Here is a 57,671-nt window from a genome sequence, read left to right as displayed (position 1 = left end):
GACTAACGCCATTAGTGCCACACCTAAAAAGCTGGCACTACCCACATCAAAAAACCAGAATCGCATCATGCCTTTTAATGGCGCCAAGCTATTCATCGGTGTAACTCCATGAACAGCTGCTCTAAGCTGACCGATTCGCTACTTTGTACCGCGGCATCATCATTAAAGCTCGGCAGATAATTGTCCACCAACACGCTGTCTCCGCAGCGGTTCAGTACATTAAAAGAGTCCGGCAACGCGTGCCCGGAGGCCAACTTGAGTAATTTAACTTGCTCACGAATGCTATCCATCTCCTTAAATAGCACTAACTTTCCGGCTTTGATCAACGCCAAGTGACTAGCGACTCGCTCTAAATCTGATGTGATATGCGATGAAAATAACACGGCTGAACCGGAATCTAGCGCCAAATCAAATAGATCAGCCATAAAGCGGCGTCTGGCAATGGGATCAAGGCTGGCAACAGGTTCATCAAGGATCAATAATTTGGGGCGATAAGCCATCGCCATGATCAGTGCTAGCGATTGTCGTTGGCCCACAGATAGACGTTGGACCTGCTTGGTCCCATCCAGCTCAAAACGCTGCAGCCAATCTTGCTCTAATTCGATATCCCACTGTGGATAAAAAGAGCTATGCAAACTCAGCGCTTTTTCAACGGTAAAGCCTTCATAGCCAAACGGTTGCTGTGGCACATAACCCAGTTGTGACTTAGTGGCAGAGGCAATATTGGCCACCGACTCACCCATCACTTCAACGCAGCCTTGGTCAATCTGTAAAATACCCAATGCACAACGCATCAAGGTGGACTTGCCCGCGCCATTTTGCCCCAGCAATCCCACAACCATCCCCGGGTGAAGTTCAATAGAGAGATTATCAATAGCCGTGGTATCACCGAACTGTTTGACTACACTCTTAAAGGCTAAAATTGGTTCCACATTCATCTCCATTGCCTGACCTACCAATAGTAATTTGGGTTACTTCCAGTGTTTTGTTAACGCATCTTGTAGCTGTTCAATTGATACACCCAGCTGTTTAGCTTGGGCGATTAATGCTTGCAGTTGAGGTGTAAGTAACTCGGTGCTATCGCTGTCGACGTCTGCTTGCCGCTCTGCCACGCGTGTCGGCTGCCCACGGCGGCGCTCCAGCCAGCCTTGTTCTACCAGCATTTGAATCGCGCGGGAAACTGTCATCGGGTTGACGGCAAGGTGCTCGGCAATCTGCCTAACAGAAGGCAATACCTGCGCCGTTTGCCATTGGCCGCCCACAATCAAACGAATAATCTGTTCGTTTAATTGGCGATAAATGGGTTCGCCACTACTGGGGTTGACATTTAGTTGTTCTAACATTAGCCTTTAATTACTGTATTAATACATTGATACACCGATACACTATTTAAATTACCACAGATACAAGAAATTTCAACAAAGGAATAAGTATCATGTTTGATGGAACACTCGACCCAACACGGCAGACAACGAGCCTACAACCTAAATATCGACTGGCACTAAAAACCATTTTGCCAGCTGTACTTGCCCTAAGTAGCTATAGCTTCCCCATTGCAGCTATGGCCAATACAGAAGTACCGCAACCAGAAGTCCAGCACGCTTGTTACGTAACAGGCTTGTCAGAACAGGTTCGCTGCGGCTCGATATTGGTACCAGAGAATCATCAACAACCTGAAGGCAAGCAGATCGCCATTCATTACACTGTGTTGCCAGCGATTAAATCAAACTTTGGTGCAGAGGCATTTTTGGCGATAGCAGGCGGTCCTGGCCAATCTGCCATTGATAACGCCGCTTACTTTGACAAAGTTTTTAGTAAGGTACGCCAATACCGCGACATTTTACTGATCGATCAGCGTGGAACTGGTCGTTCTAACCCTCTTAATTGTGAAGGAGAAGGCTTTGAAGCCGGTTTGGCACTCAATGATGAAAGCATTGATATTGCCGCAACCACCCAGCACTGTTTAGATGAGCAAACCGCAGACATCACTCAATACGGCAGTGAAAGTGCACTTAAAGATTTTGAGGCTGTCCGTCAGCATTTAGGTTATAGCAAGCTTCATCTTTATGGTATTTCTTACGGTAGCCGTATGGCGCAATTGTATATGCGCCACTATCCACAGGTGCTAGAAACCGTGACCCTGGACGGTGTGGTCCCGATGCAACAAAGTGTGGTCGCCATTGGTGACGCCATTGAGCGAGCAACACAAATACTGCTTGATGAATGCCAAACAACGCCACTTTGTCAGCAGTCCTTCCCGACACTAGCCGCAGACTTTGCCAAAGTAGACAGTCGCTTGGCCGAAGCCGCTATTACCACCACGACGCGTCATCCGCTTACTGGTGAAGCAAGTGAACTGCTTCTCACCCGTTCAAAATTCATGGGCGCAATAAGAATGGCCATGTATGGCGCTAACATTCGCGCACTTCTGCCCTATGCCATTAACCAAGCTGCACAAGACAACTTCCAGCCCATTTTAGGCTTGTATGCACTCAACATGGATGGCATCGGCTTAGCTATGGGTATGCACTCTTCTGTCGTCTGTGGCGAAGATTGGCCAAGGCTTGATGATGCGATGCGTCAGCAATTACAAAGCAACTACTTTGGCGAGCAGATGTTAATCGGCTTTGATGAGTCTTGCCCAATTTGGAATATGCCGGCAGTCAGTAAAGATTTTAGCGATGCCATCGCGAGTGACATCCCGACCTTACTACTGTCAGGAGAAAATGACCCGGCCACGCCACCAAGCTGGGCAGAACTGGCCATGGAGAAGATGACCAACGCAACTCACCTAATAGCTCCCTACGCTACCCATGGTGTCGCACATCAGTCTTGCGCCAACAACCTAATAGCAGACTTAGTTAACAGTAAAGATGTAGCGCAACTCGATAGCGAGTGCTTAAGCCGCGATGTCAGCCGTAACTTTTACCTTAATGCCAGCACTGTCGAGACAACCACCGCCGCCAACGATGCCCAAGGAGCGAGCAATGATTAAAGTAGCCAACCTATCTAAACGCATTGGGGATGTACAAGCACTCAATGACTTAAGTTTTAGTGCCCAAGATGGCCAAATTACCGGATTGCTCGGTCCTAATGGCGCGGGAAAAACGACCTGCCTACGTACGGTTTTTGGATTACTAAAACCCGACGCTGGCCATGCCGAAATAGACGGTATTGATGTGGCGAAATCCCCCACAGAAGCCAAGCAGCAACTGGGTTTATTTCCCGATCCATTTGGCCTATATGAGCGCCTCACGCCAAGGGAATATATTCGCTACTTTGCTGAACTCAACGGTTTAAGTGGCAAGCAAGCCAAACAGGCGGCGGCAAAAGTCTTAGATAAGCTGCACATGAACGATATTGCTGACCGTAAATGCAAAGGGTTTTCACAGGGTCAAAGAATGAAAACCGCCTTGGCTCAAGCCATTGTGCATGAACCCACTAATATCATACTCGACGAGCCGACTCGCGGCTTAGATGTGATGAGCACCCGCGTACTACGTGATATTTTGCGCGACTTAAAGCAGCAAGGTCATTGTGTGCTGTTCTCCAGCCATGTGATGCAAGAAGTAGCAGCACTGTGTGATCAGGTCATTGTTATGGCAGACGGCAAAGTCGTTGCAGTCGGTAGCCCTGACGAACTCTGTCAGCAAACAGGCAAAGCATCGCTAGAAGATGCCTTTATTCAATTAATCGGCACAGACGAGGGAATCGCGGCATGATAGCGCAAATACGTACCATGTTAAAAAAGGAATTAACCGACGCAGCACGTGATAAGCGCTCAGTCATGGCCGGGCTTTATTATGCGATAGGTGCGCCATTAATGATGTGCGGCATGTTTATGTTGCTGATAAGCCAAGTTACCAGTCCAGATGCCCTCAATATCAACATTGAGCACTCAGAGCGGGCCCCAGACTTAGTCAAGTTTTTAGCCAGTAATGATATTACGTCCATTGATGACAGCAGCCGCAAAGATATCGTACTGAGCATTAGCGAAGACTATGCCAGCAATATGGCGAAAGGCTTGCCAGCGGAGCTCACCCTTAGCGCAGATAACTCTGACGAGAAGCTACAATCATCGATTCGCCGCTTAGAGAAAAGCTTGCAGTTATACAGCGCCGAAATGGGCAGCTTGCGCCTGATTGCTCGCGGCATTGACCCTAAAGTTGTACAGCCTATCAAGGTTAATGTGGAAGATCAGGCAACCGCTGATTCTAAAGGTGGCATGATTCTGGGCGTGGCGACCTTCATGATGATATATGCCGTATTCATTTCAGGCATGAACTTGGCCATCGACACTTCAGCGGGCGAACGTGAACGTAACTCGTTAGCACTGCTGCTGAGTCACCCGGTGACCACACGACAAATTGTGTGGGCTAAAATGGCCGCCGTCACTGTCTTCGCCATGTTAGGTCTACTGCTGACCTTAGTGATCTCCAAAATTGCCTATGGTTTTGTGCCGTGGCAGGAGCTGGGCTTTAGCGTCAACTTAACCCCTGAGTTTATCGCATTGATGCTGATTGTGAGCTTACCCATCGCGCTAATGGCGGCAGCACTACAACTGTTTGTATCGTTTATGGCCAAATCATTTAAAGAGGCACAATCCTATCTCACCATCGTGCTCGTTGTGCCTATGATGCTGTCGCTCGCAGCGAGCTACAACATCGCCCCTGATACGATGCAATGGCTGCCCGTTTCAGGGCAGATGCAGGCGCTAATTGCGTTCATCAAAGGCAAGGAAATTCCTATGTTGCAACTGTTATTGTCATCGGCATCTACGCTAGCCATCGCCTTTGCACTGACATTTGGAATGGAAAAATCCCTTAAAAGCGAAAAAATTGTTTTCGGCTTATAAATTACGCGGCCCCATAACACTAAGTGTATGGGGCCAACTATCACAACAAAGGACAATCAAAAATGGAATATTTATCAACTCTGTTCGCCAGTGAAAACTACGCATTTATCGCCATGGTCGGTGCCATAGCAATCACATTATGGTTCTTACCCGCAGTATTGGCGCTGTTTTTTAATCGCAAACACTTCAAACTCATTTTACTGGCTTGTATTCCTGCGGGATTATCATTTATCGCCTGGGGAGCTGTACTAATCTGGGCGGTGACAGGCAAAGTCGCAGAGAAATATGTCAAGCCAAAAAGTGCTTAAGTAACAATATCAAATCGACACAATAAGGAGTTCGACATGGATAAACAAACACTCGTAATGATCATCATGCTGGCATTTATTGTTAGTGCGACTTTTAGTGAAGTCTTCAAATATTACCTGAGGACAAAGCGGGTTTCTCACGGCGATATTAAAAACAGCGAAATCGATCTGCTGCAACAACAAAACCGTCAACTACAAGAGCGAGTTGCCGTGTTAGAGAAAATCGTCACTGAACCTAGTTACGATCTCAAGCAACGGATCAACGCACTATAGCAGCAGATAACAACTGCCGTGGATTGCAAAGGTAATCTCTTAAGAAGTGAGGTTGATCTTTGCGATCAATGCGAGCAGCCCACCCCACCGACAATAGCTAGCTTACACTCTTCTTACCCCCCCCCAATTGACAGCGCTGTCAATATGAGGGTATGTTAGTCGTGATGAAGGAATTATCGCCTATGGAGTACATCAACAACATTGTTACCTAGGAATAATAAGGAAATAAAATGAAAAACCTATCTCGAGTAGTCGCTTTTTCAGGACTTATACTGGTCGCCAACGCAGCATTGGCCGCACAAACTGTATATGGTAGTTTCACTTTTGGTTATAACCAAGCCAACGCAAGCGCAAATGCAAAAGCTTCTCTACTTGCGCAATATCCGTCAGCCACCTCAGTTTCAATTCACCATTGCATCAACATGCAAGCGGGACCAGGTTGGCGTTGTATGGCAGTAGGTCAAGTCCAATAAACACTTTTTAGCAACAAGTATGAGTGTTAAATTTTTGCCGATAAGCGCGTGGCGTTAAACTCGTCAATTGGATAAACAGCTTACGAAATGAGCTGACATCTTCATAGCCCACGCGCTCGACAATTTGCTCAATGGCCAATTCAGTCGTTTCAAGCAACCGCTTGGCTTCATCCACCCGCAGTCGCTGCATATAACTGGCGGGGGTTTCGTTAACCGCCTTTTTAAAGCGCCTAATCAAGGTGCGCTTGCCAACGGCAAACTTATTGGCAATATCATCTAATAACCAATTTTGATTCAGATGCTGCTGCATCCAGTGTTGGATCTGCTTAATCAGCTCATCTTGGTGCTGCTCAGGATTAATCGCCATGGTCATAAATGGCTGCTGTGAGCAACGGTTAGGATCGATGAGTAAGATTTTTGCCATCTGTTGAGCGAGCTGCTCGCCCGCTAAAATACTCACTAGATGCAGGGCTAAACTCAAGTTCGAGGTAGTCGCGCCTGCGGTATGAATATGACCATCGGACACCACTAAAGTATCCATGCACAAATTCACATCTTTAAAATTACGTTCAAACATCTCATTTAGCCACCAAACCGTTGTGGCCCGCCGGTTAGCCAGTAACCCTGATGCGGCTAACATTAATGTGCCAGAACAATATGCAGCCAAAGGCTTTTCGGTGGCAGAGAACAAACGCAATGGTGCAAATAGCGGTTCAAAATCATTTAAATAGCTTTGGAATTCGGTTCGGTTGGTCACAAATGATGATGCCAAGATCACCGCATCGGCAGCGGTTATCTCTTCAGGGGTTGCCAACGCTTTGGCTGGAATTTGAAAGCCTTGATTAGTGGTTACCGGCTGGCCATCATGGCTTATCACGTGGCAATGAAACAGATCTTCAGTGACTTCAGGATCAACCCGCTTCAGGTAGCTATTACAAAAGCTGAACACATCTAGAAAGCCGACTATTCCACCAGCTACCACATTACCGGCCGCTAAAATATACACTTTTTTCACTGGCTGCCCCACAATGTCACTATTGACTTTATATTTGTCAATAATGACACTTATTTTAATAATGTCTAGTTTTTATACTGTGGTTATCACCTTGAAGTACTTTGTAAGGACACATGCTATGAACAAGAGCCACACCCATATCAGCCTAAGTTTGATTTATCTTGTTGCCAGTTGGAGCTTACTACTGTGGTTACATTTCAGCACCGAACCTAATATCTTTGCCCATCTGGTCGCCATTCCAAGTCTATTGCTGTTTACCGGATTCAGTGCTTATCAAATCGTTAAAAAAGGCCTCTAAACTTGGTAGCGACACGGCCTAAAATGAACAGCTTAGTTAATTCGAAACTCGTGCACCAGTGTATCTAACTGCTGTGCCATATGCGCCAGCTTGTCGCTTTCAGCTGAGGTTTGCTCGGCACCGGACGCTGTCTCGTCAGCCGCCAAACTGATATTGACGATGTTACTGTTAATCTCTTCGGAAACCGCTGATTGCTCCTCCGCTGCAGTGGCTATTTGGGTATTCATATCTTTAATTGTCGCGATAGAGCAAGAAATACTCTGGAGCACATCACCGGCAGACTTAGCATGATTCACACTTTCTTCAGCATGCTGGCGACTGTCAGCCATTACAGTGACCGCCTGAGCTGTACCACTTTGCAGTTTTTCAATCATCTGCTGAATCTCTTCAGTGGACTCTTGAGTACGGCTGGCCAAGCTACGGACCTCATCAGCAACAACCGCAAAACCACGCCCTTGCTCTCCTGCTCTCGCGGCTTCAATCGCTGCGTTAAGCGCAAGCAAGTTTGTTTGTTCTGCTATGCCTTTAATAACGTCTAAAATAGAACCAATTTGATGACTGTCGTGTTCCAGACTTTGCACTACGGTTGCTGCTTGCTCTATCTCTGCAGCTAAGCCTACGATGGTATCAACCGTATTTTGTACCACAGACATGCCAGCTTGTGATTGCTCATCAGTTTGCAATGCAGTATTAGCGGCATCATTAGCGTTTTTTGCTACCTCCGCAACAGTAGCGGTCATTTCATTCATGGCCGTCGCCACCATGTTTAGCTCTAATCGCTGACTTTGGACTGACTCAGCCGAACTAGCAGTCACCTGTGCCATTTCACCCGCAGAGGTCGACAGTTGCTTGGCGGTTTCTGACACACCAATAATGCTACTGTGGAACTTATCAAGCATTTGATCAAACGCACTCGATACCTGACCAAGCTCATCACGACTGGTGAGGCTGGTGCGTTGAGTTAAATCTGCATTGGCTTCAATATCGCTAATAGATTTCGCTAACGTTTGGGTACTGTTAATTATTGTTCTAGCGACAAAAAACATCAGTAGGCCACCAACTGCAATGCCACCTATAGTGAAGCCCAGTAGCTGTACTCGCATACCAGCCATCGAGTCGATTGCAGCTTGCTGGATGTGTTGACGAGTTTGCAATTCGGCCTCGCTAAGTGCGGCGAAATGCTCACGAGCCTGCTTAGCAAATGGACTAGCCCCAACCCGATAATCTTGCCAGGCCTGCTGCAATTGTGAAGAGTTTCTGCTGGTATTGGCTAATGCCGCCATTCGGTCTCGGCCATCAAAAAGAAACGCTAAAGTCGTTTGCCTCGCCTCGTAGGTTAGCGCGGCTAGCTGCTGCCTAGCACGGTTATCAGTAATTAGCTCAACCGCCTGTTCCAACTGATTAAAGTGCTGTTCAATATCAACAATTCGTTGTTCAATAAGCGAATAGTTTTTATCATAACTATCCCCGAGCATGATGCTTCGAGTAAGTCGAGATACATAGTTCATATCGCGGTTGATCATCAAAATCGCACGCTGGCTAGCTACACCCGCTTGGTCATACTCGTTGAATCTCTCTTCAACAAACTGCGTATTAACTAGCACATCAATTAAAATCGTTAACCCCGCAATCCCAAATACCGCCATCACTAATATCAGCTTGCGTTTTATGCTCCATGAAGACAGCTTACTCATCCTTTCCTCTCCTAATCTATGGGGCTACCTCAAACAATAAGAGCTAATCTCCCTATATTAGGCTAATTCAGAAGCGAATATCACTGTGTACAGTATTTCGGCGATTTTGCTAAAAATTTATAAAAAACAATAAAAAAACCAGCCGAAGCTGGTTTTTTCTAGTGAAATTAACTGATTAAATCGTTAACTATTTGGCCTTAGGTCTAAACGGCTTAATGACTGACTCATCACACGCTAAAAATGGGCCACCTGCACTGATATTAAGAAACAAGCTCAATAGCTTGTTTCGCCGTGGTATACAGTGTCTTTATCATCAAACCTAAAACCCAGCGAATAAACTTCACACTCATCTCTTTAACCGCTTGAATTCTATTACCAGCAAACACCAGCATATGACCGAGTAAGCCTCTTAATTCCTCAGCGATTTCATCCGATGACTTAACCACAACGCCGTGTAAACAACGAGCTAATATGTCATAAAACTGCAAACCATGGCTTAAAGAAGCTTGAGCAAGAATGAAAGCATACTGACCCGTCTTTTTTAAAAGCGTGATTAGAGCATCTGTGATAATTTGCTGCCAGCGTTGAGAGAATGACGCATTGTGTCGTTGTTCATAGTTAAGCACGGTATGCTTATGATGACGGGTTTTAAGTGCGCCATCCATCGCGCTATAGCTCTTATATGATGCTGCGGTATTAACATAGCCTGGCGTTGCTTTGACCATAGAATGCGCACCTATCGAGAAGAAAGCCCCATTGTTCATCGCGGTTTGATACTCTGCTACAGTATGACTAAATGGCCATACTGGAACCGCTGGCACAGGGTCTGCGCCATGCGTGACACGATAATGCTCAATATTAGTAGCGGCTTGGTGAACGGCTCTCTCGGTAACTACCCTTGGTGCGCCGAAGGTATACAGTTTGGTATTGATGCCTTTCTCGCTTGCCCAAAGTGCTGTTAACTGCGCGATGGCTCCGCCCAAACTATGACCTACAACATGCAAGCAGCTAGGGTTATGCCGCGTTATATAATCATTAAATGCTGACTGCATACTGCTAAATGCTTTTTCAAATCCTGAATGTACTTCAAGGCTTTTAGGCCCGACAACAGTAGCAATATTGCCATTGGTTAGCCAATCCGCAAACGATGTAAACACCGTGCCACGAACACCAATAATATGATGCTGTTTAAATTGTGGCGAAATTCCTTGTGCCGTTAATGCAAAACCAGTGCTGCGATTCAATAGTTGGTTAACTAAACCACCACTCACACCTTGGATCTGGCTGTTGGAAATTTTGAAGTTGTCTCTAAACTCTAATGGTAATTCGCTATTAAATGAGCTCGACTTCCTTATGTCGTACACACGTGCAGCAATAGAGGCTGCAATGTAAGGTGAAAGACTTGTATACATAGTGGGAATAATCCTTTATTTCCGTTTGGATAAATCATTCAAATCATAGTTATTCACTCGATATTCACTTTCACCATCATATAGCCAGATGGGCTTATAATCAGTCTGCCAACGACAGATACTTGAAGCAATATGATCATTATGTTCACTATTGATGTTTCTAAATTGAAAACTCACTCGCTTATTGGTTAACTCACAATTCATGAAAGCCAGCTTTTTAGAAAACTCTGGCACTTCCTCAATGCCAATATGGTTAGCGAACCATATTGGCAACAGCTCATTATTTTGAACGACGGTGATCTGCTGCGACACACGATCTTCAGAGAAAAGTCGATTAGGAATCGATGAACGAATGCTCTTTTGAGGAAAATGAAAATGGCCCGCACTATCGGTAATAGCCACATCTATATGATCTTTTTCATCAATATACATCAATGAACGCGTCACCTCTAAGTTAGCCAATGGGGTGCCATTTTTAATAATAACCCCATTGACTTCTGAGCTTAAAAAGACTTCCTTTTTTTTAAACCAACCCAACATATCAACTCCATGATTGAGAATAGGATAAGCAATCGCTAACAGCGCTAACAACATCAAGCGACGACGCAAGCGTAAACGTTTATTCATTAGCTATCCTTGCTAAAATACAGATGGTTTATTCTACTCTTTCAATAGTGAATTCCTATTATCCTATCGAATGGATTCTATCTTTCAATTACGGCTTAGGGATATAACAAAGCCTGTCAGTTTTGCTAATGCATACTGCTAAACATTTCATTAAACCCTGATTGCACGTCAAGACTTTTAGAATTCCTAATGTCATATACTCGCGCAGCAATACTAGCCGCAACCTTCGGTGAAAGAGTTGTATGCATAGTGCGAATAATCCTTTATTTTCGTTTGGTTAAATCATTCAGATCGTAATTATTGACACGATACTTATCTTCGCCATCGTAAAGCCATACTGGTTTGTAATCTTCTTGCCACCGACATATGCTAGATGCTTGATGGTCAAGGTGCTCATTATTGATATTTTCGAATTGAAAACTCACACGCTTATTATTTAGCTCACAAGCCATGGATGATAACTTTCTAGAAAACTCTGGAATCTCGGTAATACCGACATGATTTGCTGCCCACAAAGGAAGTAACTCACCTTCGGGCTCAATGGTAATCTGTTGTGAGACATGATCTTCAGAAAAAAGTCGATTGGGAATCGATGACTTGATCGTTTTTCTAGGGAAGTGAAAATAGCCCGCACTATCGGTAATAACCACATCAATATGATCTTTTTCATCAATATACATCAATGAACGCGTCACCTCTAAGTTAGCCACTGGGGTGCCATTTTTAGTAATAACCCCCTTGACTTCTGAGCTTAAAAACACTTCCTTTTTTTTAAACCAACCAAACATATCAACTCCATGACTGAGAATAGGATAAGCAATCGCTAACAGCCCTAACAACATCAAGCGACGATGCAAGCGTAAACGTTTATTCATTAGCTATCCTTGCTAAAATACAGATGGTTTATTCTACTCTTTCAATAATGAATTCCTATTATCCTATCGAATAGCTTTTATCTTTAATTAACCGCAGATTTTCTAGCTGCTGTGCTCGGTGAGATTCTGTTGCTCATAATTCGACTTCCTTGCCGGTAAAACGATCCGTTAATTTATTAAAATCACCATCTTCAACAACATATTCCTTATCACCATCATAAATTAATACAGGAGTGTAATCCTCGTCCCAACGGCAAATACTTGAAGCCATATGGTCAAGGTGCTCGTTATTAGTATTTTCAAACTGAAAAGTCACTCTCTTATCAGTTAAATCACAAGCCATGGATGACAATTTTCGAGAAAACTCTGGAATCTCGGTAATACCGACATGATTTGCTACCCACAAGGGAAGTAACTCACCTTCGGACTCAATGGTAATCTGTTGTGAAACATGATCTTCAGAGAAAAGTCGATTCGGGATCGATGACTTGATCGTTTTTCTAGGGAAGTGAAAATGGCCTTCGCTATCTGTCATTGTCACATCAATGCGATCTTTGCCATCAATATACATCAATGAACGCGTCACTGCTAAGTCAGCAGCTGGAATACCATTTTGGCTAATAACCCCATTGACTTCTGAGCTTAAAAAAACTTCCTTTTTTTTAAACCAACCCAACATATCAACTCCATGACTTAAAATAGGATAAGCAATCGCTAACAGAACGAGCAACATAAACCGACGACGCAAGCGTAAACGTTTATTCATTAGCTATCCTTGCTAAAGTACAGATGGTTTATTTTACTCTTTCAATAGTAAACTCCTATTACCCTATCGAATGGGTTTTATCTTTAAATTACGGCTTAGGGATATAACAAAGCCTGTCAGTTTTGCTAATGCATACTGCTAAACATTTCTTTAAACCCTGATTGCACTTCAAGACTTTTAGAATTCCTAATGTCATATACTCGCGCAGCAATACTAGCCGCAACCTTCGGTGAAAGAGTTGTATGCATATTGGGAATAATTCTTTATTTCCGTTTGGTTAAATCACTCAAATCATAGTTATTTACACGATATTCATTTTCACCATCGTACAACCAGATGGGCTTATAATCCGCCTGCCAACGGCAAATACTTGAAGCCATATGATCAAGGTGCGGATTATTATTATTCTTAAATCCAAAATCCACCTGAGCATCGACCACATCACAGGTAATTAGCGATAATTTTTCTGAAAACTCAGGAATCTCGGTAATACCAACATGATTGGCTACCCACAATGGCAGCAATTCACCTTCAGGCTCAATGGTAATCTGTTGTGAGACATGATCTTCAGAGAAAAGTCGATTGGGAATCGATGACCTGATCGTTTTTCTAGGAAAGTAAAAATGACCTTCGCTATCTGTTATTGCCACATCAATGCGATCTTTGCCATCAATATACATCAATGAACGTGTCACTGCTAAGTTAGCCACTGGACTACCATTTTTAGTAATAACCCCATTGACTTCTGAGCTTAAAAAGACTTCCTTTTTTTTAAACCAACCCAACATATCAACTCCATGACTGTGAATAGGATAAGCCATCGCTAACAAAACGAGCAACATCAAGCGACGCCGCAAGCCTAAACGTTTATTCACTAGCTATCCTTGCTAAAATACAGATGGTTTACTTTACTCTTTCAACAGTAAATTCCTACTTCCCTATCGAATAGCTTTTATCTTTAATTAACCGCAGATTTTTTAGCTGCTGTGCTCGGTGAGATTGTATTACTCATAATTTGACTTCCTTGCCAGAAAAGCGATCCGTTAATTTGTTAAAATCACCATCTTCAACAATATATTCCTTATCACCATCATAAATTAATACAGGAGTGTAATCCTCCTCCCAACGGCAAATACTTGAAGCCATATGGTCAAGGTGCTCGTTATTAGTATTTTCAAACTGAAAGGTCACACGCTTATTGGCTAATTCACAGTTCATAAAAAGTAGTTTTTTAGAAAACTCTGCCACCTCTTCAATGCCAATATGGTTAGCAAACCATATTGGTAACAACTCACCATCTTGAACTACTGTGATCTGCTGCGATACACGATCTTCGGAGAAAAGTCGATTCGGAATCGATGACTTGATCGTTTTTCTAGGGAAGTGAAAATGGCCCGCACTATCGGTAATAACCATATCAATATGATCTTTTTCATCAATATACATCAATGAACGCGTCACCTCTAAGTTAGCCACTGGGGTGCCATTTTTAGTAATAACCCCATTGACTTCTGAGCCTAAAAAAACTTCCTTTTTTTTAAACCAACCCAACATATCAACTCCATGACTGAGAATAGGATAAGCAATCGCTAACAGAACGAGCAACATAAACCGACGACGCAACCGTAAACGTTTGTTCATTAGCAATCCTTGCTAAAATAAAGATGGTTTATTTTACTCTTTCAAGAGTAAATTCCTATTATCCTATCGAATGGATTTTATCTTTAAATTACGGCTTTTGGATGTAAAAAGCGCATTGCAGAATTTAATCTCACAATACGCTCTGATGTATAAGTATCGAATGAACGATAAAAGTCTAATTACTTCGCCTTAGGTCTAAACGGCTTAATGACTGACTCATCACACGCTAAAAATGGGCCGTCCATCAAATCAATACAGTAGGGAATCGCTGGGAATACCGCATCTAAACATTCACGAATCGATTTAGGCTTGCCGGGTAAATTAACAATCAGTGAATCACCACGTAGGCCAGCAGTTTGTCGTGACAAGATAGCCGTCGGTACAAACTTTAATGATTCAGCGCGCATAAGCTCTCCAAACCCTGGCATCATACGATCGCACACTGCTTCAGTTGCTTCTGGAGTCACATCGCGCTTAGCCGGTCCTGTGCCACCGGTTGTCACAATCAGGCTGCAGTTTTGGTTGTCAGCCATATCAATTAAAGTAGCCGAAATGACATCTTGTTCATCAGGGATAACTTGATAAACCGGTTCCCATTCCGACGTCAGGTACTCGTTTAGTACATCAATAATCGCTTTACCTGAAATGTCTTCGTATACGCCTGCGCTCGCTCTATCACTGACAGTAACGATACCGATTTTCGCTTTGCTCATGTCGTTATATCCTTTCAAACTTGCTGTTGTTGCACTAATGCCGGTCAATCTAGCATAAAGCGCCGGCATTTGGTTTGATAAATACCAAAGTTAAAGCTAAATTTGCCAGCTAGCGGCTATTAGCCGCCACCGAGCTTATTGAGTAAGCCACCGAGCTCTTTATCCGCTCGTTGCTTCAATTCCTGCTTAGCGCGCTCTTTTAACTGCTTCTCAGCTTCTTTCTTGGCTTGTTTAATCATGTTATCCAACATTGATTGCACAATGGCTGCTCCCACCTGATCGGCAGGCAGACCGTGCGGAAAGCCAACAGCATCAGCCATAAAGGTGGGTAAGGTGACCTGATAGCTTTGCTGGCCAACCGCCGTTAAGTCTACCGTCAAACTCACGCCCTCAACTTTCACTTGTTTAACTGCAATCAACGCTTCTTTACCAGATGATTCAGAGGGGCTAGGTGGCTCAGATTGGCTGGCGGGCTCTGCTTGTTGAGTACTGCTCGGTGATGACTGTAACTGCTGTGCCAAATTGTTTTTCAGCACCTGCAGGTTATTGCTGCCGTCAGCGGCCAGCTCAAATCTAACACTAGGGCCAGAAATTAACACTTGGTTGATGAGCACTTCTTGGGTACTAAAGTTGCTGGTTTCAATATCCAATTTGATTTGTTGAAATGCCAATGCCGCATTATCACTAAAGCCCTTAGGATTTTGCACTGCAAAGCCCTCAAGAGCACCAAAGCCCTTAAGCATTTGTAAATCAACGCTCGCCAATGTCACCGGTGTTTGCAGCAAGCGCGTGCCCTGCTTCTCCACCTGTGTTTGGACAATTCCATTAAGGTTATTCAGTACCCAATAAACAACCACGCCCAATAACAACAATAAGGCGATTAGAACGGCAACAATGGCTTTTTTCACGGTGAGACTCCATTTGCAGGCAAGAAAGCTGACGTACTTGTCAGTGTGCTAATGAAGTGTGCCTGAGCCCTGCAATAAAAGCTATGTGCAGCAGAGGATATCGCTATAATTTACCGAGAGAATGCGCCAATATGGCTTAAAATAGGGCTGCAGGTAAGTGGCCGCTGCTAATTGACTAGCATGAGTACAATTAGCAGCGATACGAGGTTAGTTAAAGGTGATAGAGATAAAGTAGCCCAGTACCGTAGCGGTGACGACGCCAATAAAGCCCGGCACCAAGAAGCTGTGGTTGAGCACATACTTACCTATACGTGTGGTACCACTGCGGTCAAAACTGATAGCCGCAAGATCGCTCGGATAGAATGGGAAGAAGAAGTAAGCATAACAAGCCGGTAGTACGCCAATCAGCACCGCAGGTGGAATTCCCAAAGAGAAGCCCAGCGGAAGCATAATGGTTAATACCGCTGCCTGACTTTTTAAGAATACCGACACCACAAACATCGCAATAGCAAACGTCCACGGGTAAACCGCAACGATGTCGCTGACAGATTCTACCAAGTAAGATTTATGATGACCGATAATGGTGTCACTCATCCAGGCGATACCAAAAATGATAATTACCGCTGTCATACCGGCTGTAAACACATTACTGGTGGCAATTTTCTTCGGCGAGATATTGGTTGCCAGCAAGATGATGCCACCCACAGACAACATCATAAACTGAATAGCCACCGACATTTTCACACCTTCGGGTAGCAGTTGTTTACTGAATAACGCGATGATAATCACTGACAAAATACCGAGTAAGAAAACCGTCAGACCTTTTTTGGCAGTTGAATCAGTTTCTTCTTTGTCGCCACTGTTGGACTCTGGATCCAGCAATGCAGCTTTAAATTCAGGGTCCTGTAGTCGTGCTTGGAACTCAGGATCTTTGTCCAAATCTTTACCGCGTTTAAGGCTCCAAGTACACGCAACCAACACACCTATTAGGGTTGATGGGATGGTCACCATCAAGACATCAATCAAACCGATATCAAGCTGGTTATCGACTGCCGTGGCAATGACCACCGCTGCGGCGGCGGCAATCGGGCTAGCCGTGATCCCCATTTGCGACGCCACTGTGGCAATGGCCAGCGGGCGTTCAGGGCGAATACCTTTTTTATAAGACACATCGTAAATAACAGGCAGTAATGGATAAACTGAGTGACCCGTTCCCACCAATACTGTCAGAGAATAAGTACAAAGCGGACCTAGAAATACAATGTGTTCTGGGTGCTTACGTAATAGCTTTTCGGCAAACTTAACCAGTAGCTTAAGGCCACCAGTTGCCTCAAGTGTTGCGGATGCGGCCACAACAGCAAGAATAATCAGCATCACACTGATAGGCGGTGTGCCCGGTGCAATACCAAACACAAACGCCAGTACCGAAACCCCCAAGCCCCCTAACAAGCCAAATGCAATTCCGCCATGCCGAATACCGACAAAGATGACGGCTAACAGCAACAACATATGGATATAAAACATTGTTCACCACCCTTTTTATTATTAGTACGTTGCAGATATACCATATACAGGGGGAATAATAGTGACGACTATCAAGCATTTAACAAGGGATAGAAACTAGTGTTTAAAACTGTGACCCCAAGTGCATTAACGCTTAGTGTCACAGATTCGTTCTTGATATCAAACAGTCAACGCAGTAGACGTACTGACTAAGCAGTCACGCAATGCACATCGGGGACATAGGTGGGGTAATCGGTATAACCTTGCTCGCCGCCACCGTACAAACTTAAACGTGCGTCGGCATCAAACTCCGTGAGTGGCCAACCATGTTGAAAACGTGCCACTAAATCGGGATTGGTCACAAAAGGGGTACCAAATGCCACTAAATCAACATAGCCAGCATCCAGCAACGCTTGTGCCGATGCGTTAGTCAGTTTACCTGCCACCATGATCTTATTGGGGTACACCTGCCGCACTCGTTGACGAAAGCTGTCAGGTACTGGCACATAGGTGCCTATATTCTCTGAAAAATGCACATAGGCCAATTGCATTGGCAGCATTTTCTCCATGGCGTTGACAATCAAATCGGCAATCTCGGTATCAATCTGGCTTGAGCCCTCCTTAACATGAGGTGACACTCTCACTGCCACTTTGTCAGCACCAATTTCATCTACCACAGCTTGCAGGGTTTCCAATAAAAAGCGCATACGATTATCTTGGCTACCGCCATATCGGTCCTGGCGTATATTACTGCTACTTCGCATAAAGGTATCGAAGAGATAACCGTGTGCAGCATGCAGTTCGACACCGTCAAAGCCAGCCTGCATCGCATTGCGAGCAGCCTGTACAAAATCTGCCTGTGTTTGTGCAATGTCGGCTAAGGTCATTGCTCTTGGTGCTTCGGTTTCGATCATACCAAAACCGCCTTCAGGCAATGGCCCATAAACTTGATCGGGCTCCTTTATCGCAGACGCTGCAACTGGCTGCTCTCCTGCAATAATGCTGTGGCTGCGACGCCCAACATGCCATAACTGAATAAAAATCTTGCCGCCTTTGGCATGCACAGCATCGGTCACTTTTCTCCAGCCATCAATGTGCGCCTGCGTATAGATCCCCGGGGTAAGCGAATAACCGCGTGCCACTGCTGAAACGGGGGCGCCTTCGGTAATGATAAGTCCTGCCGAAGCACGCTGCGCATAATAGCGCGCCATCATCTCATTAGGCACATCTCCAGGCTGATCAGTGCGAGAGCGAGTCATGGGCGCCATAACAATACGGTTTTGAAGCTGGCTTGCGCCTAGGTTTATCGCAGAAAAAATATCGGTCATGATTATTGCCTCATCAATTTATGTCGCCATCATAGCAAGCTATTGACGAGATATTGAGCGCGATAACAACAAATAATTTTTGTGAAAAATGCAATAATAAGGCCGATTACAGTGTTAAACGTGTCTCGATAAAATCAATAAACACACTGACCCTTTTGGCCACAGTGGAGCTTTTGTAATACACGGCGTTGACCTGCTCTCTACCGGTTTGGGTCAGTTTTTGCGATTCGAATAGGGCCACCAGCTCACCACTGGCAATATGCCGCTTGACCATAAAGCCCGATAAACACCCAATCCCGTTACCAGCAAGCACAAGCTGGCTGACCGTTTCGCCACTGCTGCAGGAAATACAGGGACTAATGGGTTCCATACCCGCTAGCGGCCAGTGATTTAATATGGCTGCACCGCTAAAACCAATGAGCTGATGGTTTGCCAACTCTGCCGCGGTTTGCGGTACCCCCTGACGCGCAAGGTATGTGGGCGATGCAACAATATAAAGCAAGCTTTGACCCAGCGCCCTAGCGTGCATGGTGGAATCTGCCAACTGGCCTATACGAATAGCTACATCAGTGCGCTGCTCGATAAGATCGACAAACCCTTCGCTGCTACTGAGTACCAACTCAATATCAGGATAACATTGACGAAACTCGGTGATTAGCGGCACCAATTGATGCAATACAAACGGGCTGGCAGCATCCACACGCAGCCGCCCTTGAGGTTTAACCTGGCTAAGCTCATCTTCCGCCTGTTGGATAGCACTCAGCCCAACTCGTATCCGCGCCACAAATTGGCGACCCTCTTCTGTTAACTCAAGGCGTCGAGTGGTGCGATTAAGTAAAGTCACATTAAGCTGCTGTTCAATACGACTGACCGACCTCGATACCTTAGCCACCTGAATATCCAGCGCTTTGGCGGCAGCAGAAAAGCCTCCAGCATCGACAACGGCCAGTAAAATATCTAAATCATCCGATCGAGTTTGCATGCAGGCGCCTAACCACAACACTAATTATTGCAATAATAGCAACAATTGATGAGTGGCGTAGTAATCAATTTAACGGTAAAGCTGACCATAGTTGTCAACATGACGCTCCCATAAAGGCGGCGTACCAATGTATTCGACCACGGCGTTGACGAACTCTTTTACCAACAGGGTTTGTTTACGGTGGGGATAAATAGCGTAAATAGCCCGATCGAGATTAGACAGTACATGGTCGGTCAGCAGCGGTACTAGCCCGAGCTCATCGGCACTTTGGTACAGGTTAGACAAATCTAACATGGTGTAGCCCATGCCATCACTGACCGCACTAACTAATGCGCTAACATCGCTCATTTTCAAATTACCGCGCATGCGATAGTTCTTAAACACCTCACCGTGTGGTTGCTCGCTAATGCGTAATAAATCTAAACTGAAATCGCTATTGCTGTACACCACCGCCGGCAGCTGCGCGAGTTCATCAGGGGTTTGCGGCAGCCCATACTTTTCAATGAACCCTTGTGAAGCAACAATGGCGAAATGGGTATCAGCAATTTTTTTAGCAATCAGATTGGAGTCGGCTAACTTGCCCATCCGAAAAGCCAGATCAAAATGATCGCCAATGATATCTGCTTTTTTATCGTCGAGGATTAAACTAATCTTCACTTGCGGATAGCGCTGCATAAACTGAGTAATAATCGGTTGTAGATACAACTGGCCAAAGTACACTGGCGAGGTTATCCGCAGTATGCCTTTAGGTTGGGACTGATAGGAGTCGGCGATGCTATTAATCTGATCTAAAGTATCAACTAAGATGTGCGCCTGAGCGAGTATCTCTTCACCTGCTGGCGTTAGGGCAAAAGAGCGCGTCGAACGATTCAGCAATTGGACGCCTAACTTGGCTTCAAGCAGCTTTATCTTTTTTGACAGTGCAGAGTTGTCCATATTGTGCAGCGCAGCCGCTTTAGTAAATGAGCCTTGCTGCACCACATCAATGAAAAGGGCCAATTGTTTGGTTATGGACACGGGCTACTCCTTGCTGCAATCGCTTCACTGTCTTAGTTATTAGCTTACCTGAGACAAGGAGTAACACCAACACACTCACCATCCAACAACCCTGTTAGGGCTTAGATGGTAACGCTAATTGCTGCTGCACCATCCGCCAAGGTACCCATTTAAAATTTTGATGCTCATCGGGTAAACGGTTGCGCCCATCTTGCACGACCAACATGCCTTCAGACCATACACCAGCCCCCACCGCGCTAGAGGTCACCGCCAGTCCATCGGTTTCAGCACTACCATCATGACCCTGCTGGCCGTTCACACCAATACGAAAGCGTCCAACAAAGTCAAACGGTGGCTGGGCATCATAAAGCACATAGCTATCATTACCTTGGCTCGATACCACTAAATAGCTGTGATTATGGGTTTGGTGGTAAATATCTAGTCCTTCAATATCTGCCACTAGCGGCCCACCAGCAGCGAGAATCATCTCGCCTTGTGGCTGTGAACCACTAAGATCAAACAGCCATATACCCGCATTTTCTTCGCCAACAAACAGCCGCTGGGTTTGATCATCCGCGACACAACCTTCTGGTTGCGTAGGCACCTTAAATTGTTGCACTTGTTCGGCCTTCAGGTGGTGTTTGTCCCATGTCAGTGCTAACTGGCTTATCACGCCCGATTTATCATTAGCAAATGCGTACAAGCTGCCTTCATCCGGTTGATACAAGCACAATCCATAAATGTCAGTTAGCTTGGTTGCCTGCTCCACCAGCTGAGTTAGATGACCTTGCGCGTCAATTTCAAAAATACTCAGGCTATTGCGGTCTCGATTACTAGCAACCGCAATATCACGGTATTGGCCGCCTAATTTAACCCGCTGGCGAATATCAACATTATTGACACGCCCCGCAGCTAGCTGCTGCACCTGCTGGCCCTGCATATCAAAGCTCAATAGTCCCCAGCGTTTGTTGGTACCCAATATGCGACTTTGACTCGGGTTGGTTGGATGTACCCAAATTGCGGGGTCATCCATGGTATCACCAGCGCGGTCTGCTATCGCGCTTTCAACTTGGGTTGGAATTTCAGCAATCACGTCCTGCAATGACTTTGGCTCGGGCGAGAAGGCCCATTGCGCTTGATAATAACGCTTGTCAGCATCAACGAGATAGGTAACTTGGCTACCATCAATAGCGAAACTCTCTACCTCATCGTGGTCCAACTTGGGGGTAAACAATCGCTTGCCTGAGAGGTTAAATATTTGCCCTGTACTATCACTTAACAGTACTTTGCCGCCAAACTGGCTAATGTCGGTAAAGGCATTATCGTTTTGTTGCAATACCAGTTTTCCCTCGGCGGGACTATTTGGCGCCGCCGGGTATTGCCAAACACCGTGTTGATTTTCAACTACGTATAACTGCTCAGTATTGCTATCTACAGTACACGTTAACGCACCCATCGCCACCGATAAACTGCGTAGTAACTGCGGCTGCCATTGCTGGTTGCTCATGAGTAACCACTGCTCAGCTTGGCCCTCTTCATTGCCAATCCATGCATATAAGTTGTTGTCGGCAGCCCTTGGTTGCAAACAGAGCCAATCTATCTGGATCTGCCGTTTGGGCAACAGCGCCAAACGTTGCATATTATTGATATCAAGCTTGATCCCTTGTACTTGGTCTACTTGCATATCGTAGGTCAATGCGATATCTCCCCAAGTGTCGAGGTACTCAAACTGGCCCGGCACTAGCTGCTTAAGCTCGTTATCGACTAACGTCAGACCAGACTTTTCACTGACTAACAACCAATGGTCACGCCACTTTGCGGCTTGGCTGCCAGCCACGGGGCCCACCGGTATTGAGGCCTGGCTAACCGCACTAGCGGCCATGGTCTCACCACTATAAAAACCGCTAAGCCAAAGGCTGTTTGCACTTAAAATGAGTAAGCTATTTTTTATGTATTTATTTATTGTTTTCATAACTTGGCCTTACATATTGATGTACTGAATGCCTAACTGAAAAGTACGGCCGTACTCCTCGTATTGGGCGTTGTAGCGCGACTGGCCGGTATAGGCGTAGTAAGGCTCATCGGTAAGGTTTATTCCTTTAAAATAGACAGTGAAATTTTCAGTGATATAGCCTTTGGCCACAAAGTCCCATTGCGTATGCGCATCTTGGTAGATATCGAAGTTAGCATCATCGAGCTCGCTCACTTCTATTAAGTATTCCGACTTATAGGCAGCAGATAAACGTACACTGACATAACTATTTTCGTAGCCAAATGACGCATTGGCAGTAAGTTCAGACTGGCTCGGCAGCGGGATATCACGGCTTTGCTTACCGTCATCTTGCCAAGAGATAGTGGCTGAGGAATCACTTACGGTGAAATTGCTGGTAAAAATCAGCCCGCGCCAACCTTCCGGCATAAAACCAAACTCTTGTACGTAGGTCAGCTCAACCCCGGTGATATTGGCATCATCACCATTGGTAAAGGTGTTGGCTTTATCAAAATCTTGATATTGACCATAACCTCCTAGGTCGGCTTCATAGATAAAATTGCTAATATCTTTATAGAAACCACTAGCAGATATCACACCTAAGCCGCCCATATAGTGCTCAATGCTTAAGTCCCAGTTCATTGACTCCAACGCTTCAAGATCGGGGTTACCAAAACTGGCTTCTAACTCATCATCGTCCACTTCTATCAGATAACCCGGTGCTAGCTGACCAAAAGTCGGTCGGACAATCGTGTTACTCCACGACGCTCTAAGTACGGTGTTGTCACTGTATTTGTAGTTAAGATGTACCCCAGGCAACCAATGCTGGTAATCTCTGTCGGTTTCGCTGGCAAAAAACTCGTCTTGGCTCTCATCAAAACCAAAACCTTTGGTGTGCAGGTCGGTATGTTCAAATCGTACCCCCGCCAACAACCGTAACTGATCGATATCGATATGCCCCATCAAGTATGCAGCACTGATGTCTTCATCAATATCAAAGTCATTAATGGTTGATTCAATCTCATCTTTGGCAGACTCTGCGTCCATACCATTAACCAATGCCCAAACAGGCGCCGCATCAATCGATGGGCCAAAGCGCCCTAGATTGTAATCGGGTTCTGGGCCGGCATAAGCACTCATTAGCAGCTCATCATCGGCAATGCCTTGCTCAGAGAAATCTTCGTAAATCCAAATATCTTCACGATTCTCTTTACTACGACCTGTGTACTTACCACCAAACTTCACTTCAATAGGCAGCTCGTCTATCAGCCAGCGTTTACTCAAATCAAATTGAGCTGAAATCATCGTATCTACAGCACTCGACTCGGCGATTTCAACTTTATCTATTTCATATTGATCAGCGCGATAGAAGGCTTCGCTAGCTGTCACTTTAGGGGTTTGAGTATCATCAACGGCTACATCACTAAATTCACCGTTAAAATCTGCACCACCAATATGACGTGGCTTATCTGCAGTCGCCCGACTCCAACTGGTTTGATAATCGACCGTCCACTTGTCAAAGCGTGATTGACCACCAAACACTAAAGAGCCTATGGCCTGATCTTCACTTCTGGCCTTTAAAGAGCGGGTTGCTTCTACATCACCACTGTCACCGACTTCAACGCCATCTTCCCAAGCAATTTCATTGCCGTTACGGGTTTCTGTATCATCAAATTGACTATAAAGCGTACGTAAATACATATCGTTGTTGTCATTGGGGCGAAAATCAAAATTCACTCCTAACCCAATGCGCTCGCGATTGATTTGATAGTCTCGTTGTTCCGCCTCTTCTAGCAATACAGGCTCATCAAATGCCCATTTACCACCAGTTTCTACGTTGTCCGAGCCGAAATCGCGGTTGTACCAACTCGCAGCAACAGCCACACCAAATCGGTCATCAAAAATATCACTGTAACTGGCAGCAAGTTTTGGGTTGGTGTTATCGGTAAGCTCATCGTAAGAGCCTTCAGCACTGACATTAAAATAGCTATCATCGCGGTCAAATGCCGATAAACTTTTTACCTCAATGGCCCCGCCTAGCGAGTCGGCATCCATATCTGGGGTTAAGGTCTTGGACACTTCTACTGATTGCAGTAAATCTGCCGGTACCACATCCAAGGCCACTGCACGGCGGTCACTTTCTGGCGATGGTAATCTAGTACCGTTCATTGATACCGCATTGTAATCTGGTGCCATACCACGAATACGCACAAACCGGCCTTCACCTTGGTCACGCTCTATCGACAGTCCGGGCACTCGCTGTAATGCTTCACTGATATTGGTGTCTGGAAAGTTACCTAAGGCATCCGCACTTAACACGCTAACAAGGTTATCGGCGGCGCGTTGGCGATTAAGTGATTTGCTTAGGGCGCCGCGCTGACCAATTACCTGAATGTGCTCTAGTCCGGCCCCCTGCAATAGGATCTGACTATTGGTCACGCCATCTTGCGCCACGCTGATTTGCTCTCTGTAGGTCTGCCCGCCCAAATAGCTCGCCACTAGGGTATATTCGCCCGCCGCCACTTTAGGGAAAAAGAAGCGCCCGTCACGATTAGACTCTAGCTTGAGGTTTAGCTCTTCAATACTGACCAAGGCACCTTGCAATGGCAGTTGCGTATTGCTGTCCTTAACCGCCCCTTCGATACGACCAGCCCATGCCGCAGAAGGCATACACAGGCTGGAGGCCAGCAAAGCAATATAAAGAGGAGAAAGCGAACTCTTTAACGTCATGATTTTACATCCTATTGGTTGTTAGCTCTGATGGGCGGCAAAGCTAGGCCAAGGATGTGACAATGATGTGACGCCATCGCAGCGCCGATGTGAAATCCGCACTCAAAAGGCATAATTGTCAAGCTGTTGAGCTCATTTGACTGGGTTTACGCAGCTAAATTGCGAGGGCTGACACATAAATCAAACATCACCCAGACGGCGACTAACCCATTGTTAATATAAAACAAAACCACGAATCATCGGCAGTTATCTCTAAATAAGAGTTAGCAGCTAGAGGGCTTTTTCAGTAAACCGCTGACAGTTGCCTGAGCTAGTTTGCCCCCTAAGCCAACTGAGCTCATCACAAAAACGTCATAGAAGCGCGATAACGTAATCGCTATTGTGATTCACACCCAAATACCTATGACCCATAGTTACAAACTCGCGATATTGATACTGCTTAGCTGCGCAGCGCTGCTGAGCTTATGTTTAGTACAAGCGCAACTGAAACCCACTACTGATGTGGATTGGCTAGATATTACTGCTGAAGGTGCACTGTTATTACTTGGATTAAGCTGGCTAGTATTAGTGTTATCTGCACGCCCAGGGGGGCACGTCACCCAGCTACTGCTTATCGGTTTGCTAGGATACAGCCTTGGCTGTTACATGGATTTGCTCGATGAGTTCTTTATCAATGATAGCCTACCAAGCTGGTTTAACTTACTAGAGAAGCTGCCAACTCCCATCGGCTTAGTGACATTAACCATAGGCTTGTGGCTATGGCGAGAGGAGCAAACCACAATCAACGAGCAATTGCGCACTCGCGAACAATTTTACCGGCAACATCAATTGGTGGATCACTTAACCCAACTCTGTGATGCCCGTGCTATGCGCCACCAGCTCAATCAACATTTACGCCGACCACATGCGATTGCATTGATAATGATAGATTTAGATAACTTTAATCAAATCAATCGCCAACAAGGTTTTACCCAAGGTGACCAGTTACTGACTAACGTCGCACAGATGTTAGCAAGCCAATTACGCTCGCAAGACTTGGTATGTCGCTACGCCGGTGACCGCTTTGTCGTGATGTTAACTCACTGCAGCGAAGCCTTTGCTACAGCGATGGCGCAAGAACTGGTGACAGCCATTGCGCCCTTGGGTTGCCAAGCCAGTCAGGCTATTAGTTATACCAGCAGCCAAGATGCTCAACCTTCGAAAAGTGCTGAGCAACTTATCGAACAAGTGAATCAAAACTTAGAACGTGTCAAACGTGCGCAGCAATGGCCCAAAGCCGGATGAAACGTGCGGCGATCGCATACGCTGACGATAAGTGCATCGACAGTCATCTATTGGTCGCCAACCTCGTCGCCCTGTTTCGCCAACGCGGGCTATCCATGATCACTTTGCTGGCGGGGACAGCCATATTTGAGCAAGACCTCAATCAATCCGGTCATAAAATTAGTGCCGTACAACTCAATAAATTGCTCGATAACGCTATCAAACAATGGCCAAGCGATGATTTGGCTTTCATCCTAGGACAACAATGGCTGCCAGCCCAAAGCGGCCCGTTAACGCAAGGCTTATTGTGCTGCAAGCATTTTGGTCAGGCACAACAGTTTTGGCAACGCTATCACTGGTTAACCCAACCATGGCTGCAAATATCTCGCTGGCAAACACCGCAGCAGCAACACCTGCTCATCCAGCAGGATTTAGGCATGCCGCAATTGCAACGCTTTTTCATGGAATTAAGCTTATCGAGTTTAGTTGCTAGCTTTAAGAGCTTGAGCCGATCACGCTGGCACGGTCATTTTTCATTGCCTTATACCGCACCTAGCAATATCGATCAGTATTACAAATACTTAGGAGATTCCATTAAGTTTGAACAACCAATCTGTGTAGTCAGCTTCGCCCAAACCATTGACCAACAACCTTTTGAAATGGCCAATCGACAGGGACTTTGGCAGGCTAATCGACAAATAAGACGGTTATACCTAAACAGTGACTTTCGAATCGGCCTGCCTGCTATGGTTCGCCGGTTAATGTTGCAGCAGATCCATAGCAACCAAAGCTTACCTGACATTGCAGCGCAATTATCTTTAAGCCCCGCCACGTTAAAGCGCCGACTTAAAGCATTTAACATCAGTTTCCAGCAACTACAGGATGAAGCTAAGTTACAACACGCTATCTATTTAATTGCCATAAATGGCGACAGTAACCCCCACATCGCCAAACAACTCAAATTTGCTGACAGCAATAATTTTCGTCGCTCATTTAAACGCTGGACTGGAAAGCTACCGAGCAATTTTAAATACTGGCTAACGAGCAAAATATAAAATTATATTCTCAATCGTCATACAAACTAATGAAATAATAATATTTACCAAATTTAACATAGCGCTATTAAATCTCTGTGCTAAGTTTTAATGCCCTAATAGAAATTGACCATCTCTATTGGTAATTAAGGAGCGATTAATACCATCTGACAAAAAGGAAAACAGATGAAAACACATAATCATGGTCGAATTGGAATAAACAGCAACACATTAAAAACATTGCGAAAAAAAAGGATTGAGTCAAGAAAGGCTAGCCGATGAATGCGCCAAACAGGGATTACAAGTATGCGTGGCATCGATCAAAAGAGCAGAAGCTGGAAAAAACGTACTCTACCGAACCATAGTTAATATTGCACACTTTTTTAATATTACCGTAGATTATTTGCTTGAATCTGCCCCACTGCCACTTTGGCAATTTGCGAGCCAACACCCAAAATTTGTTAAACCCTGTATAGGTCGCGATTGGGAGTGTCATCAGCTTGCACAATTACAAGGATTAGCCCAACATTCCCTCCAAGGGCAGACCGTTTGCGTAACTGCAACGGCGGGCGCCGGCATATCCTGTTTATTAAAATACTATTGCCAACAACATGCCCAACAAGCGACGCTCCAAGCAAGCCAGCAAAGTATCTACATTGAATTTAGCAAAATCAGCACAGACAAAGACCACACCGCTTGCTTTATCTTGCAACTGCTAGCCCTAGCACCAAATACTAGCGATAGAGAGATTCGCGATAACGTTAAATCCTTATCAAAATCCTCTCTGCAGTTTTTAATCTTATTGTGGCTTACAGGCGTAACGCTGACAGAGACGGAACAACACAGTATTGCACAACTCAACCAACCACAACTTGACGATGTAATGGCGCAAGCGACGCAACTTTTACTACACCACTGTTCCGAACAAGCCGCTGCGATAATCATTATTGATGGCCTCCAAAGAGTCGATGAACTTTGCCTAAAGCTGGTAGGTTTTTTCATTCAAGCCGTGTACAGCAAACCCATACTTTGCGTGCTTGGTATCACCGAAGTTGCCGACTTTGTTCACCTGCCGATATGGCTTGAGCATGCCCACCAGATCAGACTTAAACCCTTAATGAATGACCATGCTAAAAAATTGGCAAAAAACCTATTAAGCCAACATGGAGTCTGCCCAATTAAACACGCCAACCAAGCCCAACGGGCGATTGAGCTAGCCAATGGGCACCCCGGTATGTTGGAGCAACTACTCTTAAGTCATAATAAGCTTGAACCACTGCCAGAAAGTATCTTAAAACCAATCTTGTCCAATCTTTATTCACTCACCACCGAGCAAATCACTCTAATAAAATATTTAAGCATACTCGGAATTAAATTCAGCATTGATAATATTGAGTTCTTCTTTAACCAGATAAATATTACCAATCCGCTTAGTCAAATTAACCAATTAATTTACCGAGGTTTAATCAAGCCTATCTCTGGGGAATACTGTTTTAATCACCCTTTAATAAGACGAGTTATTAAGGAACAAATAAAAGCCCAAGAAAAAGTAGCACTGGAAACTATTTATCAACTATCACTGCAGTAAGTGATCCGTAAGTGATCCGGTTTGAATATAGCAAAGCCGTTAAATTTTCTTCCGCAGTCAATTTAGGTCAACGTTGTGAAGCGATAAATCCCGTTAACCACAGCATTTTCCTGACTGCAACTGACATCAATTGAACAGGAAGGAAATCACTATGGAAGCACAACTGAGAATCCACAAGCGCAATACTCCTTGGGTGGGGCAAAGCCAAGCGCTGACTCAAACCCGTCGAACCTTAAATGCGCTGGCACAAAGCCAACTGCCCGTCCTTATTCAAGGACAAACAGGTACGGGCAAGCGCATTGCCGCCAAAGAGTTGCATGAACTTGGTAAAGGTAAACATAGCCCCTTTGTTACCGTATGCTGCAAACGTTGGAACACCAAAGACTTAATCAAGTTAATGGATGAGAGCTGGGAATATGCCCAAGGCGGCACCTTATTTGTACGAAATATCGAAGCAATCAAGGCCAATGACGCAGCACAAATTAAAGATTTTTGGCTGCGAGCTAACCAACAAGATGATGTCAGGTTAATTGCCTCCACCTGTCATGTTGGCAGCATCGATGGCAATACCGTTAACATCGACAGTCACTTTCTAAGTTGGTTGCAATACCACTGCCTAACTATCACCTTGCCGACGTTATCGGAGCGCAGTGACGATATCCCTGCACTAATTCGCTACTATCAACAACAAGATAGCGCGATGGACACATTGACCTTTACGCCCTGTGCGGCCAAAGTACTTAGCCAATATCATTGGCCAGATAACATTAAACAGCTCAAGCGCTGCCTCGATAAATTAGTGGTACTGGCAAGTACCAAGCAGATAGACAAGCACAGTTTACTGCAGCACTTTCCGTCAATGTTGCAGCCCGATAACGTCACTAAGCCAATCTCATTGTCTATGTTGCAGATAGATAATATGACTGATCGGAACCGCATCGCAGGCGACAATATTTTGCGTCTGGCGTTACCCCATCAAGCCACTACGAAAATGACAAAATTGCCGCCGAAATCATTGTCAACAACCCTCAATAAGGAGGCTATCTGCGGCCATCACCCTGCACTCGACCGTGCAATACCCTATCTGTTTAACAACTACCGCAAACGGTTGAATATGGAAGATCTCGCCAGTCACGCCTGCGTCAGCCCTTCACACCTATCGTTCTTATTTAAGCGCTACGTTGGCCAATCATTTAAGCAAACCTTATTGAACCTACGCATCAACGAAGCCATGAAGTTGTTGGTCGACAATCCTGAACGACAAGTCACTCATGTGTGTGATGATGTTGGCTTTTCTGATTTAAGTTTTTTCGTTAGAAAATTCAAAGCCACTGTGGGATTAAGCCCTGGGGTATACCGAGATCAACATCGAGCTTCGAATAACAATGGCTATAAATTCTAGTATCGGCTGCTACTTGTGGCTGCTAGCCGCAGTCTCAAGTAGCACTAATATCTGCCGAGATTTTACCAATCAGCTTCCTAATTGATACCAATCGCAATGGATTTGACCTTTCTATACTGACTCCTGCGTTTGAAATTGTCGCTCTAATAGACACTCATATTTCGAACCACACGGATGATATTTAGTGAATCACAATTAATTAAATAAGGGTTTATTATGGCATTTCCAACAGCGGTCAATGACCAAATCACAGATTCAGTTACTCAAGCAAATGTAAAAGTGCTCGGCGACGCGCCAGCCATGTCGATGGGTAACTTATTTCAAGCCACCTCTCAAGCGTTAGGTAATGCTGCGCACAACGCGACATCTGCTCAGCAGCAAACAGCTATTACCGCACAAGCCGCCACCACAATGGGCGTGACGACCTTGTATTCAATCGATACGGCAGCCACTGGCGTAGCAACTAAAGACATTCTTACCCCAAGCGGTAAAGTTGCTGGTTTGGGCTCTTGATTGAACTCAGCGTAACGGTTTTACGCCACGCTAATACGAGGAGATAAAGATGGCATTTCCAACAGCGGTAAACAGTCAAATCACCGACTCTGTTACTCAAGCTAATGTTCAAGTTCTTGGCGAGGCACCGGCTGTCGCAATGGGCAACCTCTTTCAAGCAACGGCCCAAGCCCTTGCAAACGCTGCCCATAATGCTACAGCGGCACAACAACAAACTAATGTGACTGCTCAAGCAGTAACAACAATGGGAGTGAATCTGTTGTATTCACTTGATACCGCGTCTACTTCAGTTGCGACTAAAACCATATTGGGATAAACGCGAGCGATCGCTAACTCAATTTGTTCAGTCGCAATTGTAGTGAACAACCTTGTAATCATGGTGGTTACATACTTCAACCAAAAATAGGGAAAATATTATGGCATTTCCAACAGCTGTAAATAGTCAAATCACGGATTCCGTATCACAGGTCAACACTAAGGTGTTAGGTGATGCGCCTGCAGTTGCAACCGGCAACTTCATGATAGCAACCAGTCAAGCGCTATCAAACGCCGCTCACAATGCGACCAGTGGTCAACAAAATAACGGTGTCACAGCCCAAGCAGCATTGACGCAAGGGGTTAACACCCTCTATAGCATTGATACTGCATCTGCGGCTATGGGCACAGCGCGTATTTATCGCTAAGTCACTAAATAACAGCAGTGTTGAGTCCTCACAACTCAACGCTGCTATTTATTATTGTAGCGAGTAACGAGGTTTTTCATGGCAAATAGCAACAGTGCAATTGTCGAGAACAATATCAATGAAGCCTTGCCTTTCTCTGTCGCAGCAAGTGCGGTGACAATGGCAAGCTCTATCGGATTGCTCATGGAAAATGCCGTTTTTAATGAGAAAAACTCACAGGCAATTCAAAATGCCAGCGTATCTCAATGTTGTGTGTTTATTCTCGGTGCTGGTACAGCAAAAGCCGCCAAAGGTTAGCACCTTATCGTTCACCATCAACAACAAGGATTAGTCATGAGTACAGTTAACGATCAAGTTACCGATGCAGTCACCCAGCTCAATGCATTATTAACCGGTGGCGCCGCGCCGCAGTCATTAAGTATGGTCGATATTGCCGGAGCGGAAACCATGGGCATGTCAATGTTCAACGCCATTACCGCCCAACAAAACGCCCAAACTTCTGCTTCAGCTGCGGCAACAGCAAGCTGCGCCAAAATGCTAAAAACTGAGGTGCCAGCCTTACCAGACAAAGATAAGAAAGATCAATTAGCACTGGCCTTACTGGAAATTGAACTGGCAGAGCACAAAGTAGCGATCAGCTTAGCGGTTAACACCTTGTACCAGCTTTATAAACAAAGCCACCCAACGGTTAAAGCCGCTGATGCGCAAAAGGCCTTTACCAGCGCGTTATCAAAAGCTGAAAAAGCCATTGGCTCAACCGTATCGGATAAGTCACAGATTAACACTGCCGCGGCGGAACTTACGGCGGGATTTAACAAGCTGGCGGCGCCTGACAACTCAAGTAATCCGTCGCAAACGCCACCCCAATAGGTTATCAACCCGCAACTGTGGTTGAGTAAAAGATAAGGAATAGCATCATGTCAGAGGTAACAACAGTCAATGCCCAGGTGACCAGCACCTTAGAAACGTTGAAAAACACCACTCTGAGTGGCGATATCATCAAACTTTCAGGAGCGGGCAAAGCCTATCAGTCCGTGTCTCAGTCATCGGCCATCGCAGTGCAAGATGCCACCGACAACCTTCGCAACGTCAATACCATGGCAACTACAGCTATGGGGGTGGCCATGTCACAAATGCTCGCAACTGGAGAAGTGGATAAATACAAAAGCATTATTGACGCAGCCAATAGCATGGTAAGTAATAGTACCAACAACTTCACAGCAATTGGTAACGGTGCCAGCCAGTTACTCGGTCAGTTTCCAACCGGTGAATAGCTAACTGGCACGCTCCACCAGCGACAAACGTAAAGAGGCAGATATGAGCATTACAATAAACCAGGTTGATATTCAGTCGATAGCGCAATTACCCGATAACATTAAGACCTTATTCCAATCAATACCACAAGCGGAAACCTGGTTAGAAACCATGCGCAACAACCCAGAGTATGCATTTAGCTTTAGCTCTGCGGAGGAGTTTATTGAACAGTTGAATATAGGTCTACGCAACTCATCGTTACTGTACTTACCTAAGGTAAATGTCGTCGCTGATATAAAAAAATTACTGGAGCTGAGTAGCAATGACTTACGTGATCTATTCAATTTGGAAAATCAAAGCGCTGACTCGCCAAACGCTGCAGCCTCAAGAGCAAGTATCTTGGCCAGCAATCACCTTATCGACAATCAAGCGTTTGATAAAATAACCCAGTTTTACAAGAAGCATAATCTCACAACACATCCACTGACTTGGAGTGCAGCCTTTCACGAACAGATCACCCTGTATGAAACCATTGTCTACAGTGAGCAGGCTTTTTCACAAAACAATAAACAAGCCTCTGAAGCTTGTGAATGGGCGTTGGCAAAAGCACAAAACTTAGCAGAATTTGGCCGTTATTACCTAATATATCTTAGTTGGGCTCATGAATTTCAAGGTAAGCGTACTGCCAAAAATTTAAGCTTAGACCGCATTATTGAGACGTTAACGTCGACAGTTTTGGATAACTTAGAGTGCCCAGTGGTGACCTTTGAGTTGGATCAAATCAACTTACACCGTGCCATTGAACAGTGGTGTGACTCAGATAAACAGACCTTAGGCTTTACCGATCTATCCTCAGGATTACTGAATATTACCCTCAATATCGACTTGAACAATGAAAGTGATGTGCGTGAACAAGCACATGGCTATATAAAACAACTACAAAAACAACTTGCTACCAACTTGGCTGCTGACAGCTATGTCAATCAGGCGGGGTTGTGTCGTTACTACCGCTTTGACCTACCCAATAACACAGTACAACTCAATCTCGATGCCAATGGCTGCCTCTGCGTTTATAGCGACAAACCCAATATATCCAAAATCGGCAGCAGTGCACTGGTAAAAAGGAGTTAAGCGATGACCACAACAGACAATGCGAGTCCAAACACGCCCACCTCTATGGGGCAACTTGCTCAAGCTGCTATGCCTGCGGGCACACAACAGATGATAGCGAACATCGACACGATTCTTGCCTCAGCAAAGCAAGTCATCGACCAATCAATCATGCAATCTGAAGCGTTAATTGCCAAATCACAACATCAATTGGACGCTGATGTCAGTGCAAACCCTGCACCGGCTAACGAAGCAACACCTAGCGCTCCGCCGGCGTCGACACCAACGGCAACTGACACACCTGAACAAGAGGCATTGCTTAAGGAGCAGCAGCAATACCAACAAACTATGTTGGCACAGCAGCAAAAAACTCAACAAGCGGCACAAGAAGCACAGCAAGCACTTGCAAATAACAGCGCAAAAATGAGTCAGAACTTACTGGCGCAACAACAGGCCTATGAGAGCAACCTCAACCAATATGCAACCAAGCAACTTGAGCAGCTAACGCCAGATGTTGCTAAGGTGGAAACATGATTGCCATCGGTTTTTCTACCACTAAACAAACCCCTGACATTGACGTCAAGCAGGCTGCAGCCTTAAAGCAAATGCAGGCACTGCAAGCTCGACTCACCGAAGGGCCCAAATACCATACACTAACGCAAGCCGACCGGCAGCGGCTGATAAAAGAAGGCTACGCTGCCGATCTTGTTGATAATTTGGTCTTTATCACTCAACGTAATGCCGCCAACTTATCAGGGGCAAAGGACCAGCTAATCACAGGTTTCACCTATGCCGCATTTGATCCGGCGCTATATGAAACCGATGAGATAAGTTTACACTTACAACAGATAAATCAAGGCTGCTGTTGTTATTGTGAAAGCTATCTCAGTGCGACAGAGAGTGGCAAAATCAGCCACTTTAGACCAGTACAACTGCTGGATGAAACCGGTATAAGCCCATGTGATATCGTCAATCAGTGTTCGCCTTATTACCACTTAGCCTATCAGCAAGATAATTTAGTCTATTGTTGCCCTGCCTGTGATGAGCAATACAAAGCGGGTCAGTTTCCAATCGTCGGTAAACGTTTCCCAGAAATCGAACTAGAGCACGAACAAGGGTTATTGATTGACCCCTACTATGACGACCCAAGACAGTATGTCCGCTTTAACCCCCAAAACGGGCAAGCCTTCGCCTATGACTTAGTACAATTGTTTTATCAGCATACACAATCACTCGATAAAGATGACATTGCCGAGCTACTGTGGCGCCAACCCAGTGCGATTCCTCTGCAATGCAATGCGGCAGGGCAATCCATTTCACAACAAGAACTAAACCAGCAATTTCAAAGCTGGCTCAACCAATATCTCAATAGCGGCGGTGTCAGTAAAGGTCATATCACCATTACAACCTTGGGACTTAATCGCGCTTCACTGGTGTTAGCACGGTTGGCTTCACTCAATCAGCTCAAACTCTCAGCCTCAGTGGCAGATAGTAGCAAACTCAATGATATAGCTATGGATCATAGTCATGCCTATCGCAGTCTCGCAATCGATGCATTGCATACCTGGCACTATCAACAAACAGATGAAAGCAGCGCAGAAACGTTACCCCCACCGGCAACCGGCCCCGCCACCAACACAGCCATAGCTAACAGACCACGGGCATTTAAGTTTCCGCAGTGGTTTAGGGCGAGTTTGCGCTATTTTGTTACGGAGTCAGAGCTAGATAAAACCCAGCAACGCCAGTTGGTTTGTCTGTCGAGCAAGGATCGAGTGTATGGTCAACAACCTAAGGAAAAATGCATTTTCTTGCCAATAGACTGGGAAAAAGATGCTAGCAATATCATTAAAGTCCGCTCCCACAGAAACATCTGGGAAAGCTCTTTTTCAGAGCTAGCGCGCTCGCGGCCGCTTGAGCTCATCAACCTGTTTACTCACAACGAAGTCTGGGTCGAAGGTGCATTCGACGCATTGACGACCCAATAATTGCCTCAACTAAACCAAAGGACATTAACCATGAACCGAGATCAAAGACTAGAGCAAGCATCAGAGGAAAAAGTCATTGCTGAAGAAGCGGCAGCCACCAAAGCCGTCGTCGATGCTGATATTGACACCGCAGAAGAATCCACAGGCTACTATACCACTTCACCGGAGCAAGCTGAGAAAATTGCCCGTGATGCGGTGATTGCTGCCGATCAAGCGGTAGCACAACAAATTAGCGGTGGTGGTTCAATGCTAACCCCAGAGGAAGCAGAGCGCCTAGCCACTCAGGCGGTGGTTGATACTGAGTGATATTTATCCCCTTTGTCCACCAGCAACGTCATTCAGCGCTTTATGACTCGTGATGCATAAAGCGCTTTATCTACAAGTTCATCTCATCAATAACCACTCACCTAAGTTTTACCAACTCAATCCCAACATCTACCAAGTTGCGCTGATTTACCAAATCTATATTAGTCATTAGTACCAAATACCCAACAACATAAGGATAGAGCCATGAACTATGCTGCTAGCCAGTATCAATACCGCTATTGGACCGATATGTGTAACCAATATTGGAATAACTTTCGCCACTTAAGCTGCCCACAATTATTACAAGGTGCAACCGCCTGTGAATATATGGCTCAGTGGCGTGAATATCACGCAAACCAATTTTTCGGTGGTCCCGATGCCGTTCATCAAGGCTACATAAATAACGCACGCTACCGCAGTAACGCACTTTTAGCGGCGTTTAGACATGAATGTGGTCATTAACCCTAAAATGGAAAATGGAGGTAAATTACTATGGCAAATAATCCCGATCAATATGGCGGCGTCAACAAACAAATTGATGTATCAGCAAACCGTCCAAGTTTTAAAGCTGCAACGACCCAAGCAGTCCCTTGTGCCGATCAGCAAAAGTCTCTATGCCACATTTTAAGTTGGGGAAGCATGGTGGCGGGCTACAAAGCCAGTATAAATAATCAAGATCGGCAAACTTGTGTCAGCAATCTACAAAAGTTATATCGAGCGACAGGCCTTATTCCGAACAATCATGCAATCACTGCTGCCTGCCAAAATGCTAATCGAGATGACGCCCAATATACTGCAGATGATCGCAGTGTATTGACTGAACTTTATAACTCTGTACCCAACCTTTATTGCGGTTGGCAAAATACCAATGCTTCTATCCAACAAGGGTTAGACGTGCCTTGTAATGAGCAAAGCTATCACGCAAATAATGGCAACCCCTACATCGAGATCAGTGGACAGGCACTCAATGCAGTCAGGCACTACAATACGATTGAAGCAAACCCTACTAGCCCCATTTTTTGGTACGCCATTAACCGAGGGTGTAATCAAGGAAACTGCAATAACAGGCGTATTCAAAGCAGTGACTGCGAGGGCGATTTGGTTAATACCGTCAACCCAATCAACGTCCCCATTAAAGGACAGATCAACCAACAACTACAGCAGCTGAATTAATCTTGACCATAACCAGATTTAAACTTTATATGGCACAGCAATAAAGGTAACCCGAAAATATGCCAAGCAATAATGTTAGCATCAGCTCAGCTCAGACCATGGCAGCGGCCAACAAAGCCGCTAGCGCAGGTAAAGCTTATCAGGCTGTTGCCCAATCTGCCGGTATTACCATTCAAGATGCCACTGACTCACTGCGCAATGTCCAAACCATGAGTAACACAGCGCGCGGGGCGGCCTTGGGGCAGCTGCTTGCTACTGAAGATGTGGCAACCTTTACCGCGGTAACCACCGCCATCGCAACCATGGAAACCGCCTGCATTGCCAACTATACGGCTATTGGAGCCGCTGCCAGTGGCGTTTTAGCAGGCTTCCCTTCAAGCTAGCATTAGCATTTTTATTGATAAGGAGATCAAATGGCTGACTACATTATCGGAGGCTGGAGCCAAGATATAGACTACCAAGCCGACCCACAGCTCGACATCATTATGTTCGGCATGGTCACCAACCTAACCGGCCTCACCACAGGCACAGTAGCCCAGCCAGGCTGGAGCCCAACCAAGGACAATGCGCCCAGAAACAGCAAAGCCAAGGTGTTGTGGACCTATGGTGGCGCGGGCGCTGCGCCGAACAATATGCCTGACTCAGAACAAGACATCACGCAGATTGTACAGTGCACAAAAAATCACTATTGGGATGGCGTCGATTTTGATGATGAAAGCCAAATGAATATTGCAATGGTAATCGACACCATGCAGCAACTAACGCCAAAACAAAGCAGCTACACGTTTAGCGCAGGTTGGGATTATAACAACCCTAACAGCTCCACTTTAGGTGCGGCCACTAATCAGGCTGTGAAAAATATCGCTGCAGCCAATTGCACCAACCGTTTTATCTTGATGTGTTACGGCGCACAGATGTGGAGCATGCAAGATATTGAGCAAAATGTACGCCCAGCAATTGAACGTACGTTAGCCAATGGCGTCGCTAGAAAACACATTATTTTAGCGCTCACGCCAGCAGGATTAACCGACGACAACTTAGATTACTTTTTGAACACGGTGAAACACTATGATATTGGCGGATTGTTTATCTGGGAAGTAGATAAACTGCCGGAAAAAGCCCTCGCGTACATATCGGCATCACTCACATCAACCGCTCCAAAATCTGCCTTACCCTGTTAACCCTAAAGCCCATCTTTGATGGGCGCGATACCACAGCCGAATCACACCAACGCCGCTAAAATCTTTAGTAGCAAATATGCGCAACAAATCGCTAAGGAATCGTAGGTTTTACCAAGTAGATGGTTAACTATTCCAAGTTGGTAAAAGTCACGCTAGTTATAGTTATTCTATCAAGAGCTAGCGCTTTTGATCTGAACATGGAGCCGCACGACGACAGTTAAGTAATACCACAATGTTGATCAAGCTAGCTCTATTCAAGCACTTACAGCATTTAATAGAGGAACATCTTACATGGAAGATTTTAATTTAAGAGCACAAACTGAAGTGGCGACCCGCCACGCAAAAGGCTTTGTGTCTAGCGCAGTGGTTAATCCTATTCTCGCCGACCAATACCAAACAGAAGACTACAGTTTTTGTCTTAGAGAAATAGGCATTTCTTCTAAAGACAGCAAAGAACCCCAACACTTTTTAACCAATTTAGAAGCCTATAGCATTATGTTAGCAGCTGATGAAGGCGGTAGTGGATTATCGCTAATGCCGCTATATAAAATACCACAAACCAAACCTATTAAAGCGACTAGCATTGTCGATGAAGCAAATGCCAACGGCAAAATTATCGTCGCAGAGCTCAACCATGTTGGACTACCTTTAGGGATCACGGTGTGGATAGATATAGAGAGTATTAATGCCTTAAGTGCTCAGCCAGATGATAAGAGCTTTACCGCAGAACAAACTAAGCAGTATCTAAAAGCGTTATGCGATTACGTCCTCGATGCAGGCTATTCCGTAGGTTATTACTATGGCAATACATCAGGTTGTAGCTGTCCATCTGAAGCACCGACATCAGGTAACAATGTTCTACAGTCAATTAGTTGCGCCAATGGGCTAGGTGAAAGTCAGTTCCATAGCATCTCAATTGGAGAAAATAACGATTCCTGCAAAATCCGCTGGGCGTATTATCAATAACCCCCCTATCGTGGCGCAGACATCACACGGTCTTGTACTGTGTGATGGCTTTGTTTCTAACCTACATGGCTATGCCATGCACCACAAAAATGCATAAAAGCCCCTAAGTTGTACCATTTCGATTGCGTTGTTTTGCCAATCTTTATTGTGTATTTAATTTCTATAATTTGCGTTGAAAGTCACCCGTTTGAACAACAGGGCTTTTAACTCATTCACAATCGAAAGAATAAGGAAATTTACAATGGCATTCCCTACAGCAGTCAACGATCAAATCACCGATTCCGTCACCCAAGCTAATGTAAAGGTACTTGGCGATGCGCCAGCACTCTCTATGGGTAACTTGTTCCAAGCGACTTCTCAAGCACTCGGTAATGCTGCCCACAATGCGACTTCGGCGCAGCAACAGATGGCAGTAACCGCACAAGCGGCAACCACAATGGGCGTTACTACCCTGTATTCCATCGACACCGCCAGTACTGGCATGGCGACCAAAACCATTCTAGGGGCCTAGTTTCTAGCAGCTTAATCTCTAGCGGCCCAAAACAGGCTGTCATTATTATGCTAAACATCAAAAAATGCCTGAACACTCGTGTTCAGGCATTACTTTTTCCCCTTTAGATTGACTAAATAAGTTACGAAAAAACGCCAATCAGTCACCTAAGTTAATCCAATTCTTAGCGCAAATAGCTGGCTATATTGATGGCTTCAAGCCACTAACCAAAAGGCAAACAAGGTGAACAATATAAACCCCAAGGCCAATTTCCAACTTGGTCAGCTTTACCATCAAAGCCAAGGCAACCCAGAAATTGTAGTGGCAATTATTGATGGCGCCATTGATGGGCAGCATGCCGATTTTTCCCAAACCAATCTCAAGATGCTAGACGACTCCCAAACAGTAACCTGTGACTCGGCCGATGCTCCTTCATGCCAACACGGCACCTTTATTACCGGTATCTTAGCCGCTAACCGAGACTCGCAAGCACCCGGAATCTGCCCGCAATGTACCTTCCTAGCCCGGCCAATATTTTGTCAAGCCGATGACCTAGCAAGCTGCCCGCCGGTCACACAACTGCAGCTTGCCGATGCGGTCAATCAGTGTATTGATGCTGGTGCAGATATTATCAATATGAGTGTCGGCTTGAGTGGCCAACCCGAGCCCTTATCCGCCGAGCTAAAGCAAGCCTACGACAAAGCAAAACAAAATGACGTGCTACTTGTCGGTGCCAGCGGTAATCAATTCAGCGAAGAGGTGAATAGCATCTTCGCCCACCCTTGGGTTATTGCGGTAAGTGCTGTCGATGCTCAAGGACAAATACTGCCTAGCGCCAATACGGGCCAATGGGTAGCTGAACATGGTTTGCTCGCACCAGGGGAGCAAATCACCAGTACCGCTGCGGGCGGTGGCTATAAACAAATGACTGGGACCAGCGCTGCTGCACCTTTTGTTACCGGCGCAGCAGCCCTGTTGTGGAGCCTAAACCCAAATGTAACATCACAAACTATCTACGACGCTTTAATGCATCATGGCCCTAAGCAGCAAGCTAACATCCCAAGCGCACTAGATGGCGAGGCGAGCTTAGGACAACTTAGCCGTGACTTACCCGCCAACCCTCGAGAACCGCAAATGATGACAACAACACCAATCAACACACCATCTGCATCAAGCCAAGCGAATAAGGCCGGTGATGGCAGCATAGAAGTGCAGCAAATAGACATGCAGCAAGCAAATATACAATCACTCAGCCCGCAATCTTGTGGCTGCCAACAAGCAAACGGCGCCTGTAGTTGCCAAACCGATCAACCCTCGCCCCCACCACTGGCCTATGCTGTTGGTATCTTAACCGTGACTTTTCCCAATCAAGGGGTTCAACAAGCTTTTGACAGCGCCGCACAACAGTTAAAAGTCAGCGAGCTAGATTACTATCAAGTGTTTAGTCACCAAGACAGTCAAACAAGGCAATATCCTTATTTATACCTTGCGACTCAAGCACAGTGGCAACTGAGCATTGATGGCGCTAACCACTATTTAGTGATGCCTCGCTCATTAGTTGAATTACAACAATGTATCGAAGCCTTAAAACCGCAGCCAAATACCTTGCAACCCGTTTACTCTACTGTCATAGGCTATATCGGCCCTAACGACAGCCAGAACTCGCTGCCCACTTTAATGTGTGAACAGCTCTTCAGCCAAACCATGGATGAGCTGCACAACATGTTAAAGAGCTATACTGGCGCCAGTTCTGATGCCATTCAAGATGTTATCCGCCAATTGGAGCTCAACCCTAACGCCGGAGACAATGACTTTGCCCGCGCAAAAAACTATTTGGCGTTTCGTTATCCCGATGTTTACCAACATACCCACCAGCTAAAAAACAAGAACAGCTCAAATAATGGCGATGCAAACCAATATTTCCTAGCCGATGTAAATTGTAATTACGCTGACATCGAATCAGATCAAACCCTTGTTGATGTGGTTTTCACTTTTCAGGCAAACGATAGTGACCAACAAAAACACTACTATTGTTGTGTCGATGTTTCCGGTTGCTTTCCTTTTATCAGTAGCGCGATTCAACCTTTTATTCCCTACACCTTAGTGTCTTGAATCCACATACGTTATCCGTATAAAAAGGAGTTTAATTATGACAACGACTACACAATCTAATCCCACGGGCACGAGGGATGTCACAGCTAGCATCACACCGCAAAACTGCGGCGGTGGTGAGCAAACTTTTGTATTTGCTATCGGTCAATTCCGCCCCTACTTCGCTACGCTCGATCTGCAACATGAATTTAATGCTGCATCGCAAACAATAAAGGCAACCAAGGGTGATTACTACGCGGTGTTCTCTCACACGATAAGTGCACCAGGGGAGAGTCAGCTTAGCGTCCACCCCTATGCCTATTTAGCTGAGCAAGCTTGCTGGGTGTTTACTATCAATGATGTCGACAGCTACTTAATGGTTCCCAGCTCTGAAATTGTGCTAAATGCCTTTATTTCAGCTCTTAACCCCTCACTCGCCCCCTCAGCCGTTACGCTGTGTGGCATGTTAGGCCCCAAAGCGCCTGCTAGTTATTGTGGCAATCTCAATCTTCCTTTAGTGATGACAAGCAACTTACTAACGCTCGACCAACAACAGTCCGAGCTGTTACCAATCAAAGCCAACAGTGGCATTAGCGATGCTGATCGCGCGGTCAATTTTCTGATGACTCAACTACCCAGCTTAAGCCAACAGCAAAGTCTTAATCTAACCAGCTTACAAAGCTTGAGTTTTCAGTTCAGCACTGCCGTTGATAACAGAACTGTTGTTGAAGTCATCTTAGGGTTTAACCAAAACGGCATAAATAATTTTTATGCCTGTGGCATCGACGTGAGCGATCAAAACCCTTTCCTTACTTTCCCGCTACGCACATTTGTGCCAGCCAATTAACTGAGGTGATCTGATGAAAAGTCTATCAATACAAGCCGGCACAATCACAGGGAACGGTTTCCAACAGCAGCAGCTCCCATGGCATGGCTTAACAAAGTCCACTATTAAACCGGCCAACAACGAAGAACCAAACAACTGGATTTATGTGGTGGGTAAAATCAATGCGCTATTTCCATCGCTAAGTTTGGAGCAGGAGTTTTTGCAAGCGAGCCAAATAGCTGGAACACCACCTCCAGCTAACAGCATGGCCAGCGATCAAGTCGAACTCGAACAAATCAACAGCCAACCACAACAGTCAAAGTGGCTATATAACGGCCTCAGCCAACCGCAAAACTTATACATTGCCAGAGAGATGAATTGGGTGCTAGAAAATACCGACAACAATCATCTATTCAGTCTATTACCGACTTCCAACCAGTGCTTATTACAGTTGATCTCCGCTTTGAGTCCAGACACCGGTAATATTATTCTTGTTGGCCAACGCTTAGCTGACGGACGTGTTGCGGTCAGTAATATCACCGCAACCAACACCCCGGCTTTGCAACAAGTTGCCCAACAGGAACAAAGCAAAAGCACATCCTTTACCCAAGTGGTCAATGAACTGTTATCACTTAACGCTAACAACGGTGAATCCAATGCGGAACGAGCGATTAATTTCACCTTATACAATAACGATAAAATTTATACAGAAACCTATGGGTTTTGCTATCAACCCAACACATCGGGAGCCAACCCAAGTGGGTACCAGCTGGTGAACGTCCAAGTCAAAACCCAAACCAGTGGCGATAGGCTCATCGCTAAGGTGATATTTCACTATCAAGGCATTAATACTGGCGCCAGCCAAAGCTGGTATTGCGCTGTCGATGTCACAGGCGAATACCCATTTATCACCGTGCCTTGGAAACAGTATCTATGCCACTAACAGGCCAAAGTGAGCAATATACCTTAAAGCTCTGTACCAATAACTTATGGGCAAGCGCAAACCACAACGGCCACCCAAGGCTCAAACACTGTTATGCGCAGATCCTCGACCAACATGGCAAGCTAGTGCAGAGTTTATCTTATGGTTTATCGGGTGTGGGGGCGGAAAAACAGTTACAGACCGCATCCACCCAATGCCAAACGTTAAGTTCGACACTATCAAGCCAGCAAGTCACCCAGTTTGTGGAAAGCTTTGCCAAGCAAGGCGAAAAATCCTATCAATGGGGCAAGCAAGATTGCTGCTCAATAGTCAACCACGCGGTAACACAAAGCTTAAATCAGCCTGTGTCTAAGGGCGTTGCCATCGCTCAACAACGACTGCAACGCTCAAGAAATTTATCCATAACAGTAAACAATAAATATTGAATTTAAATTATTGATTACCCTTTATGAACAATATTAAGCAGATTGCCCGACCGCAACACCCGACGCCCATGCCCACTGAAAGTTAAAGCCACCAAGCCAGCCGCTAACATCCATCACTTCACCAGCAAAATACAAACCCGGCACCTTTTTGCTTTGCATATCTTTAGATGACAGCTCATCGGTATCAACACCACCTAAGGTGACTTCAGCGGTGCGGTAACCCTCTGTGCCGTTCATTAATAGCTGCCATTGATGCAAATCGGCAATAATTTGATCGCGCTGAGCATGGACAAGTTGATTGAGCGCCATGTTAAGCAAAGCTTCATCAAACAAGACTTCAATGAGCCGCTTAGGTAGCCATTGACTTAGGGTGTTACGCAAACTTTGCTTAGGATGCTGAGTGGTCATATGCTGCAGTGACTCTGCCACATCCATATGCGGCAGCAGATTAATACTGATAGTTTCACCGGCACGCCAATAATTGGAGATTTGCAGAATAGCCGGGCCTGATAGGCCGCGGTGGGTAAACAGCAGGGCTTCACTAAACTCAGTGCCATCTTTAGCAGTGATAGTACTGGGCACAGCGATGCCTGACAGCGGCTCAAAGCGCGCCTTTTGCTCACTATGCCAGGTAAAGGGTACCAAGCCTGCATGAGTCGGCAGCAAGGTTAACCCAAACTGCTCGGCAACTTTATAACCAAAGGGCGTAGCCCCGAGTTTAGGCATAGAAAGGCCACCAGTTGCAATCACTAATGAGTCACAGCTGTATTGGCCTTTACTGCTGTTAATGATAAATGCACCACTGTCTTGGCGGGCAATGTCAATAATCTCTGTACGTAGCTGCACCTGAGCACCAGCCCACTCACACTCGGTTAGCAGCATTGCCACAATTTCTTTTGCCGAGTCATTGCAAAACAGTTGCCCATGGTCACGTTCATGGTATTCAATTCCATGACGCTCAACGAGCTCTATAAAATCACTGGAACGATAACGTGCTAAAGCCGATTTTACGAAGTGTGGATTACGACAGATGAAATTACTTGGTTCAACTTTTTGATTAGTGAAATTACAGCGACCACCACCGCTGATAAGAATTTTCTTACCCGCTTGTTTAGCATGATCTAGCACCAATACGTCACGTCCACGATAACCTGCTGTCGCTGCGCACATGAGTCCGGCCGCGCCGGCACCAATAATAATGACGTTATGATGTTTCACTTAAACAACCTCTTGCATGGATTCGCTGCATACACTTTTTGTCGGTGCGTCGCTGTGACGGCAGACAATAAAAAAGGGCGCTATTTTAGCACCCTTTAAAGCTTTATGGCATAAACCACATCAAGCTATTCGTTATCGGCTGTTTCAGATTTCTTATCTCTAGCCAATAAAGCTTTGGCCGCTTCATGGGGCGTACCGCCTTGGTACAATACTTTATAAACCTGCTCAGTGATTGGCATTTCAACACCTAATCGCTTAGCCAAAGTGTAAACCTCTTTGGTATTACGATAGCCTTCAACCACTTGACCAATTTCTTGTTGCGCAGCATCGACATCTTTTCCTTGACCTAAGGCCAATCCAAAACGACGGTTACGCGACTGATTATCGGTACAAGTTAGTACCAAATCTCCCAGTCCAGCCATCCCCATAAAGGTGGCGCTTTGGGCACCAATGGCTTCACCTAGTCTTGAAAGCTCAACCAGACCACGGGTGATCAATGCCGTACGAGCATTGGCACCAAAACCGATGCCATCTGACATGCCAGCACTAATCGCGATAACATTCTTCACTGCGCCGCCAAGCTGCAAGCCAGTAAAGTCATCATTTGCGTATACACGCAGACGCTTTGGGCTATGTAGGAGCTCAACGAGATCATTGGTAAAGGTTTCATCGGTTCCCGCCACCGAAATAGCAGTAGGCATACCGGCGGCCAGCTCTTTAGCAAAAGTTGGACCGGATAATACCGCTAACGGATAGTTGTCACCTAAAATGTCACCGGCGACTTCTTGCAGCAAGCGCCCGGTTTCAGGCTCTAGCCCTTTAGTCGCCCAAACAATACGCGCATCATCACGCAACAAAGGTTTAGCTTGTTTGAGCACTAAGCCAAATACATGACTCGGTACAACAACTAATACATTGTTAGAGGCGTTAAGGGCCGCTGCTAGGTCTGCTTCAGGTTGCAGTAATTCTGGCAAGGCAATGCCAGGCAAAAACTCTTCGTTAGCACGATCGCGCTTTAGATTGGCGATGTGCTCAGGCTCATGGCCCCACAAAAGGGTTTTATGACCGTTACTGGCTAAAGAAATAGCAAGGGCGGTGCCATAAGAGCCCGCCCCCAGTACCGTAATATCGGCAGTATTTTTCATGCGTGATTAAGCGCTTGCTTCTTCAGTAGCTTCTGTTTCAGCTGATGCTTGACGCTGTTGAACATATTGAGCAAATAGTGCGTCAAAGTTCACTGGCGCTAGGTTTAGTTGTGGGAAAGTACCACGAGCCACTAGGCTACCAACAGTTTCACGAGCATATGGGAATAGCACGTTAGGGCAATATGCACCTAAAGAGTGAGCAAGTTGTTGCTCAGTTAGGCCGCCGATCGCAAAGATACCCGCTTGCTGTACTTCACAAAGGAATGCCGTTTCTTCACCGTTTTTAGCAGTAACAGTCAGAGACAGGACAACTTCATATACGTCATCAGCTAGCTTAGCGCTACGAGTATCAAGATCTAGCTTAACTTCTGGATTCCACTCTTTTTGGAAAACAGCTGGGCTGTTTGGTGTTTCAAAAGAGATATCTTTAGTGTAAACACGTTGGATATTGAATTGTGGAGCCTGTTCTTCGTTGCTTGCTACTTCTTCAGCCATAATTTCCTACCTAATAATTTGTTACTGCTTCCCTAATTGGAAACACTGCTTAAGGGCTTTTGTTACTTAGGCCGATTAAGACCTTCGCCACCATCCCAGTTTTTTAGTGTCCTCAAACAATCGCAATGATCATTTGAGCTGATTTAAGAGGTGATACTCTACTTAATGATGCCGTTATAAAGCAATCATTTGGCGACTAATTTATCGCTTGCTCTTGGAAACAGGTAAGTTGTTCTGTTGCCAATCGCCCATACCGCCCTTAAGGCTATGCACAGATTCAAAACCCGCCTTAACCATAAGTTGTGCAGCTTGGGTAGAAACCATTCCCGCATTGCATACCATTATAATGGGACTGGCTTTATCGTTTTCAAGGGCTGACATCTGATTATTTTTAATATCAGACAAAGGAATGTTGATTGCACCAACAATATGACCCTTTTTAAACTCTTCTTTACTACGCACATCAACGACTTTAGCGTCTTGCTTGTTAATCAATAAAGTGGCTTGTTGATGATCAACATTGGTCACTTTAGATACGCTAGATTTATAAACACTCACCAAGAGTCCAATAAATAAACCCACCCAAGCGAGGCTCAATAATGGGTTAGCGCGGAAAAATTCAATATATTCTTGCATGGTTAACGGCCTACTTCAGTGGCTGGAAGTTCAGTAAGGGCACAGAGTATACCAAAGCGGCATAAGATTGCAGCAAGTTGTTCGTGCTCTGGGCGCCTGAGACATAGACTAAGCGGGCATTTATCACAAAACCGATAGCTGTAATTGGTGTAAATGGCTTTTTCATCCCCCCTATACGTAGTAATATTTAACCAATTTCGATTTCTAACAACTCTTAAACTTTAAAAGGTACCACCATGACGACACGCAAACGCCCATTGGCCTTGCTGATCCTCGATGGCTGGGGTTACCGCGAAAACACTGACAATAATGCAGTATTTCATGCGAATACACCGGTATTGGATCGATTAAATAGCACTTACCCAACCAGCTTAATCTCAGGTTCCGGCATTGATGTTGGTCTGCCAGATGGTCAAATGGGTAACTCAGAAGTTGGCCATATCAACATCGGCTCTGGTCGAGTGGTCTATCAAGAGCTAACCCGCATAGGTAAAGCAATTGACGATGGTGAATTCGATAGCAACCCCGCACTAACTGCAGCAGTTGATAAAGCAATCGCAGCCAATGGCGCGGTGCACATTATGGGCTTACTTTCACCCGGTGGCGTACACAGTCACGAGGCTCATATTGAAGCCATGTGCAAATTGGCCGTCAGTCGCGGTGCTAAGCAGGTCTACCTGCATGCATTTTTAGATGGACGCGATACACCGCCTCGCAGCGCCAAATCAAGCTTGGCGCATTTTGATGATCTGTTTACTACATTAGGCACTGGTCGGGTAGCATCTATTATTGGTCGTTACTATGCTATGGATCGCGATAACCGCTGGGATCGTGTTTCACAAGCCTATGAGCTGATCACCCAAGGAAAGAGCTTACACCAGTTTGACAATGCAGTTGACGCACTCGAAGCGGCTTATCAGCGCGACGAAAATGATGAGTTTGTCACTAGCAGTGCCATAACCGATACTCAAGGCAACGTGGCCACCCTCAACGATGATGACGCACTTATCTTCATGAACTTCCGTGCCGACCGCGCGCGTCAAATCACTCGCAGTTTTGTCGATCCCAATTTTGATGGCTTTACTCGCGATGTGACGCCTAAAGTCAACTTTGTCATGTTAACTGAATATGCTGCTGATATTGACGCCGCAATCGCATATCCATCAGTTGATCTGGTCAATACCTTAGGTGAAGTTCTACAAAACAGCGGTAAAACCCAGTTGCGCATCTCTGAAACGGAAAAATACGCGCACGTCACTTTCTTCTTTAATGGCGGTAAAGAGCAGCCATTTGAAGGTGAAAAACGAGAACTGATTCAGTCTCCCAAAGTAGCCACTTATGACCTACAACCTGAGATGAGCTCGACAGAACTCACCGATAAGTTAGTAGAAGCTATTGAATCTACAGAATATGATGTCATTATCTGTAATTACCCTAATGGTGACATGGTAGGTCATACTGGCAATTTTGATGCTGCTGTTAAAGCCTGTGAAGCGGTAGATAGCTGTATTGGCCGTGTTGTAGAAGCGCTCGCTAAAGTTGACGGTGAATGTTTGATCACCGCAGACCACGGCAATGCTGAGCAAATGACCGATGAAAGCACTGGCCAAGCCCATACTGCGCACACCAGTGAATTGGTGCCGCTGATTTACGTTGGACGCAAAGGCGAAATTAGCGCTAATGGTCGCTTAAGTGATTTAGCACCAACTATGTTAACCTTGATGGGACAAACAGTGCCTACAGAAATGACTGGGCGCAATATCATCACACTAAGTGAGTAAATAGTCTTTGGTTAAACATTGCATACGCCATACAGCCAGCATTATTGCTGGCTGTCTGTTATTTTGTTTTGCAGCGCAGGCATCAGATCTGAAACAACGTCAGTCTGAGCTGGATGCCATTCAACAGCAAATAAGCAAACAACAATCCGCGTTAGCAGACACCAATGCCCAGCGAGAAAAGCTGATCCAGTTACTCAAAAAAGATGAACAAGCCATCGCAAATGCTGCCCGCAAAGTCAATCAGACCCAAACAGAGTTAGCGACGACAGACGACGAACTTGGTAAGCTCAATCAGCAACAAGCCAAGCTCGATACTCTAAAAAAATCACAACAAGAAACGTTAGCAAATCAGTTAGCCAGTGCCTATCTGGCCGGTAATCATGATTACTCTAAAATGCTGCTCAATCAGCAAAGTCCTGCAACTATCGAGCGACTTTTAGCTTATTACCAATACCTAAATAACGCACGCATGGCGTCCATTAACGAGCTGCAACAAACCTTGTCAGAGCTAGAAGCGGTACACCAAGCGCAAACGAGTAAACAAGCTGAGCTCAATAAGTTAGTTATCGAACAACGCCAACAAGCTAAAGCGTTAAGTGAAGAGCAAACCCAAAGACAACATACATTGGCGCAATTGCAACGCACCTTAAACACTCGCGGTGAAAAGCTTGAGCAGTTGCAAATAGAAGAGGCCAGTTTAAAGCGGGTGGTCGAACAAGCACTCAAAGCTATGCAAGACAGCCCCGCAATGGAAGGGCTCTCAAGCAAGAATAAACTCAATTGGCCCACCAAAGGACGGATTCGTTCTGGTTTCGGTAGCCGCCGTTCCGGCCAAGTAAAATGGAAAGGGGTGATAATGGCCGCCCCTGAAGGCCAGCAAGTCAATGCTATTGCTGCGGGCAAAGTAATATACGCCGATTGGTTGCGTGGCTTTGGTATGGTGTTGGTGGTCGATCATGGTAAAGGTTATATGAGCCTTTATGGTCATGCACAAGCCCTGCTAAAGAACGCAGGTGACACCGTCAACAAAGGTGAATCCATCGCATTGGTTGGTCGTTCCGGTGGACAGACCGAACCTGGCCTATACTTTGAAGTAAGGCATAAGGGGCAAGCTATCGATCCGGCGCGATATTGTAAACGCTAGATGATGCACATCCCCGTATTATAGGGGCTGTGTATGCAACGATTTATTCAAAACTTACTGTGTATTGTTATCGGATTAACCATAGGACTATCGGTCACACTGGCAGGTAAAGAAAACACCCAACCGTTCAATGCTCAGCTTAACTACCCACTATTACTTGATATTATTAATACCATAGAAACCTATTACGTTGACGATGTTAGCGAAGGTGAACTGATCAATGCAGCCATCAGTGGTATTTTCAAAAAACTCGACCCTTACTCTGACTTTCTCGATACCGAAGCCTATAGCGAAATGCGAGATTCAAATAAGGGCGAGTACTTTGGCTTTGGCATTGAAATCGCCATTAGTGATGACAAGGTCACCATTATTAGCCCTTTTCCCCACTCTCCCGCAGAAAGAGCAGGAATTCAAGCTGGCGACCAGATCGTCAAAGTTAACGGTAAAGCGGTCGATGCTGAAGGGTTAGAAGCGTTACTCAAAGAGATCCGTCACCACAGTAGCAACGACTTACGCTTGTCACTGACATTATCTCATCAGGGCTCTGAAAATGACTACCAGGTGGCAATGGAGCCCAGTTTAATTTCTATTCAGTCGGTTACCGCAAAGCTGTTGCCCGATAATGTCGGCTACATTCGCTTAGCCAGCTTTCAGCACGACTCTACAGATGAGATGATCGCCCAGCTGTCAAAATGGCAAACCGTGCCGCTACGTGGGCTGATTCTCGATCTACGCAACAATCCGGGTGGCCTGCTAGACGAAGCGATTAACATAGCCGATATTTTTTTAGCCAAGGGTCGCATAGTGTCAACACAAGGTCGGTTTTTCGACGCCAATTCGGATTACTACGCCTCTCCGCAAACCATGATGGCCAAAGTCCCCTTACTGGTGTTAATTAATAAAGGGTCTGCCTCCGCCTCTGAGGTATTAGCTGCCGCCCTGCAAGACAATGGTCGCGCCACACTCATCGGCCAACAGAGTTTTGGAAAAGGCACAGTGCAAAGCTTGATCCCAACCTTAATAGAGGGCAATGCCATCAAGCTAACCATAGCGAAATACACTACGCCGAAAGGCAATGATATCAATACTATTGGTATTGCTCCGGATATTTTATTTGAAACAGCAGCTATGACTGAACCACAAAGTATGCCTATAATCAGCGAGCTTACACCCCATGACAGTATGGTAAACACTGCCATCACGTGGATTAACAATAGCGAGCTCAACAAAAAGGGCTCATAAATAAAAATAAAAACTAGTGCGCTTATTTCTTTTTATAGCAATATTAATATTTACTCAGGCAGTACAAGCTTCAAAAGTCGCTATCATCATTGACGATATTGGATATCGTCAAACCGATGAGGCCGTACTGTCTTTACCAAGCTCAATAACATTATCCGTTCTTCCCCACACTCCTTTAGGCGAAACCTTAGCCCAGCATGCACATCAGCAAGGCCATGAAATCATGTTACATGTGCCAATGCAGGCGCTTAACGGCAAAACCCTTGGTCCAGGTGGCTTAACCAACCAAATGAATGAATTTGAGTTCAAACAACAGCTCGACTCTGCCTTTAACAGTGTACCGTTTGCTGTAGGAGTGAATAACCATATGGGCAGCTTGTTAACTCAACTTGATGAGCCTATGCAATGGCTAATGGAAAGTTTAAAACAACGGCAAGGGTATTTTATTGATAGTGTTACCACTCGCTATACACGAGCAGAATCGACCGCAGACACAATTGGAATTCCATCACTCAGACGGCAAATCTTTTTAGACAATGACACATCAACGACTGGTCTAGAGAAGCAGTTCCAACAGCTCATAACCTTAGCCCATCAACAGGGACGAGTTGTAGCGATTGCTCACCCGTATCCAGAAACCATCGACTTCTTAAACGAGAATTTACATAGGTTGAGCAGCCAAGGCATTACATTGGTCAATGCATCGCAGTTATTGCCTTACAATATTGCCCAACAACCTGGTAGTGCGACCACGCGACTTAAATAAGCCGTTAAGCAATTTGTAAAACGGGAATATTTAAATCGGGTAACAGTTCTCGCAACTCTGACTGGTTACTGACAATATCAGCCAATGTATATTGATCAAGCACCGCTAAATACGCTGCGACAGCATCTGCTAGCACACCTTTGAGCTTACAGGCTGGAGTAAAACGGCAATAAGGCTTACTGCAGTCGATAGCAGCAAGAGAGTTTTCTAGCTGACGCACCAGTTGACCCACATTGATTTCGTTTGCTGGTGTTGCTAACCGAAAGCCACCACTCTTGCCACGCAATGTTTGAATATAGCCAAGCTTGCCCAAATGATGAATAATCTTAGAAACATGATTTGGAGACAGCTCAAACACGTCTGTGATCTCAGCAATACGGAATAAGCTCTCGCGTTCCGGTTGAATCGCAAGATACATCAGTGTGCGAATACCATAATCTGTATAACGTGTTAATTGCATGATAACCCTTCTAACTTTGAGTGGCTGCTTCGAGCGACTGGATTAACCATATCGCTTCATCATTCGTTGCGCCGCACACATCCTCGGTTGCCGCAAATCGTAAACAAACATCTGGACGTTCTGTTTGTCCAAAAATTTTACATAAATTGTCTTCGTTAAGTTGAATACAGCGCACTCCAGCAGGCTTACCCTCGGGCATACCAGGAATTGCTGTAGTAATAGATGGCGCAATACAACAAGCGCCACAACCTAATCGACATTCCATTGATTATTCCAATTATATTATACCTATAATTAGGTATATGACTTGCGCATTGATCACAGCAGCATGATAAGGGCCGTTATTAAGATCACATATATGCAATAGCAATCACCGTCTCTAAGACTAAATCAATGCCTTTTGTTAACGGCCCGAGATTGTACCTTAATGTTATTAATGGCTATAGCAACAATTTTCAAAGTTGCACGATACTAGTCACACTAATCATATAAAATAAATACATGTTAATAGTAGCACAGGATTTAATATAGATTCCTAACCAGATCAATCTTCCGCTCACTAGTGGCAAAGGATCATGCTTTGACAATATTGCTATGAAACCGGCTAGATCAGGTCAGTTACTTGGGCACTAACTGAAAAGTAGGATGGGCGGCAAGTATCGCAAAGCAACGTGTTTTCGAGCAAGGGCCGTGGATGCCGAACAGGCTTTGTCTATGGATATACAACTTTCTATTCAAAAAAGTCTAATATCTCTAGGGGTGGAGTGTCTGCTAAACATTGTCAGGAACAACGTAGGTCCAACTGAACTACCACTTATTTAGCGAATAGCTTTTTAATTTCGACATGATTTCTTTCAAAATCACATACGAAAAAAGCCTCTGCATTGCTGCAGAGGCTTTCGTCTTAATGTTGGCGGAGCGGACTTGCTCTTATCAAGAGACGAACCCGTGACCCCGGCGAGACAGGTCGCTTTCTTTTTAAAAGAGTCTAATATCTCCAGGGATGGAGTGTATGCTAAACATTGTCAGGAACAAAGTAAGTGCAACTGAACTGCCGCTCCTTTAGTAAACCGCATGCGTATTTTGCTTTAATTTTTCTTTGAAATACGGATACGAAAAAGCCCTAGCATTGCTGCTAGGGCTTATCGTAATGTTGGCGGAGCGGACGGGACTCGAACCCGCGACCCCCGGCGTGACAGGCCGGTATTCTAACCAACTGAACTACCGCTCCTTTAGTGAAAAGCCGAAGCACTTCACTAAATTTGGCGTCTGGAAATGACCTACTCTCACATGGGGAGACCCCACACTACCATCGGCGCAATTGCGTTTCACTTCTGAGTTCGGGATGGGATCAGGTGGGACCACAATGCTATGGTTTCCAGACAAATTAGGTACAATTTAGAAAGCTAATTATTTATGCCCTATTCAGGCTAAGTCCACTTCAATCAAGTGTTTGTATTCTTCTGTAAGTTTCACCACCAGTAAAACCCATTAGGGTTGTATGGTTAAGCCTCACGAGTCATTAGTACATGTTAGCTCAACGCCTCACAACGCTTACACACCATGCCTATCAACGTCCTAGTCTCGAACGGCTCTTTAGAGGAATTAAATTCCTAGGGATGACTCATCTTAGGACTCGCTTCCCGCTTAGATGCTTTCAGCGGTTATCGATTCCGAACGTAGCTACCGGGCAATGCTATTGGCATAACAACCCGAACACCAGCGGTTCGTCCACTCCGGTCCTCTCGTACTAGGAGCAGCTTCCTTCAATCATCCAACGCCCACGGCAGATAGGGACCGAACTGTCTCACGACGTTCTGAACCCAGCTCGCGTACCACTTTAAATGGCGAACAGCCATACCCTTGGGACCGACTTCAGCCCCAGGATGTGATGAGCCGACATCGAGGTGCCAAACACCGCCGTCGATATGAACTCTTGGGCGGTATCAGCCTGTTATCCCCGGAGTACCTTTTATCCGTTGAGCGATGGCCCTTCCATTCAGAACCACCGGATCACTATGACCTGCTTTCGCACCTGCTCGACGTGTATGTCTCGCAGTTAAGCTGGCTTATGCCATTGCACTAACCGTACGATGTCCGACCGTACTTAGCCAACCTTCGTGCTCCTCCGTTACTCTTTGGGAGGAGACCGCCCCAGTCAAACTACCCACCAGGCACTGTCCTCAACCCCGATTCAGGGGCCAGAGTTAGAACATCAACACTACAAGGGTGGTATTTCAAGGTTGACTCCACAAGAACTGGCGTTCCTGCTTCAAAGTCTCCCACCTATCCTACACATGTAGGGTCAATGTTCAGTGCCAAGCTATAGTAAAGGTTCACGGGGTCTTTCCGTCTAGCCGCGGGTATACGGCATCTTCACCGCAATTTCAACTTCACTGAGTCTCGGCTGGAGACAGCGTGGCCATCATTACGCCATTCGTGCAGGTCGGAACTTACCCGACAAGGAATTTCGCTACCTTAGGACCGTTATAGTTACGGCCGCCGTTTACCGGGGCTTCGATCATGAGCTTCTCCGAAGATAACCCAATCAATTAACCTTCCGGCACCGGGCAGGCGTCATACCGTATACGTCATCTTGCGATTTTGCACAGTACTGTGTTTTTGATAAACAGTTGCAGCCACCTGGTATCTGCGACTGCCGTCAGCTTAGGGAGCAAGTCCCATCACCAACAGCAGCGTACCTTCTCCCGAAGTTACGGTACCATTTTGCCTAGTTCCTTCAGCCGAGTTCTCTCAAGCGCCTTGGTATTCTCTACCCGACCACCTGTGTCGGTTTGGGGTACGATTCCTACTAACCTGAAGCTTAGAAGATTTTCCTGGAAGCATGGCATCAACTACTTCAGTCCCTTAGGACCTCGTCATCAACTCTCAGTGTATGCGCACCCGGATTTGCCTAAGTGCACCACCTACAGCCTTAAACGCGGACAACCAACGCCGCGCTAGCCTAGCCTTCTCCGTCTCTCCATCGCAGTTAGCAGAAGTACGGGAATATTAACCCGTTTCCCATCGACTACGCCTTTCGGCCTCGCCTTAGGGGTCGACTCACCCTGCCCCGATTAACGTTGGACAGGAACCCTTGGTCTTTCGGCGAGGGAGTTTTTCACTCCCTTTATCGTTACTCATGTCAGCATTCGCACTTCTGATACGTCCAGTGTGGGTTACCCCTTCACCTTCAACCGCTTACAGAACGCTCCTCTACCGCTCAATACAAAGTATTGAACCCATAGCTTCGGTGTATTGCTTAGCCCCGTTAAATCTTCCGCGCAGGCCGACTCGACTAGTGAGCTATTACGCTTTCTTTAAATGATGGCTGCTTCTAAGCCAACATCCTAGCTGTCTAAGCCTTCCCACATCGTTTCCCACTTAGCAATAACTTTGGGACCTTAGCTGATGGTCTGGGTTGTTTCCCTTTCCACGACGGACGTTAGCACCCGCCGTGTGTCTCCCGAGTAGTACTCATTGGTATTCGGAGTTTGCAAAGGGTTGGTAAGTCGGGATGACCCCCTAGCCTTAACAGTGCTCTACCCCCAATGGTATTCGCTCGAGGCGCTACCTAAATAGCTTTCGAGGAGAACCAGATATCTCCCGGTTTGATTGGCCTTTCACCCCCAGCCACAAGTCATCACCGCATTTTTCAACATACGTGTGTTCGGTCCTCCAGTTGATGTTACTCAACCTTCAACCTGCCCATGGCTAGATCACCGGGTTTCGGGTCTACACCTTGCAACTAAACGCGCAGTTAACACTCGGTTTCCCTACGGCTCCGCTATTCGCTTAACCTCGCTACAAAATGTAAGTCGCTGACCCATTATACAAAAGGTACGCAGTCACGGTCTCAAGGACCGCTCCCACTGCTTGTACGTATACGGTTTCAGGTTCTATTTCACTCCCCTCACAGGGGTTCTTTTCGCCTTTCCCTCACGGTACTGGTTCACTATCGGTCAGTCAGGAGTATTTAGCCTTGGAGGATGGTCCCCCCATGTTCAGACAAGATGTCACGTGTCCCGTCCTACTCGATTTCACGTAAAGTTAGTTTTCATGTACGGGGCTATCACCCTGTGCCGCTGTGCTTTCCAACACATTCCACTAACACCCTCTACGCTTAAGGGCTAATCCCCGTTCGCTCGCCGCTACTAGGGGAAT

Annotated in this window: 60 protein-coding genes, 1 tRNA gene and 2 rRNA genes (2 of these 63 only partly in view); 35 read left to right on the top strand and 28 right to left on the bottom strand. The window is 45.7% G+C overall.

What is annotated here, in order from left to right:
• The 3 genes in view from FLM48_RS00520 to FLM48_RS00510 are tightly spaced (at most 27 nt apart) and all read right to left on the bottom strand, a layout consistent with a single transcriptional unit that may run on beyond the window.
• On the bottom strand, positions 1-96 hold the beginning of the coding sequence (locus FLM48_RS00520; protein ID WP_179022809.1) for a hypothetical protein. It extends 1,173 nt beyond the left edge of the window; 96 of the gene's 1,269 nt are visible here — the first part of the coding sequence; it begins with the start codon at positions 94-96; the stop codon falls past the left edge of the window.
• On the bottom strand, positions 93-944 hold the full coding sequence (locus FLM48_RS00515) for an ABC transporter ATP-binding protein (RefSeq protein WP_179022807.1): 852 nt from the start codon (positions 942-944) through the stop codon (positions 93-95). Before FLM48_RS00515 ends, FLM48_RS00520 begins: the two co-directional genes overlap by 4 nt.
• A gap of 27 nt (positions 945-971) precedes the next feature.
• Complete coding sequence (locus FLM48_RS00510; protein WP_179022805.1) at positions 972-1,343, bottom strand: GntR family transcriptional regulator; 372 nt, start codon at positions 1,341-1,343, stop codon at positions 972-974.
• Positions 1,344-1,435: 92 nt separating this feature from the next.
• On the opposite strand from FLM48_RS00510, the gene FLM48_RS00505 reads away from it, so the two are divergent.
• The 6 genes from FLM48_RS00505 to FLM48_RS00480 all read left to right on the top strand — a co-directional run bounded on the left by FLM48_RS00505 (position 1,436) and on the right by FLM48_RS00480 (position 5,909).
• Positions 1,436-2,995, top strand: a complete 1,560-nt coding sequence (locus FLM48_RS00505) for an alpha/beta hydrolase (protein ID WP_179022803.1) — start codon at positions 1,436-1,438, stop codon at positions 2,993-2,995.
• On the top strand, positions 2,988-3,722 hold the full coding sequence (locus tag FLM48_RS00500) for an ATP-binding cassette domain-containing protein (RefSeq protein WP_179022801.1): 735 nt from the start codon (positions 2,988-2,990) through the stop codon (positions 3,720-3,722). The genes FLM48_RS00505 and FLM48_RS00500 overlap by 8 nt, the downstream gene beginning before the upstream one ends.
• A complete protein-coding gene (locus FLM48_RS00495; protein WP_157577573.1) occupies positions 3,719-4,855 on the top strand; it encodes an ABC transporter permease in 1,137 nt (378 codons plus the stop codon). Before FLM48_RS00500 ends, FLM48_RS00495 begins: the two co-directional genes overlap by 4 nt.
• A 62-nt stretch (positions 4,856-4,917) precedes the next feature.
• On the top strand, positions 4,918-5,163 hold the full coding sequence (locus FLM48_RS00490) for a superinfection immunity protein (protein WP_179022799.1): 246 nt from the start codon (positions 4,918-4,920) through the stop codon (positions 5,161-5,163).
• A 36-nt stretch (positions 5,164-5,199) separates the two neighbouring features.
• Positions 5,200-5,436: a hypothetical protein gene (locus FLM48_RS00485; RefSeq protein WP_028773747.1), complete on the top strand. Its 237-nt coding sequence runs from the start codon at positions 5,200-5,202 to the stop codon at positions 5,434-5,436.
• Between the two features lie 230 nt (positions 5,437-5,666).
• Positions 5,667-5,909, top strand: a complete 243-nt coding sequence (locus FLM48_RS00480; protein ID WP_179022797.1) for a hypothetical protein — start codon at positions 5,667-5,669, stop codon at positions 5,907-5,909.
• A gap of 7 nt (positions 5,910-5,916) precedes the next feature.
• On the opposite strand, the gene FLM48_RS00475 is transcribed toward FLM48_RS00480, so the two are convergent.
• On the bottom strand, positions 5,917-6,924 hold the full coding sequence (locus FLM48_RS00475; protein WP_028773748.1) for a GlxA family transcriptional regulator: 1,008 nt from the start codon (positions 6,922-6,924) through the stop codon (positions 5,917-5,919).
• Between the two features lie 118 nt (positions 6,925-7,042).
• Here FLM48_RS00475 and FLM48_RS00470 point away from each other — a divergent pair, with 118 nt between their 5' ends.
• Positions 7,043-7,222, top strand: a complete 180-nt coding sequence (locus FLM48_RS00470) for a hypothetical protein (RefSeq protein ID WP_028773749.1) — start codon at positions 7,043-7,045, stop codon at positions 7,220-7,222.
• Between the two features lie 32 nt (positions 7,223-7,254).
• Here the strand turns inward: FLM48_RS00470 and FLM48_RS00465 are convergent, their stop codons facing one another.
• The 15 genes from FLM48_RS00465 to FLM48_RS00395 form a co-directional block, all read right to left on the bottom strand.
• Positions 7,255-8,916 (bottom strand): methyl-accepting chemotaxis protein, encoded by a 1,662-nt coding sequence (locus FLM48_RS00465; RefSeq protein WP_179022795.1) that lies wholly within the window; start codon positions 8,914-8,916, stop codon positions 7,255-7,257.
• Between the two features lie 260 nt (positions 8,917-9,176).
• On the bottom strand, positions 9,177-10,328 hold the full coding sequence (locus tag FLM48_RS00460; protein WP_179022793.1) for a lipase family protein: 1,152 nt from the start codon (positions 10,326-10,328) through the stop codon (positions 9,177-9,179).
• A 15-nt stretch (positions 10,329-10,343) separates the two neighbouring features.
• A complete protein-coding gene (locus FLM48_RS00455) occupies positions 10,344-10,955 on the bottom strand; it encodes a DUF6795 domain-containing protein (RefSeq protein WP_179022791.1) in 612 nt (203 codons plus the stop codon).
• Between the two features lie 263 nt (positions 10,956-11,218).
• Positions 11,219-11,830: a DUF6795 domain-containing protein gene (locus FLM48_RS00450; RefSeq protein ID WP_179022790.1), complete on the bottom strand. Its 612-nt coding sequence runs from the start codon at positions 11,828-11,830 to the stop codon at positions 11,219-11,221.
• Between the two features lie 133 nt (positions 11,831-11,963).
• Positions 11,964-12,596, bottom strand: coding sequence for a DUF6795 domain-containing protein (locus FLM48_RS00445; protein WP_179022788.1), 633 nt, complete (start codon positions 12,594-12,596; stop codon positions 11,964-11,966).
• 263 nt (positions 12,597-12,859) lie between these two features.
• Positions 12,860-13,471, bottom strand: coding sequence for a DUF6795 domain-containing protein (locus FLM48_RS00440; RefSeq protein ID WP_179022786.1), 612 nt, complete (start codon positions 13,469-13,471; stop codon positions 12,860-12,862).
• 133 nt (positions 13,472-13,604) lie between these two features.
• Positions 13,605-14,237 (bottom strand): DUF6795 domain-containing protein, encoded by a 633-nt coding sequence (locus FLM48_RS00435; protein WP_179022784.1) that lies wholly within the window; start codon positions 14,235-14,237, stop codon positions 13,605-13,607.
• Positions 14,238-14,416: 179 nt separating this feature from the next.
• Positions 14,417-14,950, bottom strand: a complete 534-nt coding sequence (gene mog, locus FLM48_RS00430) for a molybdopterin adenylyltransferase (protein WP_179022783.1) — start codon at positions 14,948-14,950, stop codon at positions 14,417-14,419.
• 119 nt (positions 14,951-15,069) lie between these two features.
• Positions 15,070-15,858, bottom strand: a complete 789-nt coding sequence (locus FLM48_RS00425; RefSeq protein ID WP_179022781.1) for an AsmA family protein — start codon at positions 15,856-15,858, stop codon at positions 15,070-15,072.
• A 207-nt stretch (positions 15,859-16,065) separates the two neighbouring features.
• Positions 16,066-17,382: an anaerobic C4-dicarboxylate transporter gene (locus FLM48_RS00420; protein WP_179022779.1), complete on the bottom strand. Its 1,317-nt coding sequence runs from the start codon at positions 17,380-17,382 to the stop codon at positions 16,066-16,068.
• Between the two features lie 188 nt (positions 17,383-17,570).
• Positions 17,571-18,689, bottom strand: a complete 1,119-nt coding sequence (locus FLM48_RS00415) for an alkene reductase (protein WP_179022777.1) — start codon at positions 18,687-18,689, stop codon at positions 17,571-17,573.
• Positions 18,690-18,795: 106 nt separating this feature from the next.
• Positions 18,796-19,671, bottom strand: a complete 876-nt coding sequence (locus FLM48_RS00410) for a LysR family transcriptional regulator (protein WP_179022775.1) — start codon at positions 19,669-19,671, stop codon at positions 18,796-18,798.
• Between the two features lie 69 nt (positions 19,672-19,740).
• Positions 19,741-20,688 (bottom strand): LysR family transcriptional regulator, encoded by a 948-nt coding sequence (locus tag FLM48_RS00405; protein ID WP_028773755.1) that lies wholly within the window; start codon positions 20,686-20,688, stop codon positions 19,741-19,743.
• A gap of 94 nt (positions 20,689-20,782) precedes the next feature.
• Positions 20,783-22,639, bottom strand: a complete 1,857-nt coding sequence (locus tag FLM48_RS00400) for a phytase (RefSeq protein ID WP_179022773.1) — start codon at positions 22,637-22,639, stop codon at positions 20,783-20,785.
• A 9-nt stretch (positions 22,640-22,648) separates the two neighbouring features.
• Positions 22,649-25,387, bottom strand: coding sequence for a TonB-dependent receptor (locus FLM48_RS00395; RefSeq protein WP_179022771.1), 2,739 nt, complete (start codon positions 25,385-25,387; stop codon positions 22,649-22,651).
• Positions 25,388-25,789: 402 nt separating this feature from the next.
• On the opposite strand from FLM48_RS00395, the gene FLM48_RS00390 reads away from it, so the two are divergent.
• From FLM48_RS00390 to FLM48_RS00275, 24 genes are all read left to right on the top strand, one after another.
• Positions 25,790-26,671 (top strand): GGDEF domain-containing protein, encoded by an 882-nt coding sequence (locus FLM48_RS00390; protein WP_179022769.1) that lies wholly within the window; start codon positions 25,790-25,792, stop codon positions 26,669-26,671.
• A complete protein-coding gene (locus FLM48_RS00385) occupies positions 26,653-27,705 on the top strand; it encodes an AraC family transcriptional regulator (RefSeq protein ID WP_256871006.1) in 1,053 nt (350 codons plus the stop codon). The genes FLM48_RS00390 and FLM48_RS00385 overlap by 19 nt, the downstream gene beginning before the upstream one ends.
• A 289-nt stretch (positions 27,706-27,994) precedes the next feature.
• A complete protein-coding gene (locus FLM48_RS00380) occupies positions 27,995-29,272 on the top strand; it encodes a hypothetical protein (protein WP_179022767.1) in 1,278 nt (425 codons plus the stop codon).
• A 151-nt stretch (positions 29,273-29,423) separates the two neighbouring features.
• Entirely contained in the window at positions 29,424-30,674 is a 1,251-nt protein-coding gene (locus FLM48_RS00375) for a helix-turn-helix domain-containing protein (RefSeq protein ID WP_179022765.1), read from the top strand.
• 216 nt (positions 30,675-30,890) lie between these two features.
• Positions 30,891-31,187, top strand: coding sequence for a RebB family R body protein (locus FLM48_RS00370; protein WP_179022763.1), 297 nt, complete (start codon positions 30,891-30,893; stop codon positions 31,185-31,187).
• Between the two features lie 49 nt (positions 31,188-31,236).
• Complete coding sequence (locus tag FLM48_RS00365; protein ID WP_028773762.1) at positions 31,237-31,503, top strand: RebB family R body protein; 267 nt, start codon at positions 31,237-31,239, stop codon at positions 31,501-31,503.
• Positions 31,504-31,603: 100 nt separating this feature from the next.
• Entirely contained in the window at positions 31,604-31,870 is a 267-nt protein-coding gene (locus tag FLM48_RS00360) for a RebB family R body protein (protein WP_028773763.1), read from the top strand.
• A 78-nt stretch (positions 31,871-31,948) separates the two neighbouring features.
• Complete coding sequence (locus tag FLM48_RS00355) at positions 31,949-32,167, top strand: RebB family R body protein (RefSeq protein ID WP_179022761.1); 219 nt, start codon at positions 31,949-31,951, stop codon at positions 32,165-32,167.
• A gap of 36 nt (positions 32,168-32,203) precedes the next feature.
• Entirely contained in the window at positions 32,204-32,740 is a 537-nt protein-coding gene (locus FLM48_RS22640) for a RebB family R body protein (RefSeq protein WP_256871005.1), read from the top strand.
• A gap of 47 nt (positions 32,741-32,787) precedes the next feature.
• On the top strand, positions 32,788-33,144 hold the full coding sequence (locus tag FLM48_RS00345; RefSeq protein ID WP_179022759.1) for a hypothetical protein: 357 nt from the start codon (positions 32,788-32,790) through the stop codon (positions 33,142-33,144).
• 43 nt (positions 33,145-33,187) lie between these two features.
• A complete protein-coding gene (locus tag FLM48_RS00340; protein ID WP_179022758.1) occupies positions 33,188-34,255 on the top strand; it encodes a hypothetical protein in 1,068 nt (355 codons plus the stop codon).
• A gap of 3 nt (positions 34,256-34,258) precedes the next feature.
• Positions 34,259-34,768 (top strand): hypothetical protein, encoded by a 510-nt coding sequence (locus FLM48_RS00335; RefSeq protein WP_179022756.1) that lies wholly within the window; start codon positions 34,259-34,261, stop codon positions 34,766-34,768.
• Positions 34,765-36,219: a hypothetical protein gene (locus tag FLM48_RS00330; protein WP_179022754.1), complete on the top strand. Its 1,455-nt coding sequence runs from the start codon at positions 34,765-34,767 to the stop codon at positions 36,217-36,219. The genes FLM48_RS00335 and FLM48_RS00330 overlap by 4 nt, the downstream gene beginning before the upstream one ends.
• A gap of 30 nt (positions 36,220-36,249) precedes the next feature.
• A complete protein-coding gene (locus FLM48_RS00325; RefSeq protein WP_179022752.1) occupies positions 36,250-36,525 on the top strand; it encodes a hypothetical protein in 276 nt (91 codons plus the stop codon).
• A 204-nt stretch (positions 36,526-36,729) separates the two neighbouring features.
• On the top strand, positions 36,730-36,987 hold the full coding sequence (locus FLM48_RS00320; protein ID WP_179022751.1) for a hypothetical protein: 258 nt from the start codon (positions 36,730-36,732) through the stop codon (positions 36,985-36,987).
• 30 nt (positions 36,988-37,017) lie between these two features.
• The gene (locus tag FLM48_RS00315; protein ID WP_179022749.1) at positions 37,018-37,698 is read left to right on the top strand and encodes a hypothetical protein; all 681 of its coding nucleotides are present in this window, start codon (positions 37,018-37,020) and stop codon (positions 37,696-37,698) included.
• Positions 37,699-37,757: 59 nt separating this feature from the next.
• Positions 37,758-38,081 (top strand): hypothetical protein, encoded by a 324-nt coding sequence (locus FLM48_RS00310; protein WP_179022747.1) that lies wholly within the window; start codon positions 37,758-37,760, stop codon positions 38,079-38,081.
• Between the two features lie 30 nt (positions 38,082-38,111).
• On the top strand, positions 38,112-38,879 hold the full coding sequence (locus FLM48_RS00305; RefSeq protein WP_179022745.1) for a hypothetical protein: 768 nt from the start codon (positions 38,112-38,114) through the stop codon (positions 38,877-38,879).
• A gap of 291 nt (positions 38,880-39,170) precedes the next feature.
• A complete protein-coding gene (locus FLM48_RS00300) occupies positions 39,171-39,845 on the top strand; it encodes a glycoside hydrolase domain-containing protein (RefSeq protein ID WP_179022743.1) in 675 nt (224 codons plus the stop codon).
• Positions 39,846-40,086: 241 nt separating this feature from the next.
• The gene (locus FLM48_RS00295) at positions 40,087-40,356 is read left to right on the top strand and encodes a RebB family R body protein (RefSeq protein WP_028773772.1); all 270 of its coding nucleotides are present in this window, start codon (positions 40,087-40,089) and stop codon (positions 40,354-40,356) included.
• Between the two features lie 222 nt (positions 40,357-40,578).
• Positions 40,579-42,447 (top strand): S8 family serine peptidase, encoded by a 1,869-nt coding sequence (locus tag FLM48_RS00290; protein WP_179022741.1) that lies wholly within the window; start codon positions 40,579-40,581, stop codon positions 42,445-42,447.
• A 37-nt stretch (positions 42,448-42,484) separates the two neighbouring features.
• Positions 42,485-43,273, top strand: a complete 789-nt coding sequence (locus tag FLM48_RS00285; protein WP_179022739.1) for a hypothetical protein — start codon at positions 42,485-42,487, stop codon at positions 43,271-43,273.
• Positions 43,274-43,286: 13 nt separating this feature from the next.
• Positions 43,287-44,195 carry a hypothetical protein gene (locus FLM48_RS00280; RefSeq protein ID WP_179022737.1) on the top strand — a complete coding sequence of 303 codons (909 nt, stop codon included), beginning with the start codon at positions 43,287-43,289 and terminating at the stop codon, positions 44,193-44,195.
• Positions 44,186-44,620, top strand: a complete 435-nt coding sequence (locus FLM48_RS00275; protein ID WP_179022735.1) for a hypothetical protein — start codon at positions 44,186-44,188, stop codon at positions 44,618-44,620. Before FLM48_RS00280 ends, FLM48_RS00275 begins: the two co-directional genes overlap by 10 nt.
• A gap of 33 nt (positions 44,621-44,653) precedes the next feature.
• On the opposite strand, the gene FLM48_RS00270 is transcribed toward FLM48_RS00275, so the two are convergent.
• The 4 genes from FLM48_RS00270 to FLM48_RS00255 all read right to left on the bottom strand — a co-directional run bounded on the left by FLM48_RS00270 (position 44,654) and on the right by FLM48_RS00255 (position 48,114).
• Positions 44,654-45,838: an NAD(P)/FAD-dependent oxidoreductase gene (locus FLM48_RS00270; protein ID WP_179022733.1), complete on the bottom strand. Its 1,185-nt coding sequence runs from the start codon at positions 45,836-45,838 to the stop codon at positions 44,654-44,656.
• A 125-nt stretch (positions 45,839-45,963) separates the two neighbouring features.
• Complete coding sequence (gene gpsA / locus FLM48_RS00265) at positions 45,964-46,983, bottom strand: NAD(P)H-dependent glycerol-3-phosphate dehydrogenase (RefSeq protein WP_028773775.1); 1,020 nt, start codon at positions 46,981-46,983, stop codon at positions 45,964-45,966.
• Between the two features lie 6 nt (positions 46,984-46,989).
• Positions 46,990-47,478 (bottom strand): protein-export chaperone SecB, encoded by a 489-nt coding sequence (secB, locus tag FLM48_RS00260; RefSeq protein WP_028773776.1) that lies wholly within the window; start codon positions 47,476-47,478, stop codon positions 46,990-46,992.
• Positions 47,479-47,679: 201 nt separating this feature from the next.
• Positions 47,680-48,114, bottom strand: coding sequence for a rhodanese-like domain-containing protein (locus FLM48_RS00255; RefSeq protein ID WP_028773777.1), 435 nt, complete (start codon positions 48,112-48,114; stop codon positions 47,680-47,682).
• A 236-nt stretch (positions 48,115-48,350) separates the two neighbouring features.
• On the opposite strand from FLM48_RS00255, the gene gpmM reads away from it, so the two are divergent.
• Genes gpmM through FLM48_RS00235 form a run of 4 tightly spaced genes read left to right on the top strand, consistent with a single transcriptional unit; the run spans position 48,351 to position 53,047 of the window.
• A complete protein-coding gene (gene gpmM / locus FLM48_RS00250) occupies positions 48,351-49,895 on the top strand; it encodes a 2,3-bisphosphoglycerate-independent phosphoglycerate mutase (protein ID WP_179022732.1) in 1,545 nt (514 codons plus the stop codon).
• Between the two features lie 7 nt (positions 49,896-49,902).
• Positions 49,903-51,039 carry a murein hydrolase activator EnvC gene (locus FLM48_RS00245; RefSeq protein WP_211237699.1) on the top strand — a complete coding sequence of 379 codons (1,137 nt, stop codon included), beginning with the start codon at positions 49,903-49,905 and terminating at the stop codon, positions 51,037-51,039.
• A gap of 33 nt (positions 51,040-51,072) precedes the next feature.
• Positions 51,073-52,281 carry a S41 family peptidase gene (locus FLM48_RS00240; RefSeq protein WP_179022731.1) on the top strand — a complete coding sequence of 403 codons (1,209 nt, stop codon included), beginning with the start codon at positions 51,073-51,075 and terminating at the stop codon, positions 52,279-52,281.
• Between the two features lie 16 nt (positions 52,282-52,297).
• Positions 52,298-53,047, top strand: coding sequence for a divergent polysaccharide deacetylase family protein (locus tag FLM48_RS00235; protein ID WP_179022730.1), 750 nt, complete (start codon positions 52,298-52,300; stop codon positions 53,045-53,047).
• Between the two features lie 4 nt (positions 53,048-53,051).
• On the opposite strand, the gene FLM48_RS00230 is transcribed toward FLM48_RS00235, so the two are convergent.
• The 5 genes from FLM48_RS00230 to FLM48_RS00210 all read right to left on the bottom strand — a co-directional run.
• Positions 53,052-53,507, bottom strand: coding sequence for an Rrf2 family transcriptional regulator (locus FLM48_RS00230; protein ID WP_028773782.1), 456 nt, complete (start codon positions 53,505-53,507; stop codon positions 53,052-53,054).
• A 10-nt stretch (positions 53,508-53,517) separates the two neighbouring features.
• Positions 53,518-53,772, bottom strand: a complete 255-nt coding sequence (locus tag FLM48_RS00225; protein ID WP_179022729.1) for a YkgJ family cysteine cluster protein — start codon at positions 53,770-53,772, stop codon at positions 53,518-53,520.
• Between the two features lie 889 nt (positions 53,773-54,661).
• Positions 54,662-54,738: transfer RNA gene (locus FLM48_RS00220), tRNA-Asp, on the bottom strand.
• Between the two features lie 36 nt (positions 54,739-54,774).
• Positions 54,775-54,890, bottom strand: a 5S ribosomal RNA gene (rrf, locus tag FLM48_RS00215).
• 118 nt (positions 54,891-55,008) lie between these two features.
• Positions 55,009-57,671: ribosomal RNA gene (locus FLM48_RS00210) — 23S ribosomal RNA — on the bottom strand (it continues 230 nt past the right edge of the window).

It is taken from the genome of Shewanella sp. Scap07 (genome assembly GCF_013394145.1).
In the GTDB taxonomy this organism is placed as follows: Bacteria; Pseudomonadota; Gammaproteobacteria; order Enterobacterales; family Shewanellaceae; genus Shewanella; species Shewanella waksmanii.
This window is presented reverse-complemented; position numbering and strand designations above follow the sequence as displayed.

Excerpts from the sequence above, each read along its gene's own strand:
- FLM48_RS00515 (WP_179022807.1), bottom strand. The coding sequence starts at position 944 with ATGGAGATGAATGTGGAACCAATTTTAGCCTTTAAGAGTGTAGTCAAA.
- FLM48_RS00510 (WP_179022805.1), bottom strand. The coding sequence starts at position 1,343 with ATGTTAGAACAACTAAATGTCAACCCCAGTAGTGGCGAACCCATTTAT.
- FLM48_RS00505 (WP_179022803.1), top strand. The coding sequence starts at position 1,436 with ATGTTTGATGGAACACTCGACCCAACACGGCAGACAACGAGCCTACAA.
- FLM48_RS00500 (WP_179022801.1), top strand. The coding sequence starts at position 2,988 with ATGATTAAAGTAGCCAACCTATCTAAACGCATTGGGGATGTACAAGCA.
- FLM48_RS00495 (WP_157577573.1), top strand. The coding sequence starts at position 3,719 with ATGATAGCGCAAATACGTACCATGTTAAAAAAGGAATTAACCGACGCA.
- FLM48_RS00490 (WP_179022799.1), top strand. The coding sequence starts at position 4,918 with ATGGAATATTTATCAACTCTGTTCGCCAGTGAAAACTACGCATTTATC.
- FLM48_RS00485 (WP_028773747.1), top strand. The coding sequence starts at position 5,200 with ATGGATAAACAAACACTCGTAATGATCATCATGCTGGCATTTATTGTT.
- FLM48_RS00480 (WP_179022797.1), top strand. The coding sequence starts at position 5,667 with ATGAAAAACCTATCTCGAGTAGTCGCTTTTTCAGGACTTATACTGGTC.
- FLM48_RS00470 (WP_028773749.1), top strand. The coding sequence starts at position 7,043 with ATGAACAAGAGCCACACCCATATCAGCCTAAGTTTGATTTATCTTGTT.
- FLM48_RS00465 (WP_179022795.1), bottom strand. The coding sequence starts at position 8,916 with ATGAGTAAGCTGTCTTCATGGAGCATAAAACGCAAGCTGATATTAGTG.
- FLM48_RS00460 (WP_179022793.1), bottom strand. The coding sequence starts at position 10,328 with ATGTATACAAGTCTTTCACCTTACATTGCAGCCTCTATTGCTGCACGT.
- FLM48_RS00455 (WP_179022791.1), bottom strand. The coding sequence starts at position 10,955 with ATGAATAAACGTTTACGCTTGCGTCGTCGCTTGATGTTGTTAGCGCTG.
- FLM48_RS00450 (WP_179022790.1), bottom strand. The coding sequence starts at position 11,830 with ATGAATAAACGTTTACGCTTGCATCGTCGCTTGATGTTGTTAGGGCTG.
- FLM48_RS00445 (WP_179022788.1), bottom strand. The coding sequence starts at position 12,596 with ATGAATAAACGTTTACGCTTGCGTCGTCGGTTTATGTTGCTCGTTCTG.
- FLM48_RS00435 (WP_179022784.1), bottom strand. The coding sequence starts at position 14,237 with ATGAACAAACGTTTACGGTTGCGTCGTCGGTTTATGTTGCTCGTTCTG.
- mog (WP_179022783.1), bottom strand. The coding sequence starts at position 14,950 with ATGAGCAAAGCGAAAATCGGTATCGTTACTGTCAGTGATAGAGCGAGC.
- FLM48_RS00420 (WP_179022779.1), bottom strand. The coding sequence starts at position 17,382 with ATGTTTTATATCCATATGTTGTTGCTGTTAGCCGTCATCTTTGTCGGT.
- FLM48_RS00415 (WP_179022777.1), bottom strand. The coding sequence starts at position 18,689 with ATGACCGATATTTTTTCTGCGATAAACCTAGGCGCAAGCCAGCTTCAA.
- FLM48_RS00410 (WP_179022775.1), bottom strand. The coding sequence starts at position 19,671 with ATGCAAACTCGATCGGATGATTTAGATATTTTACTGGCCGTTGTCGAT.
- FLM48_RS00400 (WP_179022773.1), bottom strand. The coding sequence starts at position 22,639 with ATGAAAACAATAAATAAATACATAAAAAATAGCTTACTCATTTTAAGT.
- FLM48_RS00395 (WP_179022771.1), bottom strand. The coding sequence starts at position 25,387 with ATGACGTTAAAGAGTTCGCTTTCTCCTCTTTATATTGCTTTGCTGGCC.
- FLM48_RS00390 (WP_179022769.1), top strand. The coding sequence starts at position 25,790 with ATGACCCATAGTTACAAACTCGCGATATTGATACTGCTTAGCTGCGCA.
- FLM48_RS00385 (WP_256871006.1), top strand. The coding sequence starts at position 26,653 with ATGGCCCAAAGCCGGATGAAACGTGCGGCGATCGCATACGCTGACGAT.
- FLM48_RS00375 (WP_179022765.1), top strand. The coding sequence starts at position 29,424 with ATGGAAGCACAACTGAGAATCCACAAGCGCAATACTCCTTGGGTGGGG.
- FLM48_RS00370 (WP_179022763.1), top strand. The coding sequence starts at position 30,891 with ATGGCATTTCCAACAGCGGTCAATGACCAAATCACAGATTCAGTTACT.
- FLM48_RS00365 (WP_028773762.1), top strand. The coding sequence starts at position 31,237 with ATGGCATTTCCAACAGCGGTAAACAGTCAAATCACCGACTCTGTTACT.
- FLM48_RS00360 (WP_028773763.1), top strand. The coding sequence starts at position 31,604 with ATGGCATTTCCAACAGCTGTAAATAGTCAAATCACGGATTCCGTATCA.
- FLM48_RS00355 (WP_179022761.1), top strand. The coding sequence starts at position 31,949 with ATGGCAAATAGCAACAGTGCAATTGTCGAGAACAATATCAATGAAGCC.
- FLM48_RS22640 (WP_256871005.1), top strand. The coding sequence starts at position 32,204 with ATGAGTACAGTTAACGATCAAGTTACCGATGCAGTCACCCAGCTCAAT.
- FLM48_RS00345 (WP_179022759.1), top strand. The coding sequence starts at position 32,788 with ATGTCAGAGGTAACAACAGTCAATGCCCAGGTGACCAGCACCTTAGAA.
- FLM48_RS00340 (WP_179022758.1), top strand. The coding sequence starts at position 33,188 with ATGAGCATTACAATAAACCAGGTTGATATTCAGTCGATAGCGCAATTA.
- FLM48_RS00335 (WP_179022756.1), top strand. The coding sequence starts at position 34,259 with ATGACCACAACAGACAATGCGAGTCCAAACACGCCCACCTCTATGGGG.
- FLM48_RS00330 (WP_179022754.1), top strand. The coding sequence starts at position 34,765 with ATGATTGCCATCGGTTTTTCTACCACTAAACAAACCCCTGACATTGAC.
- FLM48_RS00325 (WP_179022752.1), top strand. The coding sequence starts at position 36,250 with ATGAACCGAGATCAAAGACTAGAGCAAGCATCAGAGGAAAAAGTCATT.
- FLM48_RS00320 (WP_179022751.1), top strand. The coding sequence starts at position 36,730 with ATGAACTATGCTGCTAGCCAGTATCAATACCGCTATTGGACCGATATG.
- FLM48_RS00315 (WP_179022749.1), top strand. The coding sequence starts at position 37,018 with ATGGCAAATAATCCCGATCAATATGGCGGCGTCAACAAACAAATTGAT.
- FLM48_RS00310 (WP_179022747.1), top strand. The coding sequence starts at position 37,758 with ATGCCAAGCAATAATGTTAGCATCAGCTCAGCTCAGACCATGGCAGCG.
- FLM48_RS00305 (WP_179022745.1), top strand. The coding sequence starts at position 38,112 with ATGGCTGACTACATTATCGGAGGCTGGAGCCAAGATATAGACTACCAA.
- FLM48_RS00300 (WP_179022743.1), top strand. The coding sequence starts at position 39,171 with ATGGAAGATTTTAATTTAAGAGCACAAACTGAAGTGGCGACCCGCCAC.
- FLM48_RS00295 (WP_028773772.1), top strand. The coding sequence starts at position 40,087 with ATGGCATTCCCTACAGCAGTCAACGATCAAATCACCGATTCCGTCACC.
- FLM48_RS00285 (WP_179022739.1), top strand. The coding sequence starts at position 42,485 with ATGACAACGACTACACAATCTAATCCCACGGGCACGAGGGATGTCACA.
- FLM48_RS00280 (WP_179022737.1), top strand. The coding sequence starts at position 43,287 with ATGAAAAGTCTATCAATACAAGCCGGCACAATCACAGGGAACGGTTTC.
- FLM48_RS00275 (WP_179022735.1), top strand. The coding sequence starts at position 44,186 with ATGCCACTAACAGGCCAAAGTGAGCAATATACCTTAAAGCTCTGTACC.
- gpsA (WP_028773775.1), bottom strand. The coding sequence starts at position 46,983 with ATGAAAAATACTGCCGATATTACGGTACTGGGGGCGGGCTCTTATGGC.
- secB (WP_028773776.1), bottom strand. The coding sequence starts at position 47,478 with ATGGCTGAAGAAGTAGCAAGCAACGAAGAACAGGCTCCACAATTCAAT.
- FLM48_RS00255 (WP_028773777.1), bottom strand. The coding sequence starts at position 48,114 with ATGCAAGAATATATTGAATTTTTCCGCGCTAACCCATTATTGAGCCTC.
- gpmM (WP_179022732.1), top strand. The coding sequence starts at position 48,351 with ATGACGACACGCAAACGCCCATTGGCCTTGCTGATCCTCGATGGCTGG.
- FLM48_RS00240 (WP_179022731.1), top strand. The coding sequence starts at position 51,073 with ATGCAACGATTTATTCAAAACTTACTGTGTATTGTTATCGGATTAACC.
- FLM48_RS00230 (WP_028773782.1), bottom strand. The coding sequence starts at position 53,507 with ATGCAATTAACACGTTATACAGATTATGGTATTCGCACACTGATGTAT.
- FLM48_RS00225 (WP_179022729.1), bottom strand. The coding sequence starts at position 53,772 with ATGGAATGTCGATTAGGTTGTGGCGCTTGTTGTATTGCGCCATCTATT.